Origin of the sequence: Luteococcus japonicus (assembly GCF_003752415.1) — a bacterium.
Lineage (GTDB): Bacteria > Actinomycetota > Actinomycetes > Propionibacteriales > Propionibacteriaceae > Luteococcus > Luteococcus japonicus.
Genome location: NZ_RKHG01000001.1, coordinates 1 through 57,671 on the forward strand (window position 1 = coordinate 1; position 57,671 = coordinate 57,671).

Here is a 57,671-nt window from a genome sequence, read left to right on the forward strand (position 1 = left end):
GTTGTTGTCGCCCTCGTCCCATCGGCTCGGCTTGGTGGGGTAGAAGGGCACGCGGGTGTACTCGTCGTCGGGACCGGTGAGTTGCTTGGCCTCCTTGAAGACATCCTCCAGACGGGCGCGGAACTTGTTCATCACGTCTTCCGCATCCTGGGTGGTGATGTCACCTCGGCCGATCAGGCTCTCGTGTACAGCTTGTGCGTGGAGCGCTTCTGCTCGATCAGGTCGTACATGTTCGGCTGGGTGAAGCTCGGGTCATCGCCCTCGTGTGGCCGCGACGGCGGTAGCAGACCAGGTCGATCACTACGTCCTTGTTGAAACCGCTGCCGGTACTCGAAGGCGATCCGGCCGGCGAGCACGCAGGCGTCCGGGTCATCGCCGTTGACATGGATGACGGGCGCCTGGATCACCTTGGCCACGTCGGTGCAGTAGACACTGGAGCGGGACTCCACCGGCGAGGTGGTGAAGCCCACCTGGTTGTTGACCACGACGTGCACCGTGCCGCCCACGCGGTAGCCGCGCAGCTGGCTCATCTGCAGCACCTCGTAGACGACGCCCTGGCCGGCGAAGGCCGCGTCACCGTGCAGCAGGATCGGCAGGACCGGGTAGCCCTCGCCGTCGTTCAGTGCGCTGGGCAGGCGGTCCAGCTTGGCGCGGGTGATGCCTTCCAGCACCGGGTCCACGGTCTCCAGGTGCGACGGGTTGGCCGCCACCGAGGTGCGGATGGTGGCGCCGCTGGCGGCGGAGAACTTGCCCTCCGCGCCGAGGTGGTACTTCACGTCGCCCGAGCCCTGGGTACCGGCCATGCCGATGTTGCCCTCGAACTCCCGGAAGATCTGGCCGTAGCTCTTGCCGGCGATGTTGGCCAGCACGTTCAGACGGCCACGGTGCGGCATACCGATGCAGACCTCGTCCAGCGAGTTGTCGGCGGCCAGCTCGCAGATCTCGTCGAGCAGCACGATGGTGGACTCGCCACCCTCGAGGCTGAAGCGCTTCTGGCCGACGAACTTGGTCTGCAGGAAGGTCTCGAAGATCTCCGCCTCGTTGAGCTTGTCGAGGATGCGCAGGTGCTCCTCGCGGGGCAGGGGAGTGTGCGGCTTCTCGAACTTCTCCTGGAACCAGCGACGCTGTTCGGTGTCCGAGATGTGCATGTACTCGATGCCCATGGTGTGGCAGTAGGAGTCACGCAGGATGTCCAGGATCTCGCGCAGCGTCATGTAGCTGCGGGCCTCGCCAGCGAAGGTGCCGACCGCGAACTCGCGGTCCAGGTCCCACACAGTCAGGCCGTGGGTCTCCAGCTCGAGTTCGGGGTGGGTGCGCTGGCGGTACTCCAGCGGGTCGACGTCGGCCATGAGGTGGCCCAGGCTGCGGTAGGCCTGGATCAGCTCGACGACACGGGCCTCCTTGGGCACCTGACTGTAGCGGTGGGCGCTGACGTCGGTGTCCCAACGCAGCGGGCGGGTAGGGGACGCGCAGGCTCTCGAAGATCTGGTCGTAGAAACCGTCCTCGCCCAGCAGCAGCCGGTGCATCTTGCGCAGGAACTCACCGGACTGTGCGCCCTGGATGACGCGGTGGTCATAGGTGGAGGTCAGCGTGGTGATCTTGCTGACGCCCAGCTCGTTGATCCGGCTCTCGCTGGTGCCCTGGAACTCCGGCGGGTAGTCGATGGATCCGACGCCGACGATGACTCCCTGGCCATTCATCAGGCGGGGCACCGAGTGGTTGGTGCCCAGGCCACCGGGATTGGTCAGCGAGGCGGTGACGCCCTGGAAGTCCTCGACACCGAGCTTGCCGGTACGGCCCTTCTTGACGACCTCCTCGTAGGCGGCCCACCACTGCATGAAGTCGAGCTGCTCGCAGCCCTTGATGGCGGGCACGACCAGGTTGCGGGTGCCGTCGGGCTTGACGAGGTCCATGGCCAGACCGATGTTGATCGACGGGTTCTCGATCAGGACGGGCTTGCCGTTCTCCTCGCCGTAGGCATTGTTCATGGCCGGGATGGCCTTGAGCGCCTGCACCATCGCGAAGCCGATGATGTGGGTGAAACTGACCTTGCCACCCTTCGAGCGCTTGAGGAAGTTGTTGATCACGGTGCGCTGGTCGATGACCAGCTTCATCGGGACCGACCGCACGGTGGTGGCCACCGGCATGGTCAGCGAGGCGTCCATGGCCTTGGCCGTGCGCATCGGCACGCCCTTCATGACCGTCTTCTTGGGCTCCTGGCTGGCCACCTTGGGGCGGTTGGCGGGATTCGGCGCATTGGCGCTCAGGCCCGAGGCGTGTCCGGGCGTGGACGGCGTCTCGGTGCGCACCTCGCGCTGCTCGACCTTGGTGGGCTTGGGGGCCTCGGCCGGGGCGGACTGTTTGGGCTGCGCTGGGTCGGACTGTTTGGGCTGCGCTGGGGCGGACTGTTTGGGCTGCGCTGGGCGGACTGTTCGGGCTGCACCGGGGCGGACTGTTCGGGCTGCGCCGGGGTGGCCTGCTGCGGGGCGGCAGCAGGAGCGGGTGCGGCGGCGGGCGTCGCCTGCTGCGCCTGCGCCGGCGAGTTCTTGGCGAAATAGGCCGCCCACGCGGCATCCACGCTGCTCGGATCGGACTTGTACTGCTCGTACATTTCCTCGATCAGCCAGTCGTTGGCGCCGAAGTCACTGGAGGAGTCGTTGTTTGACATGTGTTGTGCGGTGGCTCGGGCCACCATCGCCTTCTTCCGGTGTGTGTTGGCCTGCGGCAGGCCCCTGCGCCTACCTGGATGCGATGTTATCCGTTACCCGGGTGGCTTGGGCAAACCTGTTTGTCATCAATCCTTCAACAGTCCACCAGACGGTGATGGCCGTCAAGCCCACGAGCCCCAGATTTCGGCCGACGAGCGCCGCCGTCGCGCCCCGGTCGGCTGTCTCGGGCACGATCAGGCCGAGGTAGTGGTTGGGGTAGACGTACTGGGTGGCCCAGGCGATCGCCAGGCATGTGACGGCCACCAGAGTGGCCCTGGCCCGGTGCTTGCCGCGGGGCGCGAGTCCAAGCCAGGCAGCGCTGACGGCCCCCAGCCACGCGACATATTGCGGGCTGAGGGTCTTGTTCGCGCTCAGCATGACGAGCACGATGGACAGGCAGGCCAGAGCCCGCAGGTCGGGGCTGGCCCCCTCCCGGAAGACCAGCACGGCGATGACTCCGGTGTAGAGGACACCCAGAGCCATGGCGACGGAGGAAAGTCGAAGAAGTGTTTCGACGTGCGGACCGAAGACCTCGAAGGCATTGAAGGGAGACATCCTCACGTCCCACCGGACCGCTGCATTGCCCGCCTGTTCCGGCCCGCCGAAGGCGCGCAGGAGGATCGGGACGCTCGCCCAGGCGCTCTCGATCTGAAGTCCCCGTCCGGACTGCCAGGACAGGGGTGAGACGAGCCGCATCGGGCCGGCGACGAGCAGGGAGGCCAGGGCCAGGCCCATGCCCGTCGCGCTGAACCAGACGAGGCGTTCCCGGGAAGAACGGTCACGCCCCAGCAGGGGGGCAATCAGCAGCGCCGGCCACAGCTTGATGCCGGCTCCCAAGGCCATCAGGGCCCCGGACAGCCCTGGCCGACGGGCCACCAGGAAGACCGCGACGCCCACCACCACGCCGGCCAGCAGGTCATAGCGGAACCAGATCAGTGGCCCCATCGCAAAGGTGAAGACCATCCAGTAGATGGCCGCCACCTTGGAGCGGCCCTGCCACAACCAGACCGAGAAGCCTCCGTCGAGCACGGCCATCAGCAGCGCGAAGAGCAGGCAGTAGAGCGAGACGTCGTCATCGATGGGCTGGCGCAGCACGTCCAGCAGCCAGACCACCGGCATCGGGTACTCGCGCAGCACCGTGGAGTAGTCCTGTGCGCCCTGCAACTGACCGAAGTAGTAGCGCACGTCGTTGATGATGAAGGTGTAGTCCTTCGCCCACTGGTGGAGCATCCAGCAGCGGGAGAGCACCCAGAGCGCCACCCACGGGACGGCACTGCCCAGCAGCAGCCGACGGATGTCGGTGCCGAGCAGGGACGGGGGACTGGATTCGGGGGCGGGGGAGCTCACGTTCTCCGTTCAGCGTTCGGCGTCTGTGGCCAACCGGGTGGCCTCGATCTGGCGCGGATGCAGGAAGCTCCAGATCCACGCCGCGATCTTGAACAGTACCCAGCACAGGACCACATTGCGGGCGGCCAGCACCAGCGTGGCGCCGTGCATGCCGGGCCGGTGACCCACCAGCGACGCATATCCGATGGGGTAGATGATCTGGGTCAGCAGGGTGATCACCAGCGTCCACTCGCTGATCTCCGCCAGATGGTGCTCGTCGCTGCGGGCCCGGTGGCTGCCCTTGGGGTTCTCGCTGGCCATGGCCCAGCCCGCGGCCAGCGGGCCACCCACCCAGATGATGTACTGCGGACTGAATGTCTTGTTGGCCACGATCATCACGAAGATGACCAGCAGCATCAGGGCAGCTCCCTCGATCAGGCGCTGGTCCCCGCGGCGCAGCCACAGCAGGTAGCAGGCCACAGTGGCCAGCAGGCCCAGCGCCATTGCCGCGGAGGCGAGGGTCTGGAAGAGCTCGGTGGCGGGCCCGGAGATCTCCCACGCGTTGAAGTCGCTGACGGCCACCCAGAAGGTCTCGGGGGTCATCATCCGCCACAGCATCGGGATCGTGGCCCACACGCTCTCGATCTGCAGTCCGCGCTGACCCTGCCAGCCCAGGGGGGAGACGAGCCGGTCCCAGCCGGCCCAGACCAGACTGGCGATCGCGAGCAGGCATCCCGATCCCCAGAAGCCGAGGCTGGTGAGCAACCGGTTTCGCCGTGGTGAGCCGTGCTCCCGGTCCCCCAGGAGCGCTGGCCACAGCAGCGCCGGCCAGAGCTTGATTGCCGCGCCGATCCCGATCATCGCGCCCGACGCGACGGGTTGCTTCTTGCGCAGCAGGAGCAAGGCCCAGCCGGCCAGGACAGCCGTGATGATGTCGAAACGCAGGTAGGCGGTGGTGCCCACGAGAGGTACGAAGGCGGACCAGAAGGCGACGGCCTTGCCGCGCAGCCGCCCAGCGTCGTGCCACAGCGTCCAGGTGAAGGCGGCGTCCAGCAGGAACATCAGGCAGAAGAAGGCGGCCACATAGGCCCACCGGTGGCCGAAGCTCACCAGGTCCGGGAGCTTGAGCAGCCACAGGACGGGGGTGGGGTATTCGATCATCGTCGACTGGGGGCCGTTGAGGCCCATCCGGGTGATGTTCTCGTGGTAGTAGCGAGTGTCTCCCAGGGTGAAGAGCATGGCTGCCCATTCAAGGAAGAGGACGATGCGGCTGAACAGCCACACCTTCTTCATCAGGCGGGCATCGTTGAGCCGTTCCGAGTCCCACCAGGCCCGCCACGGTGAGGTGGGGGTGAGGAAGCTGGCTTGTTCACTGGTGGAAGTCTGGCTCACTGGGGCCCCCGGTCGGCGGGCCGCGCCCGGGCCCAGTCACTACATGGACGAACACTGCTCTTGATGGACGAGAATCCGTCCTTCTGGCGCCCCCGGCAGGATTCGAACCTGCGCTCCCCGCCTCCGGAGGGCGGTGCTCTATCCCCTGAGCTACGGGGGCCAGCCCCTGTTGGGGCGTGGACCACAGTAGCAGGCTCCGGCAGTGCTTCGTCACAAGGGTCGGGGTGGCGCGTCGCGTGTCAGCGTCTGGAACGTGGTCGAGGGTCGGTGGTGGCTTCTGGAAGGATCAGGGGTATGACGCACACCCATGTCGCCGGCTCCATCCATGCCGACGCCACCGCGGCGGGACCGCAGTGGCTCAACCGCCCCACCGACGTCAACGAACTCGATCCCGCGCTGTGGAGCGCTTCGGTCGAGCGTGTCGATGGAGGAGAGGTGAGCGTGGCTGGTCTGGGCGTCAAGGAGATCGCCGAAGAGGTGGGCACTCCCGCCTATGTGGTCGACGAGGCGGACTTCCGCGCAAGGGCTGCCGCCTTCCGTGAGGCCTTTGCCGGTTGGCAGGTCTACTACGCAGGCAAGAGCTTCCTGACCCGGAGCGTGGCGCGCTGGATCCGGGAGGAGGACCTGTACCTCGACGTGTGCAGCGGGGGAGAGCTCACGGTGGCCCTGGCCGGCGGCATGGACCCGGCACGCATCGGCCTGCATGGCAACAACAAGTCCGTCGACGAGCTGGCCCTGGCCTTGTCGAAGGGTGTGGGCAGGATCATCGTCGACTCGCTGGACGAGATCGGCCGGATCGAACAGCTCTGTGCGGCCAATGGCTGGCGCGCCCGGGTGATGGTGCGGGTGACCACCGGCGTGGAGGCACACACCCACGAGTACATTGCCACCGCGCACGAGGACCAGAAGTTCGGCTTCAGCATCACCAATGGGCAGGCGATGGTCGCAATGGTGCGCTGCCACTACAGCGAGCACATGGACCTGCTGGGGATCCACTCACACATCGGCTCGCAGATCTTCGACACCCACGGCTTCGAGGTGGCTGCCCGCCGCACCATGAAGCTCCTGGCCCAGTTCGCCGCGGCGACCGGGACGGAGCTGCCCGAGTTGGACCTCGGTGGCGGCTTCGGCATCGCGTACACCCATGCCGACACCCCCGCAACGCCCGACGCCCTGGCCACCAGTCTGCGGGAGATCGTCGAGCATGAGGCGCGCGGATACAACATCGCCATCCCACAGATCAGCATCGAACCGGGCCGCGCCATCAGCGGCCCCACCACCATGGCGCTCTACACCGTGGGTACGGTGAAGGTGGTCGACATCGACGGGGGACAGAACCGGGTCTACGTGAGCATCGACGGTGGGATGAGTGACAACATCCGTCCCGCCCTCTATGCCGCTGAGTACTCGGCGGCCGTCGTCTCGCGCGCCTCCCGGGCCGAGCCCGTCCTGTGCCGCGTGGTCGGCAAGCACTGTGAGGGTGGCGACATCCTGGTCCGCGACGTCTTCCTGCCCGCGGACATCGCCCCCGGAGACCTGCTGGCGGTTCCCGCGTCGGGTGCCTACTCCCGGGCGATGGCCAGCAACTACAACATGCTGACCAAGCCTCCGGTCGTCGCGGTGCGCGACGGCGAACTGACCACATTGCTGCGCCGTGAGAGCCTCGAGGACCTGATGAGCCTCGACGTCGGCAACTGAGCAGCACTCCCCGCCCGAAACAATCCACGAAGGACGAAGGACGACGATGAACAGGCTCGAACCCGTAGACCCCGCGAAGCTCGCGCCCCTGAAGGTTGCCCTGTTGGGCTGTGGCGTGGTGGGCAGCCAGGTGGCCCGCGTGATCACCGAACAGGCAGAGGACCTCACCAACCGGATCGGCTGTCGGCTCGAGCTGGTCGGCATCGCGGTGCGCAACCTGGACCGGGACTTCGGCGGCCTTGACCCGGAATTGTTCACCGATGACGCGAAGGCGCTGGTCTCGCGCGATGACCTGGACATCGTGATCGAGGTCGTCGGCGGCATCGAGCCCACCCGCGAGCTGGTGCTGACCGCCATCGACCACGGTGCCAGCATCGTCACCGCCAACAAGGCCCTGTTGGCCCAGGACGGGGAGGCACTGTTCACAGCTGCCGAGAGCCGGGGCGTCGACCTCTACTTTGAGGCGGCCGTCGCTGGCGCCATCCCGATCGTGAGGCCGCTGCGAGAGTCCCTGGTGGGTGACGAGATCACCACCGTGATGGGGATCGTGAACGGCACGACGAACTACATCCTGGACCAGATGACCACCACGGGGGCGGACTTCGACGATGCCCTCGCCGAGGCGCAGCGCCTGGGATATGCGGAGGCGGACCCCACCGCAGACGTGGAGGGCTATGACGCCGCGGCCAAGGCGGCCATCATGGCGACGCTCGCCTTCCACACCCGGGTGCGGGGTGCGGACGTCTACCGCGAGGGAATCACCTCGGTGACCAGCAACGACATCGTCCTGGCCCGCAAGCTGGGCTGCGTGGTCAAGATGCTGGCCGTCCTCAAGACCGACGTGCAGGGAGCGGTGAGCGTGCGGGTCCACCCCGCACTGGTTCCCTCCAGCCACCCGCTCGCCAGCGTCGGCGGTGCCTACAACGCCATCTTCGTGGAGAGCAGGGATGCCGGGCGGCTGATGTTCATGGGCCCCGGCGCAGGCGGCTCCCCGACCGCGTCAGCCGTGATGGGTGACCTGGTCACCGTGGCTCGCAACCGCGTTCGCGGTGTCGCTGGTCCCGGGGAGTCCGTCTACGCCCAGCGCGCGATGACCCCGATGGGTGAGGTCGAGACGCGCTACCTGGTGCGGATCAATGTCGTCGACGAGCCCGGCGTGCTGGCTGCAGCCGCCGCCATCTTCGCCAACCACAACGTCTCGGTGCAGACGGTGGACCAGTCGCCCGCCGTCGCGCGTGACGGGGAGGACGAGGAGATTGCAGTGCTGGCCATGATGACCCACCAGGCCAGGGAATCGGACCTCCAGGCCGTCGTGCGTGAGCTGGAGGAACGCAGCTTCACGCGGGGCACGGTGGAGGTCCTGAGGGTCGAGGGAAAGTGAGATGGAGCCTGCGATGGTGAGCCTGCCGGCGGGGCGCCGGGCGCGAGTGCGAGTGCCCGCCACGAGCGCGAACCTGGGGCCCGGCTTCGACTGCATGGGTCTCGCGGTGGACCTGGTCGACGAGCTGTCTGCCGAGGTGTTGGAGGAGGGCGTCGAGGTGCAGGTCACCGGCGAGGGCGCCGATCAGGTACCGCGGGACGGCTCGCACCTCGTGGTGCGTGTGCTCACCGAATCCCTTGCGGAGCTGGGCTCTTGGCTGCCGGGTGTGCGCCTGGATGCGCACAACGTCATCCCACACAGCCGCGGCCTGGGTTCCTCGGCAGCCGCCATCGTGGCCGGGCTCGCCCTGGCCTGGGGGTTGGCCCGGCCGGGTGAGCCGCTGGACCTGGACTGGGCCTGTCGGGTGAGCACCCGGTACGAGGGTCACCCGGACAATGCCTGTGCGGCCGTGCTGGGCGGCATCGTGTTGGCCTGGCCCGGCGTCGGGGACGACGTCGAGGTGGTCCGCCTCGAGGCGGCACCGGGGCTCCGGGCCATCGCCTGGGTGCCCGGATTCGAGGTCCGCACCGCGGGAGCGCGACAGGTCCTGCCCGTCGACGTGCCGCGGGTGGATGCGCTGGCCCAGGCCATCAGTTCAGCCCTCCTGGTGCACGCCCTCACCAAGGATCCGTCGAAACTCCTGGACGGTACGCGGGACAGGCTCCACCAGCCCTATCGTGCTCCGCTGATGCAGCCCTCGGCGGACCTGATGGCTGAGCTGCGCTCGCAGGGGATTGCGGCCTTCATCTCCGGGGCCGGGCCCACGGTGTTGGCGATGGGCACCCCGGACCAGTTGGCGGCCGCCGAGGACGTCCGGGCGGACGGGTTCACGCGGCATGACCTGTCCCTGGGGCGCGGCGTCGAGATCTTGCGGGGCTGAAGGCCTCCGGAACCGTGCCGCGGGGTAATTGCGGGCTGGCGAGGGCGGGATGCTACGCTCTTCTGCAGGATGAGGACCGCATCGCGGAATCGTCCGCACCTCACAGGTCAGGTGCCATCTCGACCCAGGTTCTGGGCCGGAGAACCACTGGAGAACAACCCCGTCAGTCTCGTCGGGTCCCTTCCCTTGCTCATCAGCGTGGTCCTTCCCCTCTTGCCATTCGAGACGTGAACCATGTCCGCCAGCGCGGCGACGCGGTCCCGACCTGAATCGACATCGGGCGATGCCCGGCAAGCACTGTGCTGCCACCACCATCCCGCGCCCGGTTCGCGAAAGGAATCCAGTGACTGACAATGTGACCGAGCCTTCTGCCGGCACCGGGCTGTCCGCGAAGAAGCTGCCCGAACTCAAGGCCATGGCCTCCTCCATGGGCATCAAGACGACCGGCCTCAAGAAGGCCGACCTGATCAGCGCGATCGCCGGAGGCGGCCAGCCGCGCTCTGAGGCGCCCGATCGCACTCGTCGCGCCAGCCGTCCGGCGGGGGCACCCGAGGGCAGTGAGTCGAAGACCGAGCGGCCCGTGGTGGCGTCCCAGCCGAGAAATGAATCCCAGCCGAATGCGGAGCAGTCGCCGGCCGGACAGGACGAGCGTGCGGGGGAGCAGCCGGAGCAGCGTCGTCGCGGTCGCCGGCGCGCCGAGCAGCCGGAGGGCGTTCAGCCGCAGGTCTCGAACACCCAGCGGGAGCAGGAGGCTCCCCAGGGGGAACCCGATGTCAGCGCCGAGGTCGGTGCGCGTCTGGCCGAGCTGAGCAACCAGAGCGGACGCCAGCGTCGTCGCCGTGGCGGCAATGCCGACGGCGAGGCCCAGAACGCCGGACAGCAGAGCCAGGACAATGACGCCAGCACAAGCGGTGGCAACAACAATGCCGGCGGCAATGGTGGCGGTCAGGGCAACAACCAGAGCAGTAACCAGAACAACCAGCAGAACAGCAACCAGGGCAACGGCGGGGGCAACAAGCAGAGCAACCGCGAGAACAACCGCGACAACAACCGCGACAACAACCGCGACAACAACCGGGACTTCGACGACGACAACGGCGGCCGGCGCGGGCGTCGGCGTCGCCAGCGGGACCGGGGCAACCGTCGTCAGCGGGGCGGGAACCAGGCCATCGACCGCTACGAGGCCGAGCCGGTCATCAGTGAGGACGACGTCCTGCTGAACATCGGCGGCATCCTCGACGTGCTCGACAGCTACGCCTTCGTCCGTACCTCCGGCTACCTGCCCGGCAGCAATGACGCCTATGTCTCCCTCTCGATGGTGCGCAAGTACGGCCTGCGTCGCGGCGACGTTGTCACCGGTGCGATCCGTCAGCAGCGTGAGGGGGAGCGCAAGGAGAAGTTCAACCCGCTGGTTCGTCTGGACACCATCAATGGTGCCGACCCGGAGCAGATGAAGGTCCGCCCCGAGTTCCAGAAGCTCACCCCGCTCTACCCGCAGGAACGCCTGCGCCTGGAGACGACCCCCACCAACATGACCGGCCGCATCATCGACCTGGTCAGCCCCATCGGCAAGGGCCAGCGTGGCCTGATCGTCTCGCCGCCCAAGGCTGGCAAGACGATGATCATGCAGAACATTGCGAACGCGATTGCCGAGAACAATCCCGAGGTCCACCTGATGGTGGTCCTGGTGGACGAGCGTCCCGAGGAGGTCACCGACTTCCAGCGCACCGTCGCCGGCGAGGTGATCGCCTCGACCTTCGACCGCCCGGCCGACGACCACACCACGATCAGTGAGTTGGCCATCGAGCGCGCCAAGCGCCTGGTGGAGCTCGGGCATGACGTGGTCGTGCTGCTGGACGGCATCACCCGTCTGGGGCGTGCCTACAACCTGGCCGCTCCGGCGTCGGGGCGCATCCTGTCCGGCGGTGTCGACTCGGCCGCCCTGTACCCGCCGAAGAAGTTCTTCGGTGCCGCGCGCAACATCGAGGACGGCGGCTCGCTGACCATCCTCGCGACTGCCCTGATCGAGACCGGCTCCAAGATGGACGAGGTCATCTTCGAGGAGTTCAAGGGCACCGGCAACATGGAGCTGCGGCTCAAGCGCAACCTGGCGGACAAGCGCATCTTCCCGGCCATCGACGTGGATGCCTCCGGCACGCGTCGCGAGGAGCTGCTCCTGGGCCGCGAGGAACTGGCGATCATCTGGAAGCTGCGTCGGGTGCTGTCCGGCATGGACGACCAGCAGGCCCTGGAGATGCTGCTCAAGCAGATGCGCAAGTCCCAGAGCAATCCAGAATTCCTGGTCCAGATCTCGAAGACCACGCCGGCGGAGTGATCCGGATGGCCAGACCCACCCGGGAACAATCCGGGTGGGTTTGGTGTTGGACACTCCGCACGGCATAATTGACCGTCGGTGCCGGTTCACGTCCACAATCCATGTCAGGACGACCCGGTGCATCCATCATCAAGGAGACATGACCATGAAGCAGGGTATTCACCCCGATTACGTGGAGACCACGGTGACTTGCACCTGTGGCAACACGTTCACCACCAAGAGCACCAACAAGTCCGGCTCGCTGAGCGCCGACGTGTGTGCGGCCTGCCACCCGTTCTACACGGGCAAGCAGAAGATCCTCGACACCGGTGGCCGCGTGGCCCGCTTCGAGCGTCGTTACGCCAAGAAGTAACTACTCCGACGAGCGCTGGGCGGCAGGGAAACCTGCCCCCGGCGCTCGTTCTTTTTGTCCAGCCACGGGGTGCCAGCCCACACCCCACGATGCCCGCCCCGCCCCACGATGCCCGAGCCTGTCGAGGGCCAGGAGACGCCATGTTCGAGAATGCCGATCCACTGCGCGCCGAGTTCGCCGATCTGGAGCACCAGATGGCAGATCCGGCGCTGCACGTTGACATGGCGCGCTCGCGGCGGGTCGGGCGACGGTATGCGGAGCTGACCCCCATCATCAAGGCGCTCGCCGAGTACGAGCAGGTGGCCGAGGATCTCCAGGCAGCCCTCGAACTGGCCGACGAGGATCCTTCCTTCGCTGCAGAGGCCCAAGAGCTCACCGTGCGGCGCGAGGGGGTCACGGAGCGGCTCAACCGCCTGCTGGCCCCGAGGGATCCACACGACAGCCTGGATGCCCTGCTGGAGATCAAGTCCGGCGAGGGCGGCGAGGAGTCGGCCCTCTTCGCCGGTGACCTGTTGCGGATGTACTCGCGCTACGCCGAGAGTCAAGGCTGGAAGGTGGAGCTCCTCGACGAGCAGACCACTGACCTGGGTGGCTACAAGAGTGTCACTGTCGCGGTGAAGGCAGGGGCCGGCGCCGCCCAGACCCCCTTCGGTGCCTTGAAGTTCGAGGGTGGTGTGCACCGGGTCCAGCGGGTGCCGGTCACCGAGAGCCAGGGCCGGATCCACACCTCTGCCGCGGGGGTGCTGGTGATGCCCGATGTGGAGGACGACGACGAGGTCAGGATCGATGACGAAGACCTGCGCATCGACGTCTACCGCTCCTCGGGCAAGGGCGGGCAGGGCGTGAACACCACGGACTCCGCGGTGCGGATCACCCACCTTCCCACCGGCGTCGTGGTGACCTGCCAGAACGAGCGTTCGCAGCTGCAGAACAAGGAACAGGCCATGCGGATCCTGCGCTCCCGCCTGGTGGCCTTGGCCGATGAGCAGGCCGCACAGGATGCCTCCGCGGCGCGCGCCTCGCAGGTGCGCACAGTGGACCGCAGCGAGCGGATCCGCACCTACAACTATCCGGAGAACCGGATAGCCGACCACCGGATCGGCTTCAAGGCGCACAATCTCGACGCAGTCCTCGACGGGGACCTGGGCCCGCTGGTGGAGGCCCTGCAGGCGGCAGACCTCGCGGAGCGCCTCGAGCAGGTGGGGGAGTGAGCCGCCCGGCCGGCCAGGTCATGCGGGAGGGCAGCGCGCGTCTCGCGGAGGCAGGCACGGCCTCGCCGATGGCCGAGGCGCGCACCCTGCTCAGCCATGTCCTGCATCGTGAGCCTCGTGACCTGGTCCTGGCCACCGTCGACGACGACCAGGCCGCCGCCTTCTCCGCGCTGTTGGACTCCCGTGTCGCCGGCATTCCGGTGCAGCACCTGACGGGGGAGGCCTGGTTTCGCACGGTGCGGCTGGAGGTCGGCCCCGGAGTCTTCGTTCCGCGTCCCGAGACCGAGGTGATGGTGGGCTGGGGTCTGCAGCGGATCGCAGCCGTGGAGGCTCCGGTTGTCGCGGAGCTGTGTGCCGGGTCCGGCGCCATCAGCCGGGCCATCGCCGCAGAGCACCCGGGGGCCCGGCAGTTCGCCATCGAGCTGGATCCGGCGGCCCACCGACTACCTGGCCTGCGGCATCGACCCCGAGCGCTCCACCATCTTCACCCACTCGTCGGTCACGGCCCTGAACCAGCTGCTGCTGCCCTTCCTGAGCCTGGTCACGGTGCCCGAACTGCACCGCAACCCGACGGTCAAGGACGAGATGGCCAACAACCCGAACCGTCCGATGAGTGGCCTGATGCTGACCTTCCCGGTGCACCAGGCCGCGGACATCCTGTTCTGCAAGGCGAACCTTGTCCCCGTCGGCAAGGACCAACTGCCCCACATCGAGATCACCCGCGTCATCGCCCGTCGCTTCGACGAGCGCTACGGGCGAGTTGACGCCAAGACCCCCGTCTTTCCGCAGGCCGACGCCCTGATGAGCCCAGCCCCCGCCATCCTGGGCCTCGACGGCACCAAGATGAGCAAGTCCAAGGGCAACACCATTGAGATCGGGATGACCGCCGACGAGACGGCCAAGCTGATCAAGCGCGCCAAGACGGACTCGGAGCGTCACATCAGCTATGACCCGGTCAACCGTCCCGAGGTCAGCAACCTGGTGCTGCTCGCGGCACTGGCCACCGGCGGGGACCCGGTGCAGATCGCCGACGAGCTGGGCGATTCCGGCGGTGGCGGCCTGAAGAAGCTGGTCACCGAGGCCATCAACGAGCACTTTGCGTCCATCCGTGCCCGTCGCGCCGAACTGGCGGCCAATCCGGACCACCTGCGCGAGGTGCTGCGCGCGGGCAATGACAAGGCGAACGCGATCGCGGAGCAGACCCTCGACGAGGTCCGCTCCGCGATGGAGATGAAGTACTGAGCTGCGCTCACTCCTGCGAGCGGTTCTCCTGCCGCGACTGCGGAGCAAGGTAGCGCCACGGCGTGACGTCAGGCTGCAGCGGCATCGGGACGTGGATGACCGTCGGGATGTCCCGGCCGCTGGCCTGCCGATCCAGGCCCGCAGCGTCGAGACCTTCCAGGTCTTCGGCTTCGCGCGCAGCATGGGCGTCGAGCGCACCATCCGCGCCCGGTACGTGGTCGGTGGCGACGGTGCGCACTCCAAGGTGCGCAAAGCCATCGGCGCGCAGCACACCGGTGGCGCCAGCAAGCATGCCTGGGGGTGATGGCCATACTGGCCAATACCGACTTCCCGGACTGGAACACCACGTGGATCATCCAGTCCAACCAGGGCTCCATCCTGCACATCCGCGCGAGGGCGGCTTCCTGGTGCGGGTCTACGTCGACCTGGGTCAGGTGCCCGAGGACGACAACGGGAACATCCGCAAGACGCCTGTCGAGGAGATCATCCGTCGCGGCAATGCGATCTTCGCGCCGTACTCCTTCGATGTGTTGGAGGTCTGCCGGTGGAGCGTCTACGAGATGGGCATCGCGTCACAGATCGCTTCGACGACATCCCCGTCGAGGAGGCCGGGCAGCGGATGCCGCACGTCTTCATCGCCGGCGACGCCTGCCACACCACTCCGCCAAAGCCGGCCAGGGGATGAACGTCTCCATGCAGGACGGCTTCAACCTGGCCTCGAAGCTGGCCCAGGTGCTACGCGGCCTGTCCGACGAGAGCCTGCTGACCACCTACACCTCCGAGCGGCAGGAGATCGCCCAGGACCTGATCGACTTCGACCGGGAGTGGTTTACAAGCCGTCGCGGATCATCGGCACCGACGAGCACCAGGATCTCGCCGCGGGGTGGACGATTGGCAAGCGGCTCAAGTCCTCACCCGTGATGCGGTTGAGCGACGCCAACGAGGTGGAGCTGCCGGACCAGCTCTCAGAGGGGGTTGGGAAGTGCCACGTAGATGGTCTCCAGGAATTCCTCCAGTCCCTCGTGCGAACCCTCGCGGCCCAGGCCTGCCTGCTTGACCCCACCGAAAGGCGCCGCGGCATTGCTCATCACGCCCACATTGGCGCCGATCATGCCCACCTCCAGAAGCTCGGCCATCCGCAGGATGCGGGAGGTGTCGCGGGTGAAGACGTAGCCCGCCAGACCGACCGCCGCCCGGTTGGCCAGCTCCAGGGCCTCCTCCTCTGTGGTGAAGGTGGTGATGGGGGCAACGGGGCCGAAGATCTCCTGCCCCAGGATGTCGGCGTCGTGACTGACGCCGGTGAGCACGGTGGGGGAGAGGAAATTGCCCGGGCCCTCGACGGCCTTGCCGCCGGTCAGCACAGTGGCGCCCTGCTCCACCGCCTTGCCCACCAGGTCGAGGATCTCGTCGCGGGCCTTGCCAGTGATGACAGGGCCAATGTCGGTGCTCTCGGACATGCCGTCGCCCACGCTCAGTGTCGCGAAGCGATCCGCCAGACGACGGGAGAAGTCCTCGGCCACCGACTCGTGCACGATGAAGCGGTTGGCCGCGGTGCAGGCCTCCCCCATGTTGCGCAGCTTGGCGGCCGTCGCGCCCTCGACGGCGGCGTCCAGGTCTGCATCCTCGAAGACCAGGAAGGGGGCATTGCCGCCCAGTTCCATCGAGGTACGCAGCACGCCGTCGGCCGCTTGCTCCAGGAGCTGCTTGCCCACGCCGGTGGACCCAGTGAAGGACAGCTTGCGCAGCCGCTCGTCGGCCAGGATCGCGTCGGTGACGTCGTGCTTCTCACTGGTGATGACGTTGACCACGCCCGCGGGCAGTCCGGCGTCGGCGAGCACCTTGGCGAACAACAGTGAGGTGAGTGGGGTCAGGGAGGCGGGGCGCAGCACCACGGTGCAGCCGGCGGCCAGTGCCGGGCCCACCTTGCGGGTGGCCATGGCCAGCGGGAAGTTCCACGGGGTGATCAGCAGGCAGGGGCCGACGGGGCGCTTGGCCACCAGGTGGCGGGCCGTGCCCTCGGGGGAGATGCCGTAGCGGCCGTGGATCCGCACCGCCTCCTCGCTGAACCAGCGCAGGAATTCGGCGCCATAGGTCACCTCGCCGCGGGCCTCTGCCAGCGGCTTGCCCATCTCCAGGGTCATCAACCGGGCGAAGTCATCGGTGCGCTCGATCACCAGGTCGAAGGCGCGGCGCAGGATCTCGGAACGCTCGCGCGCGGGCGTGGCGGCCCAGGTCCGGGAAGCGTCGCAGGCGGCGTCCATCGCGGCCTTGCCATCCTCGACGTTGGCATCGGCAATCTCGCAGAGCACCTCACCCGTTGCAGGGTTCTCGACGGCCAGGGTGCCCCGACTCCCGGGGCGCCACGAGCCGTTGATGAACAGTCCGGTCTCAAGGTCTTCGGGAAGGCTCGGGTGGGTGGTGGTCGACATCGTTGGGACACCTCCGGGGGATTTGGATCTACGCGTTCGCTTTCACGATAGACCGTTGCATTAGTATACGAAATCGTATGCGATCCATGGCACGAGGCAAGGCCCCATTGCTCGCACGTCCGCAGGGTCGCGGACACGTCATAGGGAGACACCCTGTTGAACGGCGTCGAGAGTCAGACCGGGCATCCGGTCGGCAAGATCATCGCCGTCCACCTCAACTACCGTTTGCGCTGCGACGAGCGAGGCCGGACACCCAGCGAGGCGTGCTACTTCATGAAGCCCACCAGCTCCCTTGCCGCCAGCGCCGAGGTGGAGCGCCCCGAGGGCTTCGAGCTGCTCGACTACTTCATCTACGCCAATGCCGCGGCGCTGATCTTCGGCCCGCATTTCTTCAAGGCCGTGCCAGAGAGCATGCAGCTCATCCTGAGTTTTGCCACCGTGGGCATCTCCTTCCTCTTCCGCCCGTTCGGTGCGGCGGTTGCGGGGCACTACGGGGACCGTCTCGGCCGCAAGGCGATGCTCGTGCTCACCCTGATGCTGATGGGCGGCGCCACAACACTGATCGGCCTGCTGCCCACCGCCAATGCGATCGGCATCTGGGCCCCGATCCTGCTGATCGTGCTGCGCATCGTGCAGGGCTTCAGCGCCGCCGGCGAGTGGGGCGGTGCTGCCCTGATGGCCGTCGAGCACACACCGTCCGAAAAGCGCGGCCGGTTCGGCGCCTTCCCCCAGATCGGTGGTCCCGTCGGCATGCTGATGTCCACCGGCTTCCTGGCGATGCTCTCGGTGCTGCTCACCGAGCAGCAGTTCCAGGCCTGGGGCTGGCGCGTGCCCTTCCTCTTCTCGGTCGTGCTGATCGGCATCGGCATGTGGATCCGAATGGGCGCCACCGAGTCTCCCGTCTTCCAGGAGCTCACCGAGCACCCCCGAAGAGGTGAATATGCCGCTCGGCCAGGTCTTCAAGCACAGCTCCAAGGAGGTGCTGCAGAGCGCCGGTGACTTCATCGGCAACAATGCCGCGGGCTACATGCTGGTGGGTGGCTTCATCATCGCCTACACCACACAGGTGCTGGGCATGCCCAAGCAGGAGGTCCTCAACGTCGTGACCCTGTCGGCCGTCAGCTGGGGTTTCTTCACCTGGATGGGTGGCGTGCTGTCCGACAAGTCACCAAGTACCACAGCACCCGTCCCGTGGCCTACTACCTGATCGGCGTGACACTGCTCGCCCTGCTGGCCATCTTCACCACCAAGGACCGAACCGGCCTGCGCCTGGACAAGGACGCGCCGGACATGCCGCAGCTCTGAGCGTGCGGCGCCGTTATCCTCGTCCACAGCAGATGGTCAAACCTGGAGGTGCCCCGTGGGGGAGTCGAAGTCCGAGCTGGTCTACCGTGACCTGCGCGAACGGATCATGCACGCCGACTTCTCCGCGGGGCATCGCCTCGTGCTGGCCCGGCTGGCCGAGCACTACCAGGTCAGCCCCGTGCCCGTGCGTGAGGCGCTGCGACGTCTGGAGGCCGAAGGCCTGGTCCGCTACACCCTGAACATCGGCGCCGAGGTCGTCGGCGTCAATGCGGCCGACTACACCGAGACCATGCAGGTGCTGGCCCAGCTGGAGGGCCTGGCCACCGCGCTGGCCGCACAGGTGATGGACGAGCAGACCCTGGAGCGCGCCCGGGAGATCAACGAACGGATGCGCGAGCTTCGTTCCAGCGGCTTCGATCCCGTGCAGTTCACCTCACTGAACCACGAATTCCACGTCGTGCTGTGCAGCGTCTGCCCCAACCACCACCTGCTGGACCTGTTGGGACGTGAATGGGAGCGGATGGCGCAGATCCGCAGCTCCACCTTCAGCCATGTCCCGGATCGCTCCCGGACATCGGTGGAGGAGCACGACCAGCTGCTCGAACTGATCGGTGGTCAGGCGCCGCAAGCCATGATCGAGGAGCTGGCACGACGCCACAAGCTGGGCACCCTGCGGCAGTTCCTGGACTCGGAGGGCTCCAGGTCCTGATCTCCGGTGGCATGGGCCCGCCAGCGTGGGCCGAGCCAAGGGTGCGCCCGCTGGTGGCCAACATCGACAACGACAACGCCCTGGTCCAGAAGGAGCAGTTCGGGCCCGCGCTGCCGATCGTGCCCTACACCGATCTGGAGCAGGCCATCGAGTGGGCCAATGACTCCGAGGTGGGCCTGGGATCGTCGGTGTGGAGCAGCGACCCGGAGCGTGCCCTGCAGGTCGCCGACCGCCTGGTGGCCGGCACCACGTGGATCAACAAGCACGGTGCCATCGATCCGCGGGTTCCCTTCGGCGGCGTGAAGCAGTCCGGCTTCGGGCTGGAGTTCGGCGTCGAGGGCCTCAAGGAGATGGGTCTGCCCAAGGTGGTCAGCCACTGACCTTCACACGCTCCCCGACCCTCACACGCTCCCCGGGCCTGTCGAGGGACTCACCCGTCGCCCCGGCCACGTCGTCGCAGGGCTGCTGCGGGTGATTCCGTGTGGGCGGCCTTGAAGGTGAGGGAGAAGTGGGCGGCGTCGGTGAATCCCGAGCGGGCGCCGATCACGGCCACCGGTGTGTACCGCTGCGCGGGGTCGACGAGGTCCTGGTGGCAGCGCTCCAGGCGGCGGGAGCGCACATAGGCGGAGACGGTCATGCCCTGTTCGAGGAAGACATTGTGCAGGCGCCGGGTGGAGATGAAGTTCGCGGTGGCGATCGAGCTGGGGGACAGGCCGGGACTGCCCAGATGCTCGTCGATGTGGTCGCGAATCTGCTGAAGCAGGGCCCAGTGGGGTGAGGCGGCCGTCCTGGTCACGTCGAGCTCATTGGTCAGCAGGGTCTGCAGCAGGTCGACGGTATTGTGCACCAGCCGGGTGCCCGCGGGGCCGGACAGGTCGTCGAGGCCCGCGACGAGCTGGCTGAGGAAGGGCGAGACGATCCGCCCCAGCCCGGCATCGCCTCCCAACCGCACGACGGTCATCTGCTCCAGCAGTCCGTAGGGGATGCCGAAACGGGAGTGCGGCGCACGGTCTGCGCCGTGGCGCGCACCGTGGAGAAGGAACCCCGGCCACGGTGCGTGAGGCGAGCTTGCCGCGGAAGTCGTCCGGGCTGGGGCTGGTGACCTCAAGCGGCACGAAGGAGGCGTCGACGGCAGCGCGGAAGGCGGTCAGGTGCAGCGCCTGTCCGTCCACCATCGCGCCTCCTTCGTGGCTCAGGCCTCGGGCGTGCTCTCCGGCGCGGTCGATCCCTTGCCGCGGTTGCGGCGGCGGCGGCGCGGCTTGTGCTCGCCCTGTTCCTCTGACTTCGGGGCCTCGGCGGGGGCAGAAGCGGTCTGCTCGCTGCCCTCGGCCACCGGCTCACCATTCTTCAGGCGGCGACGGCTGCGCTGCGGACGGTCCTTGCGGGGCTCGCGGGAATGCTCGACGCCTTCGTCCTCGCTGGACTTCTCCCTGCCTCGGCCACGGCCTGCGTCCCGTCCACCGCGGCCACCGCCACGACGGTCGTCGTCGCGCTTGGGGCGGTCCTTGGGCTGGGCACCTGCGAGCTTGCCCTTGGTGCCCTCCGGGATGTCCAGATCCGTGTACAGGTGTGCGGAGGTGGAGTAGGTCTCCACCGGGTCGTCGAAGCTCAGCTCCAGGGCCTTGTTGATCGTCTTCCAGCGCACGATGTCCGCCCAGTCGACCAGGGTGATGGCAATGCCCTTGTGCCCGGCGCGGCCGGTGCGGCCGATCCGGTGCACATAGGTCTTGGCATCCTCCGGGCACTCGTGGTTGATCACGTGGCTGACACCCGTCACGTCGATGCCGCGGGCGGCGACGTCGGTGGCCACCAGCACCTTGACCTCACCGGCGCGGAAGCGCTTGAGGGCCTTCTCCCGCATGGCCTGGTTCAGGTCGCCGTGGATGCTGGCCGCGTTGAAGCCGCGATCCTCGAGCTCGTCGGACAGCCGCTGCGCGGCACGCTTGGTCTTGCAGAAGACCATCACCTTGTCCACGTCACTGGCCTGCAGGACGCGGGCGATGATCTCCGGCTTGTCCAGGTTGTGGGCCTGGTAGACGAACTGGGTGGTGTCCGGCACGGTCGCCTGGGCATCGTGGCCCTCTGCGCGGACATTGATCGGCTGGTGCATGTGGGCACGGGCCAGCCCGATGATGGCGCTCGGCATGGTGGCGGAGAACATCAGCATCTGACGGTCGGTCGGGGCCATGGCGATCAGGCGCTCGACGTCGGGCAGGAAGCCCAGGTCCAGCATCTCGTCGGCCTCGTCCAGCACCAGCATGCGCAGCCAGGACAGGTCCAGGGTGCCGCGCTCGGCGAGGTCCTTCAGACGGCCCGGAGTGCCGACGACCACGTCGACACCCTCGGTGAGGGCATCCACCTGGGCGTCGTAGCCGACGCCGCCGTAGACGGTCAGGACGCGGGCCTTTCGGATGGTGGAGGCCACCTGCAGGTCCTTGGAGACCTGCAGCGCCAGCTCACGGGTGGGGCACATCACCAGGGCCTGCGGCTTGCCCGGGGGCATCTCCAGGTCCTCGTAGCCCTCGTCGCCCTCCAGGATGGTGCGCTGCAGGATGGAGATGCCGAAGGCCAGCGTCTTGCCGGTTCCGGTGCGGGCCTGGCCCATCAGGTCGGTGCCCATCACCGCGATCGGGATGGCCAGCGTCTGGATGGGGAAAGGATGGGTGATTCCCTGGGTCTCCAGCGCCTGCTGGATCTCCGGGACGACGCCCAGATCATCCCAGCTGGTCTGCACATCCGGTTCGGGGGTGGTTACGTTGTCGCCCACCAGGCCATCGACGCGCTCGGCGTCCACGTTCATGTTCTCTGTCACGGTCCAAGACTCTCTCGTCGCCGATCGTCAGACCGGCCAGAACTTCTGCAGGTGGCCACATCCGGCGGTGCCCAGAGGGGTCCGGGCACCAGGCGCGGGGCTCGACCTGCGGTCGCACGGGAACGTGCGACCCCTCAAGGCTACCCTCTTGGCGGTCCCGGCGTCCGGATCCGGCCTTGCCACGGCCCGTCATCGGGGGCAACACACCCGCTTCCACGCCGGGAAGAGGTGCCGCGGCGCACTACGCTTGCTGCCGTGAGCAAGAACACCTCCGGCGCTGGACGCCCCGTGGAACCCACCTCCCAGATCGAGCTGCTGGGGCTGGTGGCGTATGGCTCGCTCGCGGCCTTCGAGCGCACCGCGCAGGCCTCTGCGGCCGCCACCAGCATCGACGACAAGCTGGTGCTGGCGCGCATCGCGGCGCAGCGCTTCACCCACCTGGGGCGGTTGGAGACCGAGCTGGCCCGTCGGGGCAGCACTCTCAAGGCAGCGATGGAAGCCTTCGTCGCACCGATCGACTCCTTCAACCAGCACACCGAGCCACGCACCTGGGGTGAGGTCCTGGTGAAGCTGTGCATCATCGGAGGGCTCGTGCAGGACTTCGCCGACGAGATCTCTGGGCACCTGGACGCGGGCCTGCGTGAGATCCTCACCGGCTCCATCGACGACGGGGAACTGGCCTCCGAGCCGGGCCAGATGCTGGCCAGGGCACTCCAGGAGGATCCAGAGCAGCAGGGTCGGCTGGCGCTCTTCGGCCGCCGGATGCTGGGGGAGGCGCTCAGCCAGGCGCAGCGCGTCGCGGCAGCCCGCGCGGACCTCACGGGCTTGCTCACCGGACTGGGACAGGACGGGGGCGACGACCTGGCCGCAATCAGTCACCTGATGTCACGGTTGGCCGCCGCCCACGCCACTCGGATGGAGTCGCTGGGGCTCGCCTGATTCAGGCCGCGCCGAAGCCCACGGGCCGGCTGTGCTCCTGACCCAGGTCCACGTAGCCAATCTGCTGTGAGGGCACGAGGACACGGCGACCCTTGGCATCGGTCAGTCGCAGGACACCACCCTCGGCCAGAGCGGAGCGCAGGGACTGTTCGACCTCGTCGGCCGAGGCCTCAGTGTCGATGTTGATCTCGCGCGGGACGTTGTTGACACCAATCTTGATTTCCACGGCCCCAACCTACCCGACGCGCAAGAGGGCGACGGTGATGTTGTCCCGGCCGCCCTGCTCATTGGCCCAGGCCACCAGCATGGCGGCGCTCTCGGCCGCGTCGTGCTCGCACTCGTCGACGATGCGGTGCACGAGGCTGGTCATGTCCTCCGGGGCGGAGCGGTAGTTCCACAGCCCGTCGCTGCAGACCAGCAGCCACCCCGGGCCGGGCACGTCCAGCGCCGCGACCCTGGGGGTCACGTCCTGGCTGTCGGGGCCCAGCCAGCGGGTGATGGCGTGGGCCTGGAAGCTGCGCTCGGCGTCCTCCCGGCTCATCCCCAGATCGATCCTGGCCTGCGCCAGGGAGTCGTCGACACTGAGGATGTGGCAGGAGGCGTCGTCGCCGATCCAGTAGGCGCGGCAGTCGCCGACATTGCCGACGCTCACCCGGCCCTCGTTCAGGACTGCGCAAATCAGGGTGCAGGAGCCGGGTGTCGGGCCGGGGCCGGTGCTGGCGAGCACTGCGTCATTGGCGGCGATGAAGGCATCTGTCAGTGTGGCCTGCACCTGCTCGGCGGAGGCATCGGGCATCGTGCGCAGCATGGCGATCAGGGTGGAGCTGGCCACTTCCGCGGCGATGGCCGCCGACTCCTCGGAGCCCAGCGAGGTGGACACGCCATCGCTGATCACCAGAACGGCCAACCGGCCCTGGGTGGTCTCTCGGCCGCCCAGCGCCAGGGCATCCTGATTGGTCTCGTGCCGGCGGCCGACGTCGCTGCAGCCGGCCAGCCAGGGCAGCGGCGCCAAGGTGTAGTGGTCACGCGCCGTCTCGCCGACGGCCACATGGGACAGCCCGGACGCCGTCTCGGACCCCCGATCCTGGTCAGTCATGGAAGGAAGTCCACCATGAGCGGGGGTGATTGTGCCAGTCGGGGGCCCGGGCCTGTCAACCGAGCGTGGGAAGGGGAGCGGCGCATGCCGGATCCAGCAACTCGTGCCAGAGGTCACCGTGCTCTTCGACGCGCTGCAGGACCTGACCCGCGGTGAAGCTGAGCGTGTCGCGCTCGCCGACCGCGGCGACCTCGTCCCAGGACAGTGGCGTGGAGACCGATTCGAAGGGCCTCGCCCGCAACGAGTAGGGCGCGATGGTGTTGCGTGCTGCCTGGTTCTGAAGGTAGTCGACGAAGATGCGCTCGGCGCGTCGTTCCTTGGCCATCACGGCCACGAAGATCTCCGGGTACTGGGAGGCCAGGCGCTGGGCGAAGGCGCGCGCCTGCTCGACGACCAGCTGCCAGGCCGTGGGCTCGATGGGGGCGAAGACCTGCAGCCCCTTGTTGCCGGAGGTCTTCACGAATGGGATCAGGCCGAGCCCGGCGAGTTCGGTGGCCACCAGCATGGCGGCCCGGCACGAGCCGGCCATCGTGATCCCCGGGCCCGGATCCAGGTCCACCACCAGGCGGTCGCTACGGACCAGGTCAGGAGCTTCCAGGCTGATCGGAGCGTCGGCACTGGCACAGGCACCGGTCAGGGTGTCGATCCGCCACTGGGGGGTGTGCAGTTCCAGGGCCGCCAGGTTGGCCAGCCAGACCAGGGTGGCCGGGGAGTCGGCCAGCGGGTAGTCGATGGGGACCGACGAGGCATCGACCCGCTGGCGCACCACCCACTCCGGCGTGGCCCCGGGCAGGTTCTTCTCGTAGAAGGAGTCGCCGTCGGCCCCCTCGGGAAAGCGCCTGCGGGTGATGCAGCGGCCCTCGAGATGGGCAAGCATGACAGGAGCAATCCGCACGTAGTAGTCGATCACCTCGGCCTTGGTGAAGCCCGTGGCGAACAGCGGCTTGTCCAGGTTCGTCAGGCCCAGTGGACGCCCCTCCACTTGGGTGGTGACGCTGTTGGCCTCGGGCATGGACATGGCGCCCATGATGCCAGCAGAAGAGTCGGTGGACGCCAAAGTGCCCCGGGAGTCACCTCCCGGGGCACTGTGGCAGGGTCATCCTTGACCCTCTGGCATGTGTGTCAGATCGCCTGGCATGTGTGTCAGATCGCGCGGACGTGATCCGCTTGCTGGCCCTTCGGGCCCTGGACGACGTCGAACTCGACTGCCTGGCCCTCATCGAGCGAACGGAAGCCCGAGCTCTCGATGGCGCTGTAGTGGACGAAGACGTCCTCGTTGCCGCCATCGACGGCGATGAAGCCAAAACCCTTTTCGGCATTGAACCACTTGACGGTTCCGGTTGCCATGACCAACTCCTATGCATTGCTGCGAGCACCGCACCTCACGGCCTCGTGAAGACCACCCTGTCACAGACGCGGCTCATGCAAAACCCTCCCAAAGTGTGTTGGATGGATTGGCTTCGTGGTGCTCCGCAGGTTTTGTCAGTGCCATCTGGTTGCATGGTCGACGTGGCAGAGCGACGCTTCACCCTCACCCCGGCACTGCGCCCGAAGGAGCGCCCCGTCGAGCTCGACGAGGCCCAGCTTCGCGTGGTCACGCACCGCGGCACGCCCGGCCAGGGGAACGCGTTGCTGGTGGCCGGCGGACCCGGCACCGGCAAGACGACGACCCTGGTTGAGTCGGTCGCGGCTCGCGCCAGCGACCAGGACCTGACACCCCACCTGGTGCTGACCTGGTCCCGACCCGCGGCCCAGGAGCTGCGTGCCCGGTTGGTGCGCCGGGTGGGCCGTAGCCAGGTGGCACCCAAGGTGATGACGGTGCACGGCTTCTGCCATGCCCTGGTGCGACGTTTTGCGGACACCGAGCTCTTCCAGGGAGAGGTGCGGCTGCTGACGGCTCCCGAGCAGGAGTTCCGGGTGCGCGAGCTGCTAGCCGGTCACGACACGACGGGCTGGCCGCAGGACCTGCTGGCCGCCAGCGGCACCAGGACCTTCGCCACCGAGGTGCGGGCCGTGCTGGCGCGCACTCGTCAACTGGGGATGGACCCGGCCGATGTGGTCGCGGCCGGGCGGGCGGCCCGGCGCCCCGAATGGGTGGCCGTCGGCGGATTCTTCGACGACTACTTGGACGTCCTGGACGCCGAGGGGGTGCTGGACTACCCGGAACTCGTCCATCGCAGCCGCCTGCTGCTGCTGGAACCAGAGGTGCGACGAGCACTGGCCTCCGAGCTGGTCAGCGTCCACGTCGACGAGTACGCCGAGTGCGACCCGGCCCAGATCGGGCTGTTGGCGGACCTGGCCGGGCTCGGCCTGGACGTGCTGGCCTTCGCAGACCCCAGCACCACGGTCTTCGCCTTCCGTGGCGCGGACCTGCGTGGCGTCGTGGACTTCGGACGGGCCTTTGCCCGCGAGGGTGTGGAGACTGCCCGGATCAACCTGGAGACGGACCACCGCCATGCCGTCGAGGTGGCCAGGGCCTGTGCCCTGGTGGCGGCACGTTTGCCCACCAACGGCGCCGCACCCACCGCGTCCGCCCATGGGTCCGCTCCCAAGGGAAGGGTGCGTGCCCGGGTGCACGAGACCTTCGGCTCGATGGTGGAGCATGTCGCCGAGCTGCTGCGCCAGGCCCACCTGGAGGACGGGCTGGACTGGCACGACATGGCGGTGATGACCCGCTCGGGACGGGGCGACCTGCCCGCCCTCGCGCGCGGTCTGCAGGCCGCCGGCGTGCCCATCGAGGTGGCCGGTGACGAGATCGCCCTGGCGGAGGAGCTCGCCGTGCGCCCCCTGCTCCTGGGCCTGGAGGCCGCGGTCGACCTGGCTCGCGGGCAGGATCCGGAACCGGACGCCATTGCTCGCCTGCTGCGGTCCCCGCTCGGGGGAATGGACAGCCTGGCGCTGCGCCGGTTGGCCAGGATCCTGCGGTCCCACGAGCTTGACCTGGACACCGGCGATGACCAGGCGGCGCGGCTGTTGGCGGCGCTCCCGTCGAGCCAGTTGGTCTCGGAGCTGGTCTGCGACCCGGAGCGGGCCGAGGTCTTCGCCGATGACGAGGGCAACCTGCCACCTGAGGTGCGTCGGGCTGCGCAGCTGGGCCGGCTGATGGCCCAGGTGGCGGGCGTGGTCGCGCGCGGCGGTAGCGCCCACGTCGCACTCTGGCAGCTGTGGAGTGGCACCCGCTGGCCCGAGGCGCTCAGGGACCAGGCCCTGGCGGGCGACGACGCCTCCGCGCGGGCACACCGGGACATGGACGCCGTCTGCGCGCTCTTCGACCTGGCGGCCCGCGACTCGCAACTCGTCGGGGACAAGGGCGTCCGTGCCCTGGTGGCCGAGGTCGCCGGACAGGCGATCCCTGCCGACACCTCCCGCGAGTCGGACCTGACCGATCGCGGCGTCCGGCTGGTGACAGCACACCGTGCCAAGGGGCAGCAGTGGCCGCTGGTGGTCGTGGTGGGCGTCCAGGAAGGCACCTGGCCCAACTTGACGCGCCGTGGCACCCTCCTGGAGCCCGACCGCCTCACCCCCGACGGAGTCCTGCCGCCCAGCCCCACCAGTGGGGTGCTCGCCGAGGAGCGGCGCCTGTTCCACCTGGCCTGCAGCCGCGCCAGCCAGACTCTGGTGGTCTGCGCCGTCGAAGGTGTCGAGGGGGAGGGCGACCAGCCCTCGCGTTTCCTGTCGGAACTGGGGGTCAGCGTGGAGCAGGTCCCCGGGCGCAGCCGACGACCCATGACCCTGCCCGCCGTGGTTGCCGAGCTGCGCCGGGTGAGCACCGATCCCGCGGTCGCACCGGGCCTCCGGGAGGCGGCCGCCGTCCGGCTCGCCCTGCTGGCGGACCAGACCGACCGCGACGGCCGGCCGCTGGTACCCAGTGCCAGCCCGGGCAGCTGGTGGGGGATCAACGACTATTCGCAGGCCGAGGCCGCCGTGATGGACCCGCAGGCGCCCATCACGCTGTCCGGCTCCCAGGTGGAGGCCCTGCTGGACTGCCCCCGCCAGTGGTTCCTGGCCCGTCAGGCGCGGGCCGAGGCTCAGCGGGGCAGCGCCGCATCCCTGGGCTCCGTGGTGCACGTGCTGGCCCAGCACGCGTTGAGCGACGGGCTCGATCCGGACGAGATGGCCGCCCACCTCGACGACGTCTGGGAACAGATCCGCTTCGACGCCCAGTGGCTGTCCGCCTCCGAACGGGTGGAGGCAGAGTCGGCCCTGGAACGGTTCACTGCCTGGGCTGAGCAGATGGACTCCCGTGAAGTTCTCGGCGTCGAGGTGGATTTCGAGACGACCGTCGAGGTGGACGGTGAGCGCGTGAAACTGCGGGGCAGCGTCGATCGGCTGGAACGGGACTCGCAGGGACGCCTTCGGATCGTCGACTTCAAGACGGGCAGGCACGTGCCGACCCAGGCGCGGGTCGACGAGATGGACCAGCTGGGCATCTACCAGCTCGCCGCCAGACAGGGTGCCTTCGGCCACCTGGCACCGGGGGAACACCGGGTGGGCGGGGCAGAGCTGGTCTACCTGCGCAAGCAGGACGGCCAGCTGCCGTGGCCGAAGGTCCTCACCCAGGCATCCCTGGACGACGCGCCCCACGGCCGTGCCGTCGACGCGGACAGTGCCGCCGAGCAGCCGCATGACACGTGGGTCCACGAGCACTTGTCCCGTGCTGTACACACGATCCGCGACGAACGTTTCCCCGCCAGCCGGTGCGAGCGGTGCACCTTTTGCCCCTTCGCCCTCAGCTGCCCCGCCATGCGCACCGAACAGGAGGTCGGCCGATGAGCCTGACCAGCATCACCGCCGCCGGGCGTCGCCGGAGGCTGACCAGCACAGACGAGCTGTGCGAGGCCCTCGGGATCACCTTCTCCGAGGAGCAGCTGGCGGCCATCACCGCGCCGCTGACGCCGGCCGTCATCATCGCCGGCGCCGGCTCCGGCAAGACGACGGTGATGGCGGCCCGCGTGGTCTGGCTGGTGGGCACCGGACAGGTGGCGCCCCAGCAGGTACTGGGGCTGACCTTCACCCGCAAGGCAGCGGCGGAGCTGGGGCTGCGCGTGCGAGCCGCCCTGGTCAAGGCCGGCGTCCTCGATCCCGACGGGGAGGATGCCGACGGGGAGGAGGTCATCATGACCTACGACTCGTTCGCCGCGCGCCTGGTCAACGAGCACGGCCTGCGGATCGGCGTCGAGACGGACCCGATGATGCTCACGGGGGCCTCCCGCTACCGGTTGGCCTCGCGGGTGGTGGGCAATGCGCCCGGCCCCTTCGAACACATTTCCCGCCTGCGCCCGGCCAGCGTCACCGAGCGGGTGCTGCGGCTGGACGCGGACATGTCCTCCCATCTGGTGGAGCGGGAACGCGTCACGGAGCATGCCCGGGAATTCCTGTCGCACCTGGAGCAGGCCCCGCTGAACAATCGCGGCAATGTCTACGAGGCGGTCAAGAAGGCTGCGGCCAATGCGCATGAGCGAGTGGAACTGCTGGACCTGGTGGACGGCTACCAGCAGTTGAAGAGGGAGCTCGGGCTGGTGGAGTTCGCGGACCAGATGGCCGTCGCCGCGCGGCTGGTTCGCCGCGTGCCCGGAGTGTCCTTTGCCCTCCGGGCACGCTTCCGCGTCGTCCTCCTCGACGAGTACCAGGACACCTCCTCAGCCCAGGCGCAGCTGCTGCATGGACTGTTCGCCGGGGAGGAGGTGGCCGTGGGCAGGGGACATGCCGTCACGGCGGTCGGTGATCCCTTCCAGGCCATCTACGGGTGGCGCGGTGCTGCGGCCAGCAACATCCTGCAGTTCGCTGAGGAGTTCCGGCAGGCCGACGGCAGTCCGGCCGACTCCTACAACCTGAGCGTGAACCGGCGCAGTGGCCAACGGATCCTCGACGTCGCCAATGTGGTGGCCGCGCCGCTGCGGGAGGACCCGCTGCTGGTGCGCGACGGTCACGAGGCCATCCAGCTGGTGGCGCCACCCGAGAAGTCGGGCGGCACGGTGCGGGCCGCCACCTTCGAGACCTGGCCGCAGGAAGTGGCCTGGATCGCGGACCAGGTGGTGGCCGACGGGCACACCGGCGCACGGCGCGGTGCCGAGCCCGACTGGGCCCGGATCGCGGTGCTTGTGCGGCGCAATGCCGACATCGCGCCGCTCTTCTCCGCCCTGGTGCAGCGCGACGTTCCGGTCGAGATCGTCGGACTGGGAGGCTTGCTGAAGCTGCCGGAGGTGGCCGACGTGGTGGCCACCCTCACCCTGGTCAATGACGTCACCGCCAACCCCGAGGTGGTGCGCCTGCTGACGGGCCCGCGCTGGCGGATCGGGGAACGAGACCTGGCCCTGCTCGGTGCGCGGGCCGGCGAGCTGGCGCGTGAATCGCGCCCCGCCCGGCCCGATGACCCGGACCTGCACAGTGACCTGGCCGAGGCGATCGCCGAGGTCGACCCCGCCGAGGCGGTCTGTCTCCTGGACGCCGTCGACAATCCCGGGCAGACGCCGCTGAGCGAGCAGGCCCGCGAACGGCTGGCGGGCTTCAGCCAGGAGCTCGCCGGCTTGCGTCGGCACGCGGACGAGCCCGTCACCGAGCTGGTGCGACGGGTTGTCAACACCCTGGGACTGGACGTGGAACTGTCCGCCACCGAGGAGCTGGCCCGCAGCAACCGGCGCAGCCAGCTGGCCACCTTCGCGGATGCCGTCGCGGAGTACACCGATGTGGACGGTGATGCCTCCCTGTCCGGCCTGCTGGCCTGGTTGGATGCCGAGCTGGAACACGGGGCGGGCCTCGAACAGGCCACTCCGAGCGAGCGCAATTCGGTCAAGTTGCTCACCGTGCACCGCTCCAAGGGGCTCGAGTGGGATGTGGTATACCTGCCATCCCTGGTGGACGGTGTCTTCCCCTCGGACCGGGTGACGGACAACTGGACGAAGAATGCGGCCGTGCTGCCCGCCGAGCTGCGCGGCGACGCCGACGCCATTCCCCAGCTCGGCGACGTCACCAATGCCGCCTTCACCCAGTACGGCAAGGACCTCAAGGAGGCACAGGTCCGCTCGGAGGACCGGCTCGCCTATGTGGCCGTCACCCGGGCCCGGGACCAGCTGACCGCCAGTGCCCACAGCTGGCGCCCCGGCGCCGCCCGGCCCCGCAAGCCCGCGAGCTACCTGGCTGCGGTGATGGCTGAGGCCGAGCGACAGGGCCAGGTGCTGGCCGTGGCCCCGCCCGTCGCCGACGAGAACCCCGCCACCTCGCCCAATGCCCGGGTCGAGTGGCCCGCCCCGCCGGACCCCGAGGCGCGGGAACGACGCCTGCTCGCCGCGGAACTGGTGGAGCAGGCGCGGCAACGCAATCTCACCACGGGCTCCTATGAGGCCGGGGACCACCAGTTGACGCTCGACCACGAGGCGCTCGTGGCCCGCTGGGACGCGGAGATCGAGCAACTGCTCACGGAGGCACACACGATGGGGGCCGAGGAGGTGCGGGTACCGATGCCCTCCGCGATGTCAGCCTCCGCGCTGATGGCGGCTCGCCGTGACCCGCAGGCCTTCGCCGCGTCATTGGTGCGTCCTGTCCCACGGCCTGCCTCGCCGGCCGCAAGCCTCGGCACCCGATTCCACGAGTGGGTGGAGAAGCGCTTCGGAGTGGTCAGCCTGGTGGACCCCGACGACTGGCCGAGCACCGAACTCACCGAGTCGGACCTGGCCCTGCATCGCCTCGTGCGGGCCTTCGAACAGGGACCCTATGCGGACAGGCAGCCGCTGGCCGTCGAGGTGCCCTTCGTGCTGGTGCTGGGCGACAGCCTGCTCCGCGGCCGGATCGATGCTGTCTACGAGGGTCCTCCCGGAGGCGACTTCGACTATCAGCTGGTGGACTGGAAGACGGCTCGCCAGCCGAGTGACCCCACCCAGCTGGCCATCTACCGGATCGCCTGGGCACAGGCCAAGGGCATCGAGCCCGAGCGCGTCGATGCCGTCTTCCATCATGTGCTGAGCGGCGAGGTGGAACGGCCGCAGCCCCTGGCCACGAAGGAGGAGCTGCTGCAGATGGCGCGCGGGGGATCCCTGCCCGGCGCCGTCGAGCGGGGCGAGTAACGTCGAGGACGTGACCGGAGCCTGGAACCTGACCCCACTGCTGGACCGCCTCGGGGCCGTGCGTGGGCATCCCGACGAACTCGAAGCCCTCTGGGCCTCGCCGACGGCACGCCTGCTGGTGGTCGACGAGCGAGGTGCGGTGTCGGGCGATCCACTGGGCGAGCCCGTCGGCGAACTCGGACAGGCCTACGACCCCGTGCGTGATGTGCTGCTGGGCCGCGTGGGGGATGCGCAGGAGGCCGTCATCTGGTTTGCCCGCCGCGGGAGCGTCGACGGGGGCCGGACCCTGCGTGAGTCGGCCTTCGACGGGGCCGACCTGGAGGTCGTCACCGCGGCGACGGCGGTGCTGGCCTGGCATGACGCGGCCCGGCACTGCGAGCGATGCGGTGCACCCAGCGTGATGGCCCACGGAGGCTTCCAGCGGCACTGCACCGGCTGTGACCGGGAGATCTTCCCGCGTACGGACCCGGCGATGATCGTCGCCGTCCTCGATGAGCAGGACCGCTTGCTGCTCGCCCACCAGGCCAGCTGGCCCGAGGGACGCGTCTCCATCCTGGCCGGCTTCCTGGAGGCGGGGGAAAGCGGCGAACACGCCGTGGTCCGCGAGGTGGCGGAGGAGTCCGGGCTCCAGGTCACCGAGGCACGTTTCCTGTCCAGCCAGCCGTGGCCCTACCCTCGCTCGCTGATGCTGGGCTTCGTCGCCCGCGCCGGGGGCAGGGTGCAGGTGGACGGGGCTGAGATTGCCTGGGCCACCTGGTACACCCGCGACGAGCTCAGCAAGGCCATCGCGGATGGCCTGACCCTTCCGGGCCAGGGCTCCATCGCCGGGCGGATCATCCGCGCCTGGCGTGAGGGCTGGTTGCCCGCTCCCGAGGATGCCCTGCGGATCTGACCAGCCGAGGGCGCCGGGGTCACCAGCCGCGGCCGAGCCCGGAGGCGCGCACCGCCGGGGAGTCGATGGCCTTGCGGACCGCCTCTGCCTCGCCGACCAGCCGGACCCCGTGACTGGCGCGTGTCACCGCCGTGTAGAGCAGTTCCCGGGTCAACAGCGAGGACTCGGCCGGCGGCAGCACCACCGTCACGTGCCGGAACTGGCTGCCCTGTGCCTTGTGCACCGTCATCGCGTGAAGGCTGGTGACCGCATCCAGCAGAAAGGGCGAGAAGATCCGGGACTGGTGCGCACTGCCGATGGCGGCGCGCACGCCGCCCGTCGTGTTCACCACGACGCCGGAGTCTCCATTGGACAGCTCCAGGTCCCGCAGGTTCTGGGTGACCAGCAGCGGCCGGCCGAGGTACCACTCGCCGCCACTGCCATAGCCCTCCACCTCGCGACGCAGCGCGTCCTCCACCATCCGACCCCACCGGGTGACCCCCCAGCGCCCCTCGCGGTGCGCGCACAGGAGGCGGTGCTCGTCCAGCGACTCCAGAGCGGCGGCAACATCACCATGGACGGCCGCCCGGTGCACACCCTGCCCGGCGTGCAGGACCTGCTGATGCACCTCGGGCAGGTCCTCGAGCCGCAGGCCACCGGCGTGGGTGTTCACCAGGGAGACGTCGCCGCCCGCGGCCAACAGCCCCAGGGCGGTCTCGGTCTGCCCGGTGCGGATCGCCTCCGCCAGGTCCGCGATGCCGCGCCCGAAGCGCCAGGTGTGGGTCAGCACGGTGACGCTGCCGCGGTGACGACGGCAGGCATCGGGCAGTGCCGCGGCCCGCACCAGATCGGCCAGCACCGCGCCGGCGTCCACCGAGGTCAGCTGGTTGGGGTCGCCCACCAGAACCAGCCGGGTGTCGGGCCGCAGACTCTCCAACAGACGAGCCATCATCGGCAGCGAGACCATGGACATCTCGTCGACCACCACCACCTGGTGGGGCAACGGATTGGCCGGTCCACGCCCGAAGCCCCTGCCGGGGCCCCGCGCGTCCAGCAGCTTGTGAAGGGTGGACGCCGAGGCAATCCGGGGCCGTCGCATGCCGGCCGGAAGCTCCGCCAGGGCCTGGTCGACGGCCTGCTGCAGACGGGCCGAGGCCTTGCCTGAGGGAGCCGCCAAGGCGATCCGCAGGTCCGTGCCGGACGTCGCCTGCAGCACCGCCAACAGCTTCGCCACGGTGGTGGTCTTGCCCGTCCCCGGGCCACCGGCCACGACGCTGGTCCACTCCAGGGCGGCGTGGCGGGCGGCTTCGCGCTGGAAGTCTGCCTCTCCGGCGTCCAGGCCATGCCCGTCGAACAGTGCGCCCAGGACATGCTCGAGCTGCTCGGGATCCACCGCGGGCACGGGTTGGGCGGCGCGCTCGTCCAGCCGCTTGCGCACCGTGCACTCCTCGGCCCAGTAGCGCTCCAGGTAGAGCAGGTCATCGGCCAGCCGCAGCGGGCGTTCGTTGATGCCGATGTCGAAGCCGTGGGCCACCAAGGTGCTCTGGCACAGTCTCTCAAGCCATTGCGGGGGGTCCGGCCAGGGCAGGGCGTCGACGTCGGTCTCCGGATCCCGCGCGAGGTCCAGGGCCGGGTCCAGCATCTGCTCGACCACGCGCTCCCGCAGACCGTCGAGGTCCAGGCAGACCGAGCCGAGCCTCAGGGCGCGCACGGTCAGCGCGGCGGCCAGCAAAACCTGCTGGTCGGTCTCACCGCAGAGCCGGCCCAGCGTCTGGGCGACGTGCACGTCGGGCGCCAGCAGGACCCCGGCGAGATTGAACTCCTCCAACAGGCCGTCGGCGGACACGACCTTCTCGAGGCGAGCCATCACAGTCCTCCCACCAGGTCCGAGCAACGCTCCACCAGCGCGGTGCTGGGAAGCCAGGTGAACACGCCGCACGGCATGCCGTCCACGACGGGGGTTCCCTCGCCGGCCATGCCGCGCACGAAGAGGTAGCCGACACCACCCAGGTGGATCTCCGGCCGGTAGCCGGGCAGTCGTTGGCGCAGGAATCGGTGCAGCGCGACGCAGTAGAGCAAGGCCTGCAGCGGGTAGTGCGCCTCGATCATGGCCACTCGCATCGCCTCGGGAACATAGTGCCGGCAGGTGAGCTGCTCGCCCTCGGCGACGGGGATGCGGTTGGTCTTGTAGTCCACCACCCAGAAGTGCTGGCGGTCATCGCCGGTGGTCCGCAGTACGGCATCGATGGAGCCGGTCAGGAAGCCATGGAGCGTCTTGTCGGCCACGTCGCTGGCGGCCAGATGGGCCCCGTAGCGGGCGGCGAAGGCGTCGTCTCCGGTGAGGGCGGGATCCTGCAGGGCCGTGGCGATGTCGGCAAGGTTGGTGAGCCTGCCGCCCCGGGTGCTCGGGCCCATCGGCAGCTCGAAGTCCAGCTCCGCCAGCCAGTCGGTGGGAGGGATGTCGCGCAGCCGCAGCCCGTCGGCCACCCGGCCCAGCGGAGTCTCGATCACCTGCACCAGACCGTCGGCCAGGACCTCGGCATCCAGACCGTCGACGGGTAGCCGCTGAGCCAGGTGGGCGATGTGGCCGGCGATGTCGGCACGCAGGGTGGGAGATGTGGCGTCGGTCATCTCCAGGACACCGTGCACCAGGCTTCCGAACTGGGTCCCTCCGGGCAACGGGGCCAGGGGAGAGGCGGTCGCGTCGGGCGTGGTGCCGGCAGCCGGCCCCTCATCCAGCGCGGCCTCGGCCAGGGCATCGTCCAGCACCAAGTGAACCACCGGGTCCTGTCCGATCTCCACCTCGTCGAGCCCGGCCTGTTCCACCGGGGCGATGCGTTGGCCGTGCACCTCATGGGTGAGTCCGGAATAGGAGGTGCGGCGCCAGGTCTGGTCCACCTCGCGGGTGAAGCTGCGCGCAGCCATCGTGGAGTGGCGGCTGGGGGCCAGCTCCCGGACCCGTGGCGGAGCCGGCTCCACGGCAACCAGCTGCACCAGCCGACGGTCCAGGCCGGGGACGTCGGTGGGATCGGCGGGCAGCTCATAGGACAGCTCGGGCGTGGTGCCCGGCCGACGAGGCCCCTGCAGCAAACGGTGCAAGGGGGAACCCTGGGTATTGGTCTTCGTGGGCGCCCACCACATCACGAGCCGGGACTTGGCGCGGGTCATGGCCACGTACAGGGTGCGCAGTGACTCGTCGGCCTCCTGGTGCTGGCGGAAGCGCTGGCGGTGCTGCCACTGGGCATCGACACCGACGTCCAGGACCCGCTCACCGTCCAGGTGCAGCACCGTCGGTTGGCCCGCACGCGCCTCCTGGTGCGGCATGTTGGCGGCCTCGGGGAGCAGGACGACGGGGAATTCCAGCCCCTTGGCGCCGTGGATGGTCATGATCTGCACGCAGGAGGCATCGGTCTCCAGCCGACGGGTGCGGTCGTCGTCCTGGCCGTGCTGTGCCTCCTCGATCCGGTCGGCGAGCCATTCGGTGAGGGCCAGCGGGCCCAGCTCGTGGCGCACGGCGGCCTCATTGAGGAGCTGGGCGATGTGGCGCACGTCGGTCATCAGCCGCTCCCCGTCGTGATGAGTCAGCAGCCGGCGGTAGAGGTCGGTCTGGTCACACAGGGCCTCGAAGACGGCCGGGACCCCCTGTGCATCCAGGATCCGGCCCAAGGTCTTGACCTGCACCGCCAGCTCGGAGACCGATCGCGTGCTCGCCCCCTGCCCCTCGTCGGCGGCGACGGCGGCAGCCAGCTCCGCTTCCTCCCACCCCACCAGGCAGGTCAGGGCGGCGCGCTTCATGGCCTGCGTGGAGGGATCCACCAGGGCGCGGAGCAAGAGCAGCCAGGAGGTGGCCGCCTCGCTGGTCATCACACTGCTGGCACCTCCGAAGACGGCATTGACGCCCATCGACTCCAGGGATCGCTTGACCTGTTCCCCCCGCCGGTTGGTGCGCACGAGCACAGCGATGTCGCGGGCCTGGACGGGACGCCAGCCCTCACCCTCCTGCACCTGCCACCCGTCCTCGAGCAGGCCGACGACCTCCCGGCACAGGTCGGCATCGACGGCACGGGCACCCGCGGTCGCGCCGTGGCCGCCGCGCGGAGCGCCGGTCAGGCACCGGACCTTCACCGCCGGGGACGAGGAGGGGCCCGCGATCCTCGGGTTCGTGTGCCGGGCCGTGACGGGGCGGGCGATGATCTGGTCGGATCCCATGGCGGCCTGCGCGAAGACCTCCAGGACGCCGTCGACGACGGCGGCATCGCTGCGGTGGTTGCTCGGCAGGGTGAAGACCTCGTCGGCCTCGCGCACTGCCTGGAGGTAGGCGAAGACGTCGGCACCCCGGAAGGCGTAGATGGCCTGCTTCGGGTCGCCGATCAGCACGACGGCGGAACCTTGCCGCACGAAGGCCTCGCGGACGATCTCCCACTGCACCGGGTCGGTGTCCTGGAACTCGTCGATGAGCACCAAGGGGTAACGGCTGCTGAGCATCTGGCTTGCCAGGGCGCCGGTGCGGGGGTGTACCAGCGCGTCACGCAACCTGCTGACCATGTCGTCGAAGGTGTAGATGCCGCTGCGTCGCTTTCGCAGGTCGAACTGGCGGCGGACCTCCGTGGCGAAGTCCACCCGGTCGCGCGACAGGCCGGTGGCCTCCACCGGCACGAGGCGGGCATCGGGTTCGCGCAGCGCCGCCCGGCCCACCTGGCGATACTGGTCCCAGGTGGCGAGTTTGCCGGGTTGGGAGGCCTGGCCGTTGACTTCGCGCGCCAGGTAGACGTCGCTGATCACCTGGCGGGCAAGGTCGTCGACATTCTGCACGAAGCGGGTGGTGTGGTCGTGGTCCACGAGCAGTCCCAGCCCACTGAGCATCCGGGAGCAGAATTCGTGGGTGGTGGCGATGGTGGCCGCGTCGATCTCCGCCAGGGCTGACCGCACCCGCTGCATCCGCTGCACCACCTCCTGTGTGGGGGCCTGCACGAGCAGGGCATCCACCTCGTCGAGGGGAACTGTGCCATGCTCCAGCCAAGCGGCCAGTGCGGCCGCCGTGGACCGCAGCCGCGCGTGCACCCGGTGGCGCAGTTCGCTGGTGGCGGCCCGGGAGAAGGTCACCATCATGATCTGGTCCAGCCGGTGGTGGCCCTCGGCGAGGTAGCGGACCGCGAGCGCGGTGATGGCATAGGTCTTGCCGGTGCCCGCGGAGGCCTCCAGCACGCAGGTGCCGGTGGGCAGGGGGCCGCACAGGTCGAAGGGCTTCATCGCAGGTTCCCCACGCTCAGGTGCTCGCGAAGCGGGGCGAACAACCAGTCGGACAGGTTCTCGAAGCGCGACGGGCCGGGCAGTCCGGGGTCGGACGGCTCGCCGGGGATCCGCCGAAGGGCATCCAGATCGTCGGTGATGAAGCGGGCCCAGTCGGCGTCGTGCTCGAAACGGAACTCCCGGGCGGCCTGGGCCTCGGGGTCGTGGTTCGGGAAGGGGCGTAGCGGCGTGACGCGGTGGAAGATCGAGGCCGCCTTGACCGGGAGCGGCACCAGCCGCTCGAGACCCGCGCTGCGTACCGCGACGAGTTGGTCGAGCGTCTCGACGCACCACGGCTGCGGCGGTGCGGTGAGGATGGCGATCGCATCCCTCCCGATGTGGACCGCGCGCCAGCCCACGGCCGGTGCCGGCCGGGTGGCAGACAGCAGCAGCAGGTCGAACCAGGCCTGCAGCAGGTGCACGGCACTGGTGCGGGAGAAGGCATGGCTGACGATGCTGACCTCCTGCACCCGGACGCGGCCGGTCAGCAGCTGCCCGCTGGGCAGGTCCAGCAGGCAGTCGACGTCCTGTGCCGGGGCTTGGCGTTCCCGCATCGCGGAGTTCACCACCTTGGTGACCGCCGGCATCAGCCGGTCCAGGGTGCGAGTACCGAGTTGGCCCGGGGGCAGGTCTCCGCGCAGCCGTTCGGCGGCGGCCACCTGTGCGGGGTCCAGGCCGTCGAGTGCCAGGCGGACCATCCGGTCTCCCAGGTTCCAGTCCTGCAAGCCGCGTGGGTCGATCGGCAGTTCATCCTCGAGGCTGTCCGACCACTGCGTCATGGTCACGCCGATCCGCCGTCGCAACAGCTCGGCGGCCGGATTGCGGTAGAAGACCAGCAGCGCACTGATGTCCAGCGGCTCTGCCGCGCTGTCCGTGCCCCCGGAGCCCAGCCGAACCTGCCACAGCGCAGGCTGGGGGGCCGGTGGCTGGTCGAGCAGCAGCTCCCGCGCCTGGGCGCCCGCCAGGGCGGCGGTGTCGAAGCTGAAGGGCGGTTCGGTCCCGGCGCCGTGGAAGTTGACGGCAGACTGGGGCTGCAGTGTGTGCTGGTTGACGGTCAGCTGTCCGGGGGAGCAGGCGGCGGCCAGATCCACCACGGACACCGGTCTGGGCACCGGCTCGTTGGTGCGCGGGGTGAAGCCCTGGTGCACCACCACGAGCTGTTCGCTGGCCGCGGCGACGGCATCAAGCAGCCGGTCACGGGACCTGCTGCGGGGGTCCAGTTCCGGATCGGGCTCGCCCCACAGGGTGAGGTCGTCCCCGTCGAGACCGGGCCGGGCGGGGAAGCGCTGGTCGTCCAGCCCCAGGACCGCCACGACGGGATGGGGGACGCCCCCCAGGTCGTCGAGGCCGCAGACGAGCAGCGACCCGTTGCCGAAGTTGGGACGGCCCGTGCCGGTGCGCAACAACTTGTCGAACAGGGCCTGGACATCGCCCAGCCCCAGCGGCGCGGTGCGTTCGACGGTGAGGTCGGCCAGGTCCGCCAGCTCGCTACGCGCCCGGGTCAGCTGCCAGGCATCGTCGGTCTGGGTGGCGGTCAGCAGGTCCAGGGCCTCGTGCAGACGGCCCACCCACTCGGGGATCGGCGCGGGTACACGCCAGTCGGCCACCAGCTTGCGGGTACGGGAGACCACCTCGGCCAGCATGCCGGCCGCCATCACGTCAGTGGAGTCCACCTGCTCCACCGGCAGGGCGGTCCCCAACCAGTGCAGGGGCTGCGGACCCATGGCGATACCTGTCAGGATGCGCTCGACCCCGGCCAGCCAGGTGGACTGGCGCACCTGGCCCAGACCGAACTCGGCCCGGTGACGCCCGTCCAGACCCCACCGCACGCCGGCCTGGGAGACCAGCCGCTGGATACGGTCCAGGTCGTCATCGGCCAGGTCGAAGCGGGCACGGACTGGGGCGGAGCCGCACAGTTCGACCAGGTCCTGGGCACTGGCCCGGTCTCCGGCCAGGTGCAGCAACAGACGCAGGGTCTCCAGTACCTGGTTGGGTTGGGTCAGGGAGCCGTCGGCGATCTGGACCCGGAGCCGGTGTCCTGGATGCAGGCTGCGGCCCAGAAGATCTGGGGCGAGGCAGAAGGCAGCGCGCACCAGGGGGGCGTAGGTGTCGAGGTCCGTGCAGGCCACCACGACATGGCGCGGCTCGAGGCCGGGATCCTCCTCGAGGAGGCCGCACAGCACTTCCCGCAGCACCTCCACCTGACGGTCTGGGCCGTGCGATGCGTGCACCTGGACGCGGGCGGGCAGGGGTTCGCCCTGCAGGGTGCTGCCCACTCGACGCACCCGGGAGGCCACAGCGGTCCAGCGTTCGACCGCGGTCGTGGTGGCCCGGCCCCACTGTTTCACCAGGGTGCTGTCAGGGGCGGCGACGTGCTGCCGGACCACCACGGGCATCCGTCGCGCCAGGGCCACCACCAGCTCGCGGTCCAGCGGATCACAGGACGCCGGGTTGACCACCCGCAGCACAGGGTCATCCAGCCCGGTGGGACCATCCGTGGCGAGCAGACGACAGAGCTCGTCGTGGCGCGACACCGGGTCTGGCTGGTCCAGAAGGTCCCGCACCCGTCGCCAGATCATCGGTTGCCAGTGCGCCGACTCCGCCAGAGGTCCCCCGTCCGGCCCGACGAGTTCGCCCGTGCTCCAGCGACGCAGCAGTGAGGGCAGTTGCCAGGAGTAGCGCAGCAAGAGGCGGGAGATACGGTCGGCCGTGGCCAACCGACGGCCTGGCCGAGGAGCGACGACCTGTCCGGGCGAGCCGACGCTCACGCCGAGGTGTTCCGCGATCGGGACGAACCACGGCTCGTCGACGCTGGCATCCATGACGTCCAACACCGCCAGCGCCAGGCCACGCGGCCGCCACTGGTCGGTCCCGGCATCGATGCCGAGCAGCCCTTCCTCGAGCCGGCGCCTCACCTGGCGCAGACCCGCGAAGTCCACACCCGCGCAGATCCCGCCGCCGCGTACGGCTAGTTGCTGGGACAGGTCCCGACGGGCCGCCGGGGCATCCAGCACCACGAGCCGTGAGGCGAAGGGATCGGCCGGGGGCTCGGCCAGCTCGCCGGCCAGGTCCCGGACCAGGGATTCCCAGTCCGCACACAACACCAGCTCCAGGCCGGGGGAGGGCACCATGGTTGACTCGTCTGCGCTGCTGTTCATCGTGGTCCACAGCCTAGAGGTCGCCTCCGACAGTCTTGTCCTTCCCAGAGGATGTCGGGGGCCACGGCTAAGGTGTGCCCCGTGCCCAACCCCCTGCATCCCGACGCCGTCCTGGAGGCCCTCGACCCTGAACAGCGGGAGGTGGCCACCACCTTCGACACCCCGGTTGCGGTGATCGCCGGTGCGGGTACCGGCAAGACCAGGGCCATCACCCACCGGATCGCCTACGGGGCACTGACGGGGACACTCGACACCCGCAGTGTGCTGGCGGTCACCTTCACCACCCGCGCCGCGGGGGAGATGCGCGCCCGGCTCCGCCAGCTGGGCGCGGGCAATGTCCAGGCCCGTACCTTCCACTCCGCCGCGCTGCGCCAGATCCAGTTCTTCTGGCCCAAGGCCTATGGCGTCGAACTGCCCGAGGTGACCGACCGACGCATGGGCCTGGTGGCGGAGGCGGCCTCCCGGTGCGGCCTGAAGGTGGACACCGGGCTGTTGCGGGACCTGATGGGCGAGGTCAGCTGGGCCAAGGTCTCCAATGTCACCGCCGGTGACTACCCGGCCATCGCCCGAGCTGCCAACCGCACCCTGGCCGGCGCTGACCCCGAGATGGTGGCCAAGGTCTTCACCGCCTACGAGAGGGTGAAGCGCAACCGGGGTCAGATCGACTTCGACGACATCCTGCTGTGCACCGCGGCGCTGCTCGGGGAGCACGAGCAGGTCGCGGCCCAGGTGCGGGGCCAGTACCGGCACTTCGTGGTCGACGAGTACCAGGACGTCTCACCCCTCCAGCAGAGCGTGTTGAACCTGTGGTTGGGCGAGCGCAGGGATCTGTGCGTGGTGGGCGACCCCCACCAGTCCATCCATGCCTTCGCCGGAGCCCGGGCGGACTTCCTCACCGGCTTCGCCGCTGCGCACCCCGGCACGAAGGTGGTGCGGCTGGTGCGTGACTACCGCTCCACCCCCCAGGTGGTGGAGCTGGCCAACCGGGTGATGGCCCCCCGCGGCCGACGGCCGGAGATCGGCGCCCCACTCGGCGGGGTCCAGCTGGTGGCCCAGCAGCCGAGCGGTCCCGCGGTGGAGTTCGGCTCGCACCCGGAGGAGGCCGACGAGGCCCGCACCATCGCGCAGTGGCTGGCAGCCCGGAATGCCGACGGCGTCAAGTGGCGGGAGATGGCGGTCCTCTTCCGGATCAATGCCCAGTCCCCGGCCCTGGAGGCGGCACTGAGCGAGAAGAACATCCCCTACCTGGTGCGGGGCAGTGAGAAGTTCTACGAGCGCACGGAGATCAAGCAGGCCTTGGCGCAGCTGCGCGCGGCCGTGCGCGCAGAACCCGAAGGCCCCGGGCTGCCCCTGCTCAAGGATGTCCTGGCCGGGGTGGGCTGGTCCGCCGAGCCGCCCGAGGGTTCGGGATCGGTGCGCGAGAAGTGGGAGTCGCTGAACGCGCTGGTGGAGCTGGCCCGCGACATCGCCGTGGAGAACCCCGAGTTCGGCCTGGTGGAGCTGGTGGGTGCCCTCGCCGAGCGCGCGGCCCTGCAGCAGGCGCCTGTCAGCCAGGGGGTGACGCTGAGCACGCTGCACGCGTCGAAGGGCCTCGAATGGGATGCCGTGTGCCTGTTCGGGATGCAGGAGGGCACGCTGCCCTTCGTACTGGCCACCACCGACGAGCAGCTGGCCGAGGAGAAGCGGCTGCTCTACGTCGGGATCACGCGAGCCCGCCGGCACCTGCGGATCTCCTGGAGCCGGTCCCGCAGCGGAGGGCGGGGCAATCGAGGTCCGTCGCGCTTCCTGGACGGGCTGACCCCGGCCGCGCTCGCCCAGCAGGCCCAGGCCGCGGCAGTGCCGAAGCGGCGCAGCATGCGCAGTGCCCAGTCCCAGACCTGCCGAGTGTGTGGCAAGGGCCTGGTCTCGGGCGCCGAACGAAAGCTCGGCCGCCACACCGATTGCCCCTCGGACTACGACGAGGCGCTGCTGGCCCGGCTGAAGGCCTGGCGCAAGGCCATTGCGCAGGCCGCCAGCATGCCGGCCTTCGTGATCTTCACGGATGCAACGCTGCTGGCCATCGCCGAGCAGGAGCCACGGGACGAACGCGCCCTGCTCAAGGTCTCCGGCGTCGGGCGTACCAAGGTGGACCGGTACGGCGAGGCCCTCTTGGCCATCGTCGACGGGCGTACCCCAGAGGGCCTAGAAGAGGCCCTGTTCGAGCAGTGAAATCCCTGGCCAAAAAATGGTTGCGGGAATCTTGGCCCAGACCGTAGTGTGAAGGCACGAACTCACGCGGAGGGCCCGCGTGAGGTGAAGGACGAGAGGAGGGCAGTCGGGATGATCAACAACTACTTCGAGATGGTTGCCGGATGGCAGACCACGCCGACCGCCCTGGGCGACGGCTACGTCCCCTCCGCGTCCAAGCGCGAGCGCGCCGCATCGAGCGTCGCCGGCAATCACCTCGTCACCCCCTCCCCGCACCACAGCGCCTGAGCCAGAACTTCCTGCCAGGCCGTGACCACGGGGAAACCCGGAGTCACGGCCTTCTTAGTGTCCCGGGGCCCGCATCCACCAGGCCTTCCAGGAGTTCCACACATGAGCAGCACCCTTCTCGCTCGTCTCGACGAGTGCTTCGGCGACGCCGCCGATGAGATGCTTGCGCCCACCAGTCCCGCGGCGTGCGCCGACGCCGAACCCACCCAGTTCTTCTCCGATGACATGGTGGTGGTGGAACGGGCGAAGGCCATCTGCGCCACCTGCCCCGTACGGGAGCAGTGCCTCGCCGGAGCGTTGGAGCGGGCCGAGCCCCACGGCGTGTGGGGCGGTGAGCTCTTCGACGCGGGCCGCGTCATCGCCCGCAAGCGGCCTCGGGGGCGTCCGCGCAAGCATCCCCGTCCGCAGGACGTGGAGCGGGCCGCCTGATCACGGGCTCCAGACACAGCCGCAGTCGGGGTGGGCCCGGAAGTTCACCTCGCGCTGCTGTGGGTAGTGCAGGTCCACCAGCTCGACGCGTCCCTGCCAGTGCTCCGCACGGGCGAGGCTGCGGGCAAGCCAGCCCACCTCCAGCACGGTCCGAGCGGCCACCCACTGCAGCAGTGTCGGCTGGGGCCGGGCCTGGGCCCGGTCGAGCTGGGACAGGACCGCGGGCCACTGCGGATCGTGCCGGGTGCGTGCCAGGTCCTGACAGCCCACACAGGGCGTGCGCCCCGGCATGACCAGTGGGCCGATCCTGCCCACGTCGCGGTGGCAGCCCAGCACCATGTGCGTGAGGTCGTGCCGGACGAGCTGTTCCAGCAGCCAACGGTCGGCCTCCGCCCGGCCCGGTGCCACCAGTACGAGATCGGTTCCCGCCGAGGCGAGGTCCATGGCGGAGGTGGCGGCGCGGACCTGTACCCGGTGTCGGGGCCGCAGGGCCCGTACCAGGGCGTCGGCGCCGGTTGCGTGCGGGCTGGAGGGCCAGATGAAGGGATCGGGCGGTTGGGGATCCAGCACCTGCAATTGGGTGGCGCCGGCACGCAGCAGGGCCTGGGCCACGGCTCGGGCCAGCATCCCCGAGCCCGCGACGGCCAGACGCAGCGAGGCGATGGGCGCTGCGGCCGGACCCTCCACGGCCAGCCCGCTGCGTGAGAAGAGCTCCACGAGGGCATCGAGCGAGCGTCGGCTTCCACGGGCGAGGCCCCGGGTCATGCGTTCGGGAGCGGTCCAGCCGTCGGCGGAGGCCAGCCGGCGGTCCAGTTCCCCGTCGAGGCCGGCAATCTCTGCCCAGCAGGTGTCGTCCACCCAGTAGCGCACGGCCTCGCCGATCGGGATGCGCTCCGCGCGCACTCTGGTGTTCATGTCGTCGAGCCTCGCGCGGGCCGACCAGCCGGCACAAGGGCGGACAACACCCGGACAACAACCTGACAACACCGGTGCGGGCATACAAACAGGGGGCGGGTCAACAGACCCGCCCCCTGGATGATGTGCGTGAACTACGCGATCACTTGGCCTTGCCGAGGATGCGGTTCAGGTTGGTGCCACACTCGGGGCACTTGGCCTTGGCCATGCGGGTTCCCTTGTCGTTGACGACGACGTTGCCCGAGGCCTCACGCTTCGCCTTGCACTTCACGCAGTAGAACTCACCGCTGTAGGTCTCTTCGGCCACGATTTCCTCCTGGTTGATGTTGTCCGGCCGGCAGCCAATTGGATAGGCGGCCACCGGGCTCGACGTTCACTGTAGCCATGCCCACACAGCAATTCGGCAGAAATCCGGGCGGCGCGCCGCAATCGGGGCCAACAACGAGCTCATTTCGCTCACAGGAGAGGCCCTCGGCGATCAGGATCGTCTGCCTTCCCCTGCATGCGATCGACCGGCCAAGGGCCTCACGAGAAAACTAGTGCCGAGCCGGTGGCTAGTCAACCCCACGAGAGGAAATTGTCGGTGCCATCTGACACTGTGGAAGGCATGGGTGACAAGGCCGGACGACGCTCGGGCGGGCCGGGGGAGTTGGTGGTGGACGGGATCACGGTGGAGCTGCGCCGCAGTGCGCGTCGACGCAAGACCGTCCAGGCCCGACGCGAGGGCGCTCGCGTCGTGATGCACCTGCCCCAGGGCATGTCCGCCGCTGCGGAGCGGGAATGGGCCGAACGGATGGTCCGGCGTGTCGTGGGGCATGAGGCCAGGCGCCCGGCGCTGGAGGATCCCTCCGTGCTGGAGGAGAGGGCGGTGGGGCTTGCCCAGCGTCACCTGGACGCCGCGGCGGGCCGTCCGGTGCGCCCTTCCCAGGTGCGGTGGGTGACCAACCAGGCGCACCGGTGGGGCTCCTGCAGCCCGGACTCCGGGGTCATCCGGCTGTCACACCGGCTGCAGGCCATGCCGGACTGGGTCGTCGACTACGTGCTGGTGCACGAGCTGGCGCACCTGGTGGAGGCCAATCACACGGCACGCTTCCACCGGCTCGTCGCCCACTATCCGCAGGCCGAGCGGGCCAAGGGATTCCTTGAGGGATGGACGGCGGCCGGGGGAGGCAAAGGCGCTCAGGAGCCGGACTGACCGTCCTCGTCGGGTCGTTCCTCCGCCAGGAGCTTGGCCAGCTCGGCATCCAGGTCATCGGCGGCAGGAGCCGTGGTCTCGCCACTGACATAGCCGAGCGGGTCGTCCAGGTCGGCCGCCGTCGGGACCAGATCCGGGTGGTTCCACACCGCGTCTCGTCCACCCACACCGCGGTCGGCGCTCAGCGCGGCCCACAGGTTCGCGGCGTCGCGCACGCGCCGGGGACGCAGTTCGAGGCCCACAAGGGACTTCAGGACGTCCTCGGCGGGACCGCCGGCGGCACGGCGGCGACGTACGGCCTCGGCGAGTTGCGAGGAATTCGGCATCCAGCGGGCGGTGGCCTGGGCCACCACCTCGTCGACCCACCCCTCGATCAGGGCCAGCAGCGTCTCCAGACGGCTCAGGATCTCCACCTGTTCGGCGGACTGGGTGGGCTCGAAGAGCTTGCCCTGCAGGTTCTCCGAGATCTCGGCCATCTTCTCCGGGCTCAACTGCCCCATGTCGTCGATGTCGATGGCGCTTTCCAGCGCATTGGCGTCGATGGTGATCTCCCGCGCATAGTGCTCCACCAGCGCCATGATCTGCGGGGCCAGCCAACCCACCTGGGCGAACAACCTCTGGCGGGCGGACTCACGCAGCATCAGATAGAGCAGCACGTCCTGGTCCGTGACCTCCAGTCCTTCGGAGAAGGCCGCGACATTGGTGGGCAGTACCGCGGCGCGTGGCTTCAGGAGCAGCTGGAAGCCGATCTCGGATCCGGTCACCACCTCGGTGGAGACCTTCGCGATCGCCTGGGCGAGCTGCATGGAGTACATCGCGCCGGCGGCCTGGCGCAGCATGGGCTGCATCATCTGGCTGAAGGCACCGAGCTCGGGCGGCAGCTGTGGCGCCTGCGCACCCATCATGTCTCCCATCGCCGTGGCGATGGAGGACACGATCGGCTCAGTCACCTGCTCCCATGCGGGCATTGTCTGCTCGATCCACTCGGCGCGGCTCCAGCCGACGGCCGGGTGGGGCGACTGGCCGAAGTCACAGGCCTCGTCCAACCACAGGTTGGCGAGGCGTTCGGCGTCGGCGATCTCGCGCTGCTGCTGGCTGGTGATGCTCGGATCCGGGCCCAGGCTGGCGGCGATCTGCCGAGTGGCGTGCCGTGTCTGCTCCCAGTTCACGCCGGACGTGCTGGTCGACGCCTGGGTGAAGGCGCCCATCTGCTGCTGCAGCCGCCCCATCAACTGGTTGAGGTCGATCTGCCCATCGGTGCCCAGATTGATGCCCAGCTGGCGCAGCATCTCCGCCATCGGGTCCTTGGGCTGGTCGTCTCCGGGGGTTCCGGTCGGATCACTCATGGCCACCATTCAACCGCACGACGCAAGAGGCGTGGTGGCGTCCCTGTCGCGCCTCGCCCGGGAGCCTTGGGGCCTCACGATAGGGTGGCAGCCATGACGCGCCAGACCTGGACGGCGATTGCCTCCGCCATCTGCTTCGTGGTGCTGGCGTTGCTGCTGTCACTGCTCCCTGTTCCCTTCGTGGCCTGGGGTCCAGGACGCACCCTGAACCTGTTGGGCCCTGGCGACGCGGACCGGCCCGCCATCAAGGTCAACGGGCTCAAGACCTACCCGACCACCGGTGAGCTGCGGATGACCACGGTCTCCGTGACGCGGGTCGACTCACGGCTGAGCCTGCCCGAGGCCGTCTACGCGCATTGGATGCCCAAGCGTGACGTGTTGGCCCGTGAGGTCGTCTACCCCCACAGCAAGAGCGTGGAGGAGGTCAAGAACGAGGAGGTCGCCATGATGGACGACTCCAAGTCCGAGGCTGTCGTCGCGGCGCTGCGGGCGGCAGGACAGCCGGTGCAGGCCATGCCCCAGGTGCAGAGCGTCGGGATGGCCGGACCCTCCTACAACAAGCTCCAGCCGGGTGACCTGATCGAGAGGGTGGACCAGACCGCGGTGAAGACCCCGTCGGAGGTCTCGCGCCTGATCTCGCGGCATGCGGTGGGCGATCCCGTGCTGGTCTCCGTCGTGCGGGACGGCAAGAAGGAGGACATCACCATCACCACCGTCTCCTCCAATGAGGACAAGAAACTGGCGGTGATCGGCATCGTCACCGCCCAGGGCTACCGTTACACGCCGTCGGTCAGCTACGGGATCGATCCGCAGGTGGTGGGTCCCAGCGCCGGGCTGGTCTTCAGCCTGGCGATCTATGACCAGGTGACCCCCGGTGACCTGCTGGGCGGACGCAATGTGGCGGTCACCGGACAGATCAGCGCCGACGGGCGGGTCGGCTCCATCGGTGGCATCCAGGAGAAGGTGGCCGGGGCCGAGAAGGCCGGAGCCGAGGTCTTCCTGGTCCCGAGCGGCAACTGTGCGGACATCAGTGGCCTGGACAGCTCGATGAGCCTGGTGAAGGTGGGCACCTTGGCAGATGCCGTGGAGGCGCTCACCACTCTGCGCCGCACCGGCAGCACCAAGGACCTGCCGCACTGCTGACCGCAGTCCGGCATCGAGATTTCACGACAACGGCAGGAGACACGACCATGGCCGACGACCAGACCACTCCCGAGGTCCCCGAGGCGCTCGTCGCCGCCCTCGTGGAGATCGAGCACCACGTCGGCTCCCTGGGCTGGGAGCAGCCCGCACGGCTGTTCGCCCTGGTGCGTACCGTGGACCTGCTGGCCGCCGAACCCCAGCTGGCCGACCAGCTTCGGGTCACCAGCGACGATGCCCTGAGCTCCATCGAGCAGGACGACTTCCACGACGGCGAGGACCCGATGACGGCCCTGGCGAAGATCCAGTGGTCCGAGAATGTGCATGGCTGCGCGATGAGCCTGGAGCGCACCTTCCTGCCGACCGGTCTGGAGGACCAGATCCCCGAGGACCCGCAGGAGGCCGCCAGCTTCGTGGCCAACCATCCGCAGCGTCAGGACATCCGGGTCGTGGTCGGTGCACTGCGTGACGGGAGCTCCCACGGTGTGGCCCGGTTGGTCAGCCAGCCGGAGGAGTTGCTGGGTGGCCACGACCTGGTGCCTGCCCTGTCCCGCGCGCTGTCAGAGACCCTGAGGTGAGGTCATGAGCAGTCCGAATCCTCGTCACCCCTCGGGCCGGGCCCGCGAACCACGGCCCGCTCCCGCGGCGCGCCCGTCGCAGCCGTCCGGGCCGCTGGTGCGCATCATGGCCGGTCTCGGGGTGCTGCTGCTGGCCGTACTGGGATTCTCGCGGCTCTGGACGGACTGGCTGTGGTTCAAGCAGCTGGACGTCGCCCAGGTCTTCCAGACCCGGCTGGCCACCGGCATCCTGCTCTTCGGCATCTGCTCCTTCCTGATGGCCGCAAGCGTGGTGGGCAACCTGGTGATCGCCCATCGGCTCCGTCCGCGCACCCGCACCGGCGGCCTGCCCGCACTGGGTCAGGCGCGAGCCCTGTTCGACGCCCGCCATCGGGCGGCGATCCTGTCCGCGGCACTCTTCTTCGGCGTGCTCAGCGGCCTGAGCGGCTTCGCGCAGCGCGACGTCTTCCTGGCCTGGCGCCATGCGACACCCTTCGGTACCGTGGATCCGTGGTTCGAGAAGGACGCCGCCTTCTACGTCTTCGACTACCCGTGGTGGCGCTTCGTGCTGGGGCAGGCCTTCTGGATCGTGGGGGTCAGCGCCTTCCTGGTGGCGCTGGCGCATCTGGCGACCGGCGCGCTGCAGTCCTTCCAGGTGGTCACCACTCCCGGTGGCCAGACCCTGGTCACCCGTCGCCCCGGGCACCTGTCGGCGCAGGCGCAGTCCCACCTGTCCGTCCTGGCTGGTGTGCTCCTGTTGCTCTACGCCGTCGACTGCTGGCTGGACCGCTTCGGCTACTCGATCACCAACAACTGGCTGTTCACCGGCGTGGGCTATGCGGACCTGCACTCGCGGGTGGTGGCGAAGAACATCGTCGCGATGATCTCCGTGCTGTGCGCGGTGCTCTTCTTCGTCAATGCCCGGCTGCGACGATGGTCCGTGCCGGTGGTGGCCGTGGTGCTGATGCTGGTCAGCGCCGTGCTCGTGCAGGGGATCTATCCCACCGTGGTGCAGCGCTTCGACGTGCAGCCCAAGGGGCCTGCGCGGGAGCGCTCCTACATCGAACAGAACATCGCCGCCACCCGGACCGCCTATGGTCTGCACGGGGTGGAGATGACCGAGAACTACGACGTCACGACCACCGCGTCGGCCGGGCAGTTGCGGGCCGATGCTGAGGCGCTTCCCGGCATTCGCCTGATCGATCCGGGCCTGATCGGTCCCACCTTCGAACAGCTCCAGCAGGTCCGCGGCTACTACTCCTTCGCCGACGTGCTGGACGTGGACCGCTACACCATCGACGGCAAGGCCACCGATGCGGTGGTCGCGGCGCGCGAGATCAATGCCGACGAGATCCCGGACCGCAACTGGACCAACCTGCACACCGTCTACACCCACGGCAACGGGGTGGTGGCCGCCTACGGCAACCGTCGCCAGGCCAATGGCGAGCCGGAGTGGATCAGCCGGGACATCCCCACCGTCGGGGCCCTGGAGGAGACACAGTCCAGGATCTACTTCGGGGAACGCACCAACACCTATGCCGTGGTGGGGGCGCCGGAGGGATCGGACCCGGTGGAGCTGGACACTCCCGGTGGCGGCCGGTCCGGCGCCAACGAGACCCGCAACACCTACGACGGCAAGGGCGGTGTGGGGATCGGCAATCCGCTGATCCGGGCGCTGTACGCCATTCGCTTCGGTGACCCCAACCTGGTGCTGTCCACCGGACGCGTGAACTCCGCCTCGAGGCTGCTCTACGACCGCACACCCCGGGAACGTCTGCAGAAGGTGGCCCCATGGCTCACCCCGGACTCGGACGCCTATCCGGCCGTGGTGGACGGGCGTGTGGTGTGGATCGTCGACGCCTACACCACCTCCAACCGCTATCCCAACTCCAACCAGGTGGACCTGCGTCAGGCCACCTCGGACTCCCAGACCTCCACCCTGCAGCAGCCGCGGCCGGTCAACTATCTGCGAAATTCCGTCAAGGCCGTGATCGACGCCGGGGATGGCAACGTCCAGCTCTACGCGTGGGACGAGCAGGACCCCATCCTGCGCACCTGGCAGAAGGTCTACCCGGGCCAGGTGAAGTCGAAGAAGGAGATCCCGGCGAGCATGCTGGAGCACATGCGCTACCCGTCGGACCTGTTCAAGGTCCAGAGGGAGGTGCTGACCCGCTACCACTCGACCAATCCGGACACCTGGTTCCAGAAGTCGGACCTGTGGGAGGTGCCCAATGATCCGGTGGCGCCCGGGGCACGCAAGGAGGCCCCCAACTATCTCTCGATCCGGTGGCCGGGGGACCAGCAGCCCGTCTTCAGCCAGACCTCGGTGCTGGTGCCCAAGGGCCGCGAGACATTGGGCGCCTACATGGCCGTGAACGCCGACGCCTCGAGCTCGGACTACGGCCGGCTGCGCATCCTGAAGTTGTCCGACCGCAAGCAGGTGGCGGGGCCCGGGCAGACCTTCAATGCGATCGGTTCTGACGATGCGGTGGCCACCAAGCTGAGGCCCTTCATGATGCAGGGGTCCGCGCAGGCCCACTTCGGCAACCTGCTGACCATCCCGGTGGGAGGCGGACTGCTCTACGTGACCCCGGTCTACACGCAGCAGAGCACCACCAGCGGTGCCTACCTGGTGCTGCGTTTCGTCGTCGTGCGCTTCGGTGAACAGATCAGCATCGGCACCACCCTGCAGGAGGCACTGGACACGGTCTTCAAGGGCGACGCAGGTGCCTCGACGGGTGAGGGCGACCAGCCCCAGACGTCGAAGACCCCCGCGCCGAGCGCCCCCGCGAAGGGGGAGCAGGCGGCCCTGAAGCTGCTCGACGAGGCCTCGAAGGCCTTCGCTGCGGCGGATGCGGCTCTGAAGAAGGGCGATCTGGCCACCTACCAGAAGCAGCTGGACCTGGCCCGACGCAAGATGTCGGCCGCCGAGACCGCCCTGAAGTGAGCGGTTCCGGCGCCGGGCTCACAGCACCATGCTGCTGACCTCGTAGCCGGCGGCCTCCAGCTGGGGGCACAGCGAGTCCGCGTCGCCCACCAGCACCACGTGCTGGTTGTCCTGGCGCACGATGCCGCGGTAGGCCTCGCTGGCGCTGGCGGCGCCCACCTGCCCGACGCGGGTCAGGTGCAGGTTGACGAAGTCCGGTTCCCAGCCCGACGCGGCCAGTGTCGCTGCTTGGCTGGCGATGGCGCCCGCCGTGTCATAGCGCAGCGGCGCAATGCCCATTTGCTGGTTGACGGCGTCGGCGATCTCGTCCGCGGTGAAGTCCTCGTCGAGCGCCATGATCCGCAGCGTCTCGTCCAGGGCCTCGGTGGTGACCTCGGTGCGCACGCTGGCGCTGACGGCCCAGGTTCCAGACAGGCGGGCAGGGGAGACGGCGAAGTGGACGCCGTAGGTGAAGCCCTTCTCCTCGCGCAGCACCGTGTTGAGCCGGCTGCCGAAGCTGCCGCCCATGGCCGTCGCCGCCACCTGCAGCGGCGCGAAGTCCAGGCTGGTGCGGTCGACGCCGATGCCGCTGACCCGGATCTCGGTCTGCACGGCACCGGGGACATCCAGCAGGTGCACGATCCGACGGCCATCAGGGCTGTGTGTCGGCACACCTGCCGGGGTCGGGATCACGTGCAGGGCCGCGCCGCTGACGCTCCCCCAGTCACCGAAGGCGGAGTCGACGAGTTCGTCGGCGCCCTCTGGAAGGTCGCCTGCCAGCACCAGGGTCGCGCCGTCGGGACGCCAGTGGCGGTGGTGGAAGCCCTGCACCAGGTCCGGGGTGACGGCCGAGACGGTAGCGGCCATGCCACCTTGGGGGCGGGACTCGCGGCTGGAGGCATCGAAGAGCACCCGTCGTACGGCCAACGCCGCCAGCGACGGCGGGTTGACCATCGTTTGCTCCAGCTCGGCGAGGCGCAGCGCGACGTGACGTTCGACGTCGGTCTGGTCATAGCGAGGGGAGCGGACGATCTCCGCGAACAGTGGCAGGGCGCTCTCCAGACGGGTGCTGGGCACGTCGACGGAACAGATGGTGGCGCTGGCCGAGGCGCCACCATCGAAGGCCGCCCCGGACGATTCCAGGGCGTCGACGAGGCTCTGGCCGGGGTGCTGTTCGGTGCCCTCGTCGCTGGTGCGCAGGGCAATGGTGGCGATGCCTTCCAGCTCGGGGATCTCCAGCGACAGCGGGATGTCCAGCACCAGGGTGGCCGTCACGACGTGCTGTCCGGGCAGGTCGAAGCGCCACACCCGCAGGCCATTGGGCAAGCTTCGTTCGGTGGGCTGGGGGAAGTTCCAGGGGGTGGCTGCCGTGGTCTCGGGGCGTGGGTTGGCCGCGCTGCTCATGCCTGCTCCTTCGACTCGATGGTGGGCGACTCGATGGTGGGCGTCTCGATGGTGGGCGTCTCGGTGTCTGGTTCAGGTGTCTGGGTGTTGTAGTAGAGGATGCTGCGGGCTTCCGGCGCGAGCCAGGTGCGCACCGCGGCCTGGACATCCTCTGGTGTCACGTCCAACATCAGGCGCAGGTGCTCGTTCAGCTGGGTCGCGTCCCCGTGGAGCGTGGCGAAGGCGCCCAGCTGGTCGGCGCGGCGGTCGATCTGGGCCAGCTCCCCGAGCCATTCCCTTTCATAGGAAGCGTTGGCCCGGTCCAGTTCCTCGGCGCTGACACCCTCGTCGGCCATCTGCTGGATCTGGTCGACGATCTGCGTCTCCAGTTCGTCCAGGCTGTGCCCCTGCCGGGTGCGGGCGGAGACCAGCGCGAGACTCGTGCCCTGGGCCAGGTCGAACTGGGAGCCCCCGACGCCCTCGGTGGTGCCCGTCTCACGGACCATCACCTTGTGCAGGCGGCTGGAGGGGCCACCGGCCAGGATCGCCAGGGCCTGTTCGACGGCCAGGTGGTCGTGATGGTCGATCGAGGGGGTGCGCCAGCCCAGGTGCAGGGCCGGGCGGGGAACGTCGCGCACCACCTCCAGGCGTGGCAGCCCCTCGTGCGGTGGCAGCCGGTCGGCGGCATGGCGTTCCGGGGCGGGGAGGGCGGGCAACTCCCCGAAGTACTTCTCGGCAAGCGTGAAGGCCGTCTCGCGCTCGATGGCCCCCGCCAGCGTCAGGACGGCATTGGAGGCTCGGTACCAGGTGGCGAAGAAGTCACGCACCTCGTCAAGGCTGGCGGCATCGAGGTCTTCCATCGCCCCGATGGTCGTGTGCCCGTAGGGGTGGTCAGTGGGGAAGTTGAGCGCCAGCAGCAGGTGCAGCTGGTCTCCGTAGGGGACGTTGTCGTAGCGCTGGCGCTTCTCCTCCTTGACCACTTCCCGCTGGTTGTCGAGGTTCTGCTGGCTCACGTCGAGGCTGGCCAGGCGGTCGGCCTCCAGCCACAAGGCCAGGTCGACGGCACCGGGCGGCACGGTCTCGAAGTAGTTCGTGCGGTCGAAGCTCGTCGTCGCATTAACGTGGCCTCCGACGGCCTGCAGCGCGGACAGGTGCTCACCGCTGGCAACCCGCGCCGAGCCCTGGAACATCAGGTGTTCGAACAGGTGCGCGAAGCCGCTGCGGCCCGCCACCTCGTCGGCGGATCCCACGTGGTACCAGAGGTTCACGGCGACGGCGGGGGAGCTGGGATCGGGATTGACGACCACCCGGAGCCCATTGGGCAGGGTGCGCTCCTCGATCGTGTACTGCAGCGTCAGTGCTTGTGGCATGCCCCCCAGCGTGCCACAGGCGCGCCACTTGTGGCGGGCGCTCCGCCGGGAGCGAAGCCGGCTCAGCGCCCGTCGACGACGCGGGCCACGAACTTGTGGAGGTTGGTCTGCAGCCGCAGGACCCGTCCGTCGATGTCCAGGGTCTCCTGCGGCTGGACGCGGCGGGGCTGCTTCAGCTTGCGGGCATAGAGCGAGCAGGCCAGGTCCGAACACATCGCAGCGCCCACGGTGTTGCCCTCACGGCCGCGGGTTCCGGCTCGCTTGGCGCCCATCATGGCGACGTCGGCGCTGGGGTGGAAGGTGTGGCACAGCGAGCACATGCCCTGCTTGTTGGAGGCGAGCCGCTCGGTGGCCTTGAGGGCGATGGCAATGACCTCGTCGCCGCGCCACAGGGCCAGGCCCCCGATGGTGGTGGAGGCTGGGTCCCGCCAGCCCAGGAAGTCCAGGTTCTCCCAGTCGGTCTGGCCGAGGTTGGTGGGCAGGTTCATCCGCTTCGCCTCTCCCTTAGTGCAGTTCACGAGGTCGGCGCGGATCTGGTCGGTGGTCAGTTCAAGCACTGTGCGACCCTATCGGGTGCATTGGCTGGCCGGTGCATGCGGAAGAATGGCGCAGTGCCTGCTGACTCCCTCACCGCCCGCCTGTCCACCCACCAGTCATTGCTGTTGGGATCGCTACTGTTCGGGCTCTTCTTCGGGGCGGGGAACCTGATCTTCCCCATCTCGATGGGACTGACTGCGGGATCGTCGGTGCTTCCGGCGACCCTCGGCTTCCTCGTGGCCGCCGTGGGGTTGCCCATCCTCGGTGTGGTGGCCTCCGCCCTTGCCGGGACCGTCAGCCTGCACGAACTGGCCTCGCGGGTCGCGCCCTGGTTCGGGGTGCTGTTCACCTGCGCGTTGTACCTGACCATCGGCCCCTTCTTCGCGATCCCGCGCACGGCGACGGTCTCCTACGAGATGGCCTTCGGCGGCACCCTGTCCGACGGAGCCGGCCGCTGGGCGCTGGCGGGCTTCACGGCGGTCTTCATCGCCGTGGCCCTGGCCGCGGCCATTCGTCCGGGCAAGCTGCTGGACTACGTGGGCAAGTGGCTGACCCCGGTCTTCCTGGTGCTCCTGGGGCTGCTGCTGGTGGTGGCCCGGCTGGGTTCGGGCAGTGCCGCCCCGGCCGCGCAGGGGCCCTACGCCACCCACGCGCTCAGCCAAGGTGTGCTCGATGGCTACAACACGATGGATGCGCTGGCCTCCTTGGCCTTCGCCATCGTGGTGATCGAGGCGGTGCGTCGGTTGGGCGTGACCCAGCCCCGACGGATCGCCATCGAGGTCGGCCGGGCCGGTGTGCTGGCCGCGGTCGCGATGTGCGTGATCTATGCCGCCCTTGCCATCCTGGGTTCTCGCTCGACGCACGTCGTGGCCCGTGACGCCAATGGTGCGGTGGCCCTGTCCCGGGTGGCCAGCGAGTCCTTCGGCGGCATCGGCCACCTGCTGGCCGCCCTGATCATGGGCGTGGCCTGCCTGAAGACCTGCATCGGCCTGCTCACGGCCTGCGCGGAGATGTTCCGGACCATGTTCCCCGGCAGCCTGTCCCAGCGCGGGTGGGCGACGGTCTTCGCGGTCGTCTCCTTCGCCGTGGCCAATGTGGGGCTGGACACCATCATCAAGGCGGCCGTCCCGGTGCTGGTGCTGCTCTACCCCCTGGCCATCGGCATCATCGTGCTGGGACTGCTCGACCCGTGGGTGCGCCACCGGCCGTGGGCCTATCGCCTGACCATGCTGGGGGCAGGTGTGGTCTCGCTGCTCTTCCTGCTGGCAACGCAGGCCGGTGTGCCCGCGGGTGTGGCATCTGCGGCGTCCGCGGCCGGGGGAGTGCTGCCCGGTTTCGAGCTGGGCTTCGGCTGGATCCTGCCCGCCCTGATCGGGCTCGTGGCTGGGATGGCCCTGCCCAGGCGGTGAGGCCTACGCGCCTCAGCTGGCGAGCCCGGCCATGATGTCAGCCGTGGAGCCCGACGGCATGTCGCGCCAGCCGGTCCGAAGGTGAAGGAGACCGCGGGGACCTCCAGGTCCAGCAGGGCCTCCACCTTCTGCGACCAACCGTCGTCGTCCTGGCGGGGTTCGGGCAGCTCGATGCCGTAGCGCTCTGCCAATGGAGCGAGCTGGTCGCGGTAGCGACGGGCGGCCTCCAGATCGGCCGGTTCAGCGTCGGGTACGAACAGGTTGACGCCGAAGGGACCATGGTCCAGTGCCCGCACGGCCTTCACCTGGTCCTCCACGGTGACGACATCCTTGTGGCCCGCGGCCAGGAAGCCCATCCCTCCGGCGGCCGAGGCGGCGGCCACCAGTTCCGGAGTCGAGGCACCGCCGGCCATCGGGGCGACGATGATGCGGCGGGCAAGGTCTGACAGCTGGAACATGGTGCTCCCCTCAGTGGTGGACGTGGCTGCATCCGACGCTAGGCAGGCAGTCCGGGATGGGGAAGTCCCCACTGGGGCATGGCGCCATGCCGAACTGGCATCGCTGGCTCCATCCTCGACGGCATGGACGCGGACATCCGGCACCTTCGAGCCCTGGTGGCCATGGCGCAGTGCGGGTCGATCAGTGCCGCGGCCCGGCAGCTGGGGGGTGGGGCAACCGGCCCTCTCCCGCACCCTGGCCCAGCTGGAACGCATGGTGGGGGCGGAGCTGGCCAGCCGGGGCGGGTCCGGGTTTGTC

General features: G+C 69.1%; 44 protein-coding genes, 1 tRNA gene and 6 pseudogenes (1 of these 51 running past the window's edge). 28 read left to right on the forward strand and 23 right to left on the reverse strand.

The window, feature by feature from the left end; genetic code table 11:
• Nucleotides 1–173: 173 nt before the first annotated feature.
• The 6 genes from EDD41_RS17275 to EDD41_RS00025 all read right to left on the reverse strand — a co-directional run bounded on the left by EDD41_RS17275 (nucleotide 174) and on the right by EDD41_RS00025 (nucleotide 5,587).
• Nucleotides 174–1,214, reverse strand: a complete 1,041-nt coding sequence (locus tag EDD41_RS17275; protein WP_342769279.1) for a thiamine pyrophosphate-dependent enzyme — start codon at nucleotides 1,212–1,214, stop codon at nucleotides 174–176.
• Nucleotides 1,180–2,310, reverse strand: a complete 1,131-nt coding sequence (locus tag EDD41_RS17280) for a 2-oxo acid dehydrogenase subunit E2 (RefSeq protein ID WP_245995466.1) — start codon at nucleotides 2,308–2,310, stop codon at nucleotides 1,180–1,182. Before EDD41_RS17280 ends, EDD41_RS17275 begins: the two co-directional genes overlap by 35 nt.
• Complete coding sequence (locus EDD41_RS00010) at nucleotides 2,265–2,669, reverse strand: 2-oxoglutarate dehydrogenase E1 subunit family protein (protein WP_170165162.1); 405 nt, start codon at nucleotides 2,667–2,669, stop codon at nucleotides 2,265–2,267. Before EDD41_RS00010 ends, EDD41_RS17280 begins: the two co-directional genes overlap by 46 nt.
• A 70-nt stretch (nucleotides 2,670–2,739) precedes the next feature.
• Nucleotides 2,740–4,056, reverse strand: coding sequence for a glycosyltransferase 87 family protein (locus tag EDD41_RS00015; RefSeq protein WP_094764713.1), 1,317 nt, complete (start codon nucleotides 4,054–4,056; stop codon nucleotides 2,740–2,742).
• 9 nt (nucleotides 4,057–4,065) lie between these two features.
• On the reverse strand, nucleotides 4,066–5,427 hold the full coding sequence (locus EDD41_RS00020) for a glycosyltransferase family 87 protein (protein WP_123574568.1): 1,362 nt from the start codon (nucleotides 5,425–5,427) through the stop codon (nucleotides 4,066–4,068).
• An 84-nt stretch (nucleotides 5,428–5,511) separates the two neighbouring features.
• Nucleotides 5,512–5,587 (reverse strand) — tRNA-Arg (locus EDD41_RS00025).
• A 134-nt stretch (nucleotides 5,588–5,721) separates the two neighbouring features.
• Between EDD41_RS00025 and lysA the strand changes: the two genes are divergently transcribed.
• From lysA to EDD41_RS17930, 11 genes and pseudogenes are all read left to right on the forward strand, one after another.
• Nucleotides 5,722–7,125, forward strand: coding sequence for a diaminopimelate decarboxylase (gene lysA / locus EDD41_RS00030; protein ID WP_123574569.1), 1,404 nt, complete (start codon nucleotides 5,722–5,724; stop codon nucleotides 7,123–7,125).
• A gap of 46 nt (nucleotides 7,126–7,171) precedes the next feature.
• Nucleotides 7,172–8,506: a homoserine dehydrogenase gene (locus tag EDD41_RS00035; protein ID WP_094764710.1), complete on the forward strand. Its 1,335-nt coding sequence runs from the start codon at nucleotides 7,172–7,174 to the stop codon at nucleotides 8,504–8,506.
• 13 nt (nucleotides 8,507–8,519) lie between these two features.
• Nucleotides 8,520–9,425 (forward strand): homoserine kinase, encoded by a 906-nt coding sequence (gene thrB, locus EDD41_RS00040; RefSeq protein WP_123576719.1) that lies wholly within the window; start codon nucleotides 8,520–8,522, stop codon nucleotides 9,423–9,425.
• A 343-nt stretch (nucleotides 9,426–9,768) separates the two neighbouring features.
• On the forward strand, nucleotides 9,769–11,760 hold the full coding sequence (gene rho, locus EDD41_RS00045; protein WP_281273071.1) for a transcription termination factor Rho: 1,992 nt from the start codon (nucleotides 9,769–9,771) through the stop codon (nucleotides 11,758–11,760).
• Between the two features lie 145 nt (nucleotides 11,761–11,905).
• The gene (rpmE, locus tag EDD41_RS00050) at nucleotides 11,906–12,112 is read left to right on the forward strand and encodes a 50S ribosomal protein L31 (protein ID WP_094764776.1); all 207 of its coding nucleotides are present in this window, start codon (nucleotides 11,906–11,908) and stop codon (nucleotides 12,110–12,112) included.
• A 140-nt stretch (nucleotides 12,113–12,252) separates the two neighbouring features.
• Nucleotides 12,253–13,323 carry a peptide chain release factor 1 gene (prfA, locus tag EDD41_RS00055; RefSeq protein WP_123574571.1) on the forward strand — a complete coding sequence of 357 codons (1,071 nt, stop codon included), beginning with the start codon at nucleotides 12,253–12,255 and terminating at the stop codon, nucleotides 13,321–13,323.
• A 20-nt stretch (nucleotides 13,324–13,343) separates the two neighbouring features.
• A pseudogene (locus EDD41_RS18020) lies at nucleotides 13,344–13,529 on the forward strand (peptide chain release factor N(5)-glutamine methyltransferase); the annotation flags it as partial.
• 232 nt (nucleotides 13,530–13,761) lie between these two features.
• Nucleotides 13,762–14,565: pseudogene (locus EDD41_RS00060) on the forward strand (tryptophan--tRNA ligase); the annotation flags it as partial.
• Between the two features lie 91 nt (nucleotides 14,566–14,656).
• Nucleotides 14,657–14,869 carry an FAD-dependent monooxygenase gene (locus EDD41_RS17920; RefSeq protein ID WP_342769244.1) on the forward strand — a complete coding sequence of 71 codons (213 nt, stop codon included), beginning with the start codon at nucleotides 14,657–14,659 and terminating at the stop codon, nucleotides 14,867–14,869.
• A pseudogene (locus EDD41_RS17925) lies at nucleotides 14,869–15,321 on the forward strand (FAD-dependent monooxygenase); the annotation flags it as partial. The gene EDD41_RS17920 and the pseudogene EDD41_RS17925, both read left to right, overlap by 1 nt.
• Before the next feature lie 68 nt (nucleotides 15,322–15,389).
• Nucleotides 15,390–15,470: pseudogene (locus EDD41_RS17930) on the forward strand (hypothetical protein); the annotation flags it as partial.
• A gap of 60 nt (nucleotides 15,471–15,530) precedes the next feature.
• Here the strand turns inward: EDD41_RS17930 and EDD41_RS17010 are convergent.
• Complete coding sequence (locus tag EDD41_RS17010) at nucleotides 15,531–16,994, reverse strand: NAD-dependent succinate-semialdehyde dehydrogenase (protein WP_211336530.1); 1,464 nt, start codon at nucleotides 16,992–16,994, stop codon at nucleotides 15,531–15,533.
• A 156-nt stretch (nucleotides 16,995–17,150) separates the two neighbouring features.
• Between EDD41_RS17010 and EDD41_RS00070 the strand changes: the two genes are divergently transcribed.
• The 4 genes from EDD41_RS00070 to EDD41_RS00080 all read left to right on the forward strand — a co-directional run bounded on the left by EDD41_RS00070 (nucleotide 17,151) and on the right by EDD41_RS00080 (nucleotide 19,388).
• On the forward strand, nucleotides 17,151–17,993 hold the full coding sequence (locus tag EDD41_RS00070; RefSeq protein WP_211336531.1) for an MFS transporter: 843 nt from the start codon (nucleotides 17,151–17,153) through the stop codon (nucleotides 17,991–17,993).
• On the forward strand, nucleotides 17,974–18,201 hold the full coding sequence (locus EDD41_RS17015) for a hypothetical protein (protein WP_211336532.1): 228 nt from the start codon (nucleotides 17,974–17,976) through the stop codon (nucleotides 18,199–18,201). Before EDD41_RS00070 ends, EDD41_RS17015 begins: the two co-directional genes overlap by 20 nt.
• A 153-nt stretch (nucleotides 18,202–18,354) precedes the next feature.
• Entirely contained in the window at nucleotides 18,355–19,008 is a 654-nt protein-coding gene (locus tag EDD41_RS00075; protein WP_123574573.1) for a GntR family transcriptional regulator, read from the forward strand.
• A gap of 53 nt (nucleotides 19,009–19,061) precedes the next feature.
• Nucleotides 19,062–19,388: an aldehyde dehydrogenase family protein gene (locus tag EDD41_RS00080; protein WP_245995468.1), complete on the forward strand. Its 327-nt coding sequence runs from the start codon at nucleotides 19,062–19,064 to the stop codon at nucleotides 19,386–19,388.
• Between the two features lie 50 nt (nucleotides 19,389–19,438).
• Here the strand turns inward: EDD41_RS00080 and EDD41_RS00085 are convergent, their stop codons facing one another.
• Complete coding sequence (locus tag EDD41_RS00085; RefSeq protein WP_123574575.1) at nucleotides 19,439–19,969, reverse strand: helix-turn-helix domain-containing protein; 531 nt, start codon at nucleotides 19,967–19,969, stop codon at nucleotides 19,439–19,441.
• Nucleotides 19,970–20,112: 143 nt separating this feature from the next.
• A pseudogene (locus tag EDD41_RS00090) lies at nucleotides 20,113–21,763 on the reverse strand (DEAD/DEAH box helicase); the annotation flags it as partial.
• 312 nt (nucleotides 21,764–22,075) lie between these two features.
• On the opposite strand from EDD41_RS00090, the gene EDD41_RS16670 reads away from it, so the two are divergent.
• Nucleotides 22,076–22,759 carry a ferritin-like fold-containing protein gene (locus EDD41_RS16670; protein ID WP_170165163.1) on the forward strand — a complete coding sequence of 228 codons (684 nt, stop codon included), beginning with the start codon at nucleotides 22,076–22,078 and terminating at the stop codon, nucleotides 22,757–22,759.
• 1 nt (nucleotide 22,760) lies between these two features.
• On the opposite strand, the gene EDD41_RS00100 is transcribed toward EDD41_RS16670, so the two are convergent.
• The 4 genes from EDD41_RS00100 to EDD41_RS00115 form a co-directional block, all read right to left on the reverse strand.
• Nucleotides 22,761–22,985 (reverse strand): DUF3107 domain-containing protein, encoded by a 225-nt coding sequence (locus EDD41_RS00100; RefSeq protein WP_094764965.1) that lies wholly within the window; start codon nucleotides 22,983–22,985, stop codon nucleotides 22,761–22,763.
• 9 nt (nucleotides 22,986–22,994) lie between these two features.
• Entirely contained in the window at nucleotides 22,995–23,855 is an 861-nt protein-coding gene (locus EDD41_RS00105) for a PP2C family protein-serine/threonine phosphatase (protein ID WP_123574576.1), read from the reverse strand.
• A gap of 55 nt (nucleotides 23,856–23,910) precedes the next feature.
• Nucleotides 23,911–24,873 carry a non-homologous end-joining DNA ligase gene (ligD, locus tag EDD41_RS00110; protein ID WP_211336533.1) on the reverse strand — a complete coding sequence of 321 codons (963 nt, stop codon included), beginning with the start codon at nucleotides 24,871–24,873 and terminating at the stop codon, nucleotides 23,911–23,913.
• 125 nt (nucleotides 24,874–24,998) lie between these two features.
• Complete coding sequence (locus EDD41_RS00115) at nucleotides 24,999–25,202, reverse strand: cold-shock protein (RefSeq protein WP_094764967.1); 204 nt, start codon at nucleotides 25,200–25,202, stop codon at nucleotides 24,999–25,001.
• Between the two features lie 162 nt (nucleotides 25,203–25,364).
• On the opposite strand from EDD41_RS00115, the gene EDD41_RS00120 reads away from it, so the two are divergent.
• From EDD41_RS00120 to nudC, 3 genes are read left to right on the forward strand one after another with little or no spacing between them, the layout of a single operon-like run.
• On the forward strand, nucleotides 25,365–28,628 hold the full coding sequence (locus EDD41_RS00120) for an ATP-dependent helicase (protein ID WP_170165164.1): 3,264 nt from the start codon (nucleotides 25,365–25,367) through the stop codon (nucleotides 28,626–28,628).
• Entirely contained in the window at nucleotides 28,625–31,915 is a 3,291-nt protein-coding gene (locus EDD41_RS00125; protein ID WP_123574578.1) for an ATP-dependent helicase, read from the forward strand. The genes EDD41_RS00120 and EDD41_RS00125 overlap by 4 nt, the downstream gene beginning before the upstream one ends.
• 10 nt (nucleotides 31,916–31,925) lie before the next feature.
• A complete protein-coding gene (gene nudC / locus EDD41_RS00130) occupies nucleotides 31,926–32,807 on the forward strand; it encodes an NAD(+) diphosphatase (RefSeq protein ID WP_123574579.1) in 882 nt (293 codons plus the stop codon).
• A 19-nt stretch (nucleotides 32,808–32,826) separates the two neighbouring features.
• Here nudC and recD read toward each other — a convergent pair whose 3' ends face one another.
• Genes recD through EDD41_RS16455 form a run of 3 tightly spaced genes read right to left on the reverse strand, consistent with a single transcriptional unit; the run spans nucleotide 32,827 to nucleotide 41,233 of the window.
• Nucleotides 32,827–34,653: an exodeoxyribonuclease V subunit alpha gene (gene recD, locus EDD41_RS00135; protein WP_094764971.1), complete on the reverse strand. Its 1,827-nt coding sequence runs from the start codon at nucleotides 34,651–34,653 to the stop codon at nucleotides 32,827–32,829.
• The gene (locus tag EDD41_RS00140) at nucleotides 34,653–38,036 is read right to left on the reverse strand and encodes a UvrD-helicase domain-containing protein (RefSeq protein ID WP_123574580.1); all 3,384 of its coding nucleotides are present in this window, start codon (nucleotides 38,034–38,036) and stop codon (nucleotides 34,653–34,655) included. The genes recD and EDD41_RS00140 overlap by 1 nt, the downstream gene beginning before the upstream one ends.
• The gene (locus EDD41_RS16455) at nucleotides 38,033–41,233 is read right to left on the reverse strand and encodes an exodeoxyribonuclease V subunit gamma (protein WP_170165165.1); all 3,201 of its coding nucleotides are present in this window, start codon (nucleotides 41,231–41,233) and stop codon (nucleotides 38,033–38,035) included. The genes EDD41_RS00140 and EDD41_RS16455 overlap by 4 nt, the downstream gene beginning before the upstream one ends.
• 51 nt (nucleotides 41,234–41,284) lie before the next feature.
• On the opposite strand from EDD41_RS16455, the gene EDD41_RS00155 reads away from it, so the two are divergent.
• From EDD41_RS00155 to EDD41_RS00160, 3 genes are all read left to right on the forward strand, one after another.
• On the forward strand, nucleotides 41,285–43,441 hold the full coding sequence (locus EDD41_RS00155) for an ATP-dependent DNA helicase UvrD2 (RefSeq protein WP_123574581.1): 2,157 nt from the start codon (nucleotides 41,285–41,287) through the stop codon (nucleotides 43,439–43,441).
• A gap of 111 nt (nucleotides 43,442–43,552) precedes the next feature.
• Nucleotides 43,553–43,708, forward strand: coding sequence for a hypothetical protein (locus tag EDD41_RS16675; protein WP_170165166.1), 156 nt, complete (start codon nucleotides 43,553–43,555; stop codon nucleotides 43,706–43,708).
• A 102-nt stretch (nucleotides 43,709–43,810) separates the two neighbouring features.
• Nucleotides 43,811–44,137 carry a WhiB family transcriptional regulator gene (locus EDD41_RS00160; RefSeq protein WP_370597002.1) on the forward strand — a complete coding sequence of 109 codons (327 nt, stop codon included), beginning with the start codon at nucleotides 43,811–43,813 and terminating at the stop codon, nucleotides 44,135–44,137.
• Here the strand turns inward: EDD41_RS00160 and EDD41_RS00165 are convergent, their stop codons facing one another.
• A complete protein-coding gene (locus EDD41_RS00165; protein WP_123574582.1) occupies nucleotides 44,138–45,052 on the reverse strand; it encodes a hypothetical protein in 915 nt (304 codons plus the stop codon).
• A gap of 142 nt (nucleotides 45,053–45,194) precedes the next feature.
• Nucleotides 45,195–45,359 (reverse strand): DUF5679 domain-containing protein, encoded by a 165-nt coding sequence (locus EDD41_RS00170; protein WP_094765022.1) that lies wholly within the window; start codon nucleotides 45,357–45,359, stop codon nucleotides 45,195–45,197.
• Nucleotides 45,360–45,635: 276 nt separating this feature from the next.
• Between EDD41_RS00170 and EDD41_RS00175 the strand changes: the two genes are divergently transcribed.
• Entirely contained in the window at nucleotides 45,636–46,247 is a 612-nt protein-coding gene (locus EDD41_RS00175; protein ID WP_245995470.1) for a M48 family metallopeptidase, read from the forward strand.
• Here EDD41_RS00175 and EDD41_RS00180 read toward each other — a convergent pair.
• On the reverse strand, nucleotides 46,232–47,593 hold the full coding sequence (locus EDD41_RS00180) for a zinc-dependent metalloprotease (protein WP_094765023.1): 1,362 nt from the start codon (nucleotides 47,591–47,593) through the stop codon (nucleotides 46,232–46,234). The genes EDD41_RS00175 and EDD41_RS00180 overlap by 16 nt on opposite strands.
• A gap of 93 nt (nucleotides 47,594–47,686) precedes the next feature.
• Between EDD41_RS00180 and EDD41_RS00185 the strand changes: the two genes are divergently transcribed.
• From EDD41_RS00185 to EDD41_RS00195, 3 genes are read left to right on the forward strand one after another with little or no spacing between them, the layout of a single operon-like run.
• Nucleotides 47,687–48,736, forward strand: coding sequence for a YlbL family protein (locus tag EDD41_RS00185; protein WP_094764977.1), 1,050 nt, complete (start codon nucleotides 47,687–47,689; stop codon nucleotides 48,734–48,736).
• Between the two features lie 47 nt (nucleotides 48,737–48,783).
• Complete coding sequence (locus tag EDD41_RS00190) at nucleotides 48,784–49,311, forward strand: PPA1309 family protein (protein ID WP_094764978.1); 528 nt, start codon at nucleotides 48,784–48,786, stop codon at nucleotides 49,309–49,311.
• Between the two features lie 4 nt (nucleotides 49,312–49,315).
• Entirely contained in the window at nucleotides 49,316–52,237 is a 2,922-nt protein-coding gene (locus tag EDD41_RS00195) for a UPF0182 family membrane protein (RefSeq protein ID WP_245995471.1), read from the forward strand.
• An 18-nt stretch (nucleotides 52,238–52,255) separates the two neighbouring features.
• Here the strand turns inward: EDD41_RS00195 and EDD41_RS00200 are convergent, their stop codons facing one another.
• The 3 genes from EDD41_RS00200 to EDD41_RS00210 all read right to left on the reverse strand — a co-directional run bounded on the left by EDD41_RS00200 (nucleotide 52,256) and on the right by EDD41_RS00210 (nucleotide 55,526).
• Complete coding sequence (locus tag EDD41_RS00200; protein ID WP_094764980.1) at nucleotides 52,256–53,620, reverse strand: M16 family metallopeptidase; 1,365 nt, start codon at nucleotides 53,618–53,620, stop codon at nucleotides 52,256–52,258.
• The gene (locus EDD41_RS00205; protein WP_123574585.1) at nucleotides 53,617–54,969 is read right to left on the reverse strand and encodes a M16 family metallopeptidase; all 1,353 of its coding nucleotides are present in this window, start codon (nucleotides 54,967–54,969) and stop codon (nucleotides 53,617–53,619) included. Before EDD41_RS00205 ends, EDD41_RS00200 begins: the two co-directional genes overlap by 4 nt.
• Before the next feature lie 62 nt (nucleotides 54,970–55,031).
• Nucleotides 55,032–55,526 (reverse strand): FBP domain-containing protein, encoded by a 495-nt coding sequence (locus EDD41_RS00210; RefSeq protein WP_123574586.1) that lies wholly within the window; start codon nucleotides 55,524–55,526, stop codon nucleotides 55,032–55,034.
• A 54-nt stretch (nucleotides 55,527–55,580) separates the two neighbouring features.
• Here EDD41_RS00210 and brnQ point away from each other — a divergent pair, with 54 nt between their 5' ends.
• A complete protein-coding gene (brnQ, locus tag EDD41_RS00215; protein WP_211336534.1) occupies nucleotides 55,581–56,915 on the forward strand; it encodes a branched-chain amino acid transport system II carrier protein in 1,335 nt (444 codons plus the stop codon).
• An 83-nt stretch (nucleotides 56,916–56,998) separates the two neighbouring features.
• Here the strand turns inward: brnQ and EDD41_RS18025 are convergent.
• Nucleotides 56,999–57,628, reverse strand: a pseudogene (locus EDD41_RS18025) (nitronate monooxygenase); the annotation flags it as partial.
• Between EDD41_RS18025 and EDD41_RS00225 the strand changes: the two are divergent.
• Nucleotides 57,582–57,671, forward strand: the 5' portion of a protein-coding gene (locus EDD41_RS00225) for a LysR family transcriptional regulator (protein ID WP_170165167.1). The gene runs 801 nt beyond the window's last position; the window shows 90 of its 891 coding nt (coding positions 1–90); its start codon is at nucleotides 57,582–57,584; its stop codon lies beyond the right edge, outside the window. The pseudogene EDD41_RS18025 and the gene EDD41_RS00225 sit on opposite strands and share 47 nt — an antisense overlap.

Bases quoted from the DNA above. Each gene is read 5' to 3' on its own strand.
- thrB (WP_123576719.1), top strand. From the start codon at position 8,520: ATGGTGAGCCTGCCGGCGGGGCGCCGGGCGCGAGTGCGAGTGCCCGCC.
- EDD41_RS16455 (WP_170165165.1), bottom strand. From the start codon at position 41,233: ATGAACAGCAGCGCAGACGAGTCAACCATGGTGCCCTCCCCCGGCCTG.
- EDD41_RS00195 (WP_245995471.1), top strand. From the start codon at position 49,316: ATGAGCAGTCCGAATCCTCGTCACCCCTCGGGCCGGGCCCGCGAACCA.
- EDD41_RS17010 (WP_211336530.1), bottom strand. From the start codon at position 16,994: ATGTCGACCACCACCCACCCGAGCCTTCCCGAAGACCTTGAGACCGGA.
- recD (WP_094764971.1), bottom strand. From the start codon at position 34,653: ATGGCTCGCCTCGAGAAGGTCGTGTCCGCCGACGGCCTGTTGGAGGAG.
- rpmE (WP_094764776.1), top strand. From the start codon at position 11,906: ATGAAGCAGGGTATTCACCCCGATTACGTGGAGACCACGGTGACTTGC.
- EDD41_RS00205 (WP_123574585.1), bottom strand. From the start codon at position 54,969: ATGCCACAAGCACTGACGCTGCAGTACACGATCGAGGAGCGCACCCTG.
- EDD41_RS00200 (WP_094764980.1), bottom strand. From the start codon at position 53,620: ATGAGCAGCGCGGCCAACCCACGCCCCGAGACCACGGCAGCCACCCCC.
- EDD41_RS00035 (WP_094764710.1), top strand. From the start codon at position 7,172: ATGAACAGGCTCGAACCCGTAGACCCCGCGAAGCTCGCGCCCCTGAAG.
- EDD41_RS00165 (WP_123574582.1), bottom strand. From the start codon at position 45,052: ATGAACACCAGAGTGCGCGCGGAGCGCATCCCGATCGGCGAGGCCGTG.
- EDD41_RS00115 (WP_094764967.1), bottom strand. From the start codon at position 25,202: ATGGCAACCGGAACCGTCAAGTGGTTCAATGCCGAAAAGGGTTTTGGC.
- EDD41_RS00155 (WP_123574581.1), top strand. From the start codon at position 41,285: ATGTCGGGGGCCACGGCTAAGGTGTGCCCCGTGCCCAACCCCCTGCAT.
- EDD41_RS00160 (WP_370597002.1), top strand. From the start codon at position 43,811: ATGAGCAGCACCCTTCTCGCTCGTCTCGACGAGTGCTTCGGCGACGCC.
- EDD41_RS00105 (WP_123574576.1), bottom strand. From the start codon at position 23,855: ATGACTGACCAGGATCGGGGGTCCGAGACGGCGTCCGGGCTGTCCCAT.
- prfA (WP_123574571.1), top strand. From the start codon at position 12,253: ATGTTCGAGAATGCCGATCCACTGCGCGCCGAGTTCGCCGATCTGGAG.
- EDD41_RS00010 (WP_170165162.1), bottom strand. From the start codon at position 2,669: ATGTCAAACAACGACTCCTCCAGTGACTTCGGCGCCAACGACTGGCTG.
- EDD41_RS00140 (WP_123574580.1), bottom strand. From the start codon at position 38,036: ATGAAGCCCTTCGACCTGTGCGGCCCCCTGCCCACCGGCACCTGCGTG.
- EDD41_RS00085 (WP_123574575.1), bottom strand. From the start codon at position 19,969: ATGACCGTCGTGCGGTTGGGAGGCGATGCCGGGCTGGGGCGGATCGTC.
- EDD41_RS00190 (WP_094764978.1), top strand. From the start codon at position 48,784: ATGGCCGACGACCAGACCACTCCCGAGGTCCCCGAGGCGCTCGTCGCC.
- ligD (WP_211336533.1), bottom strand. From the start codon at position 24,873: ATGTCCATGCCCGAGGCCAACAGCGTCACCACCCAAGTGGAGGGGCGT.
- EDD41_RS00180 (WP_094765023.1), bottom strand. From the start codon at position 47,593: ATGAGTGATCCGACCGGAACCCCCGGAGACGACCAGCCCAAGGACCCG.
- EDD41_RS17275 (WP_342769279.1), bottom strand. From the start codon at position 1,214: ATGACGCTGCGCGAGATCCTGGACATCCTGCGTGACTCCTACTGCCAC.
- EDD41_RS16675 (WP_170165166.1), top strand. From the start codon at position 43,553: ATGATCAACAACTACTTCGAGATGGTTGCCGGATGGCAGACCACGCCG.
- EDD41_RS00185 (WP_094764977.1), top strand. From the start codon at position 47,687: ATGACGCGCCAGACCTGGACGGCGATTGCCTCCGCCATCTGCTTCGTG.
- lysA (WP_123574569.1), top strand. From the start codon at position 5,722: ATGACGCACACCCATGTCGCCGGCTCCATCCATGCCGACGCCACCGCG.
- EDD41_RS00125 (WP_123574578.1), top strand. From the start codon at position 28,625: ATGAGCCTGACCAGCATCACCGCCGCCGGGCGTCGCCGGAGGCTGACC.